44 protein-coding genes, 1 tRNA gene, 1 pseudogene and 1 riboswitch (1 of these 47 running past the window's edge) are annotated in these 57,671 nt (G+C 29.2%); of the genes and pseudogenes, 15 read left to right on the top strand and 31 right to left on the bottom strand.

Going from position 1 to position 57,671, the window contains the following annotated elements; translation table 11 throughout:
* Both Q0984_RS00230 and Q0984_RS00225 read left to right on the top strand, forming a co-directional pair.
* A protein-coding gene (locus tag Q0984_RS00230; protein WP_299521815.1) for a PINc/VapC family ATPase crosses the window boundary here: on the top strand, window positions 1–23 show its 3' end. Its footprint begins 1,828 nt before the window's first position; 23 of the gene's 1,851 nt are visible here — the last part of the coding sequence; its start codon lies off the left edge, out of view; its stop codon occupies window positions 21–23.
* Window positions 24–35: 12 nt separating this feature from the next.
* Window positions 36–782, top strand: a complete 747-nt coding sequence (locus tag Q0984_RS00225) for a sugar phosphate isomerase/epimerase (RefSeq protein WP_299521812.1) — start codon at window positions 36–38, stop codon at window positions 780–782.
* On the opposite strand, the gene Q0984_RS00220 is transcribed toward Q0984_RS00225, so the two are convergent.
* Window positions 765–1,274: a methylated-DNA--[protein]-cysteine S-methyltransferase gene (locus Q0984_RS00220; RefSeq protein WP_299521809.1), complete on the bottom strand. Its 510-nt coding sequence runs from the start codon at window positions 1,272–1,274 to the stop codon at window positions 765–767. The two genes, Q0984_RS00225 and Q0984_RS00220, sit on opposite strands and share 18 nt — an antisense overlap.
* Window positions 1,275–1,306: 32 nt before the next feature.
* Window positions 1,307–1,388: riboswitch (Fluoride riboswitch) on the top strand.
* A gap of 23 nt (window positions 1,389–1,411) precedes the next feature.
* Here Q0984_RS00220 and Q0984_RS00215 point away from each other — a divergent pair.
* A complete protein-coding gene (locus Q0984_RS00215) occupies window positions 1,412–2,548 on the top strand; it encodes a cation:proton antiporter (protein WP_299521806.1) in 1,137 nt (378 codons plus the stop codon).
* 23 nt (window positions 2,549–2,571) lie between these two features.
* Here the strand turns inward: Q0984_RS00215 and Q0984_RS00210 are convergent, their stop codons facing one another.
* From Q0984_RS00210 to Q0984_RS00155, 12 genes are all read right to left on the bottom strand, one after another.
* Complete coding sequence (locus tag Q0984_RS00210; protein WP_299521803.1) at window positions 2,572–4,890, bottom strand: DEAD/DEAH box helicase; 2,319 nt, start codon at window positions 4,888–4,890, stop codon at window positions 2,572–2,574.
* 108 nt (window positions 4,891–4,998) lie between these two features.
* Window positions 4,999–10,116: an Ig-like domain repeat protein gene (locus tag Q0984_RS00205; protein WP_299521800.1), complete on the bottom strand. Its 5,118-nt coding sequence runs from the start codon at window positions 10,114–10,116 to the stop codon at window positions 4,999–5,001.
* A gap of 172 nt (window positions 10,117–10,288) precedes the next feature.
* The gene (locus Q0984_RS00200) at window positions 10,289–18,847 is read right to left on the bottom strand and encodes an S-layer family protein (RefSeq protein WP_299521797.1); all 8,559 of its coding nucleotides are present in this window, start codon (window positions 18,845–18,847) and stop codon (window positions 10,289–10,291) included.
* Between the two features lie 284 nt (window positions 18,848–19,131).
* Window positions 19,132–20,664 carry a Mur ligase family protein gene (locus Q0984_RS00195; protein ID WP_299521794.1) on the bottom strand — a complete coding sequence of 511 codons (1,533 nt, stop codon included), beginning with the start codon at window positions 20,662–20,664 and terminating at the stop codon, window positions 19,132–19,134.
* Complete coding sequence (locus Q0984_RS00190) at window positions 20,657–22,039, bottom strand: Mur ligase family protein (protein ID WP_299521791.1); 1,383 nt, start codon at window positions 22,037–22,039, stop codon at window positions 20,657–20,659. The genes Q0984_RS00195 and Q0984_RS00190 overlap by 8 nt, the downstream gene beginning before the upstream one ends.
* Window positions 22,040–22,080: 41 nt before the next feature.
* Window positions 22,081–23,310: an ATP-binding protein gene (locus Q0984_RS00185; protein WP_299521788.1), complete on the bottom strand. Its 1,230-nt coding sequence runs from the start codon at window positions 23,308–23,310 to the stop codon at window positions 22,081–22,083.
* Window positions 23,311–23,457: 147 nt separating this feature from the next.
* Entirely contained in the window at window positions 23,458–24,645 is a 1,188-nt protein-coding gene (locus Q0984_RS00180; RefSeq protein WP_299521785.1) for an aconitase X catalytic domain-containing protein, read from the bottom strand.
* Window position 24,646: 1 nt separating this feature from the next.
* The gene (locus Q0984_RS00175; protein WP_299522334.1) at window positions 24,647–25,981 is read right to left on the bottom strand and encodes a DHH family phosphoesterase; all 1,335 of its coding nucleotides are present in this window, start codon (window positions 25,979–25,981) and stop codon (window positions 24,647–24,649) included.
* Entirely contained in the window at window positions 25,971–26,369 is a 399-nt protein-coding gene (locus Q0984_RS00170) for a 30S ribosomal protein S15 (RefSeq protein ID WP_299521782.1), read from the bottom strand. The genes Q0984_RS00175 and Q0984_RS00170 overlap by 11 nt, the downstream gene beginning before the upstream one ends.
* A gap of 59 nt (window positions 26,370–26,428) precedes the next feature.
* Window positions 26,429–26,977, bottom strand: a complete 549-nt coding sequence (locus tag Q0984_RS00165) for an XTP/dITP diphosphatase (RefSeq protein ID WP_299521779.1) — start codon at window positions 26,975–26,977, stop codon at window positions 26,429–26,431.
* Between the two features lie 24 nt (window positions 26,978–27,001).
* Window positions 27,002–28,198 (bottom strand): ATP-binding protein, encoded by a 1,197-nt coding sequence (locus Q0984_RS00160; protein ID WP_299521776.1) that lies wholly within the window; start codon window positions 28,196–28,198, stop codon window positions 27,002–27,004.
* 179 nt (window positions 28,199–28,377) lie between these two features.
* Entirely contained in the window at window positions 28,378–29,994 is a 1,617-nt protein-coding gene (locus tag Q0984_RS00155) for a bifunctional N(6)-L-threonylcarbamoyladenine synthase/serine/threonine protein kinase (protein WP_299521773.1), read from the bottom strand.
* Between the two features lie 167 nt (window positions 29,995–30,161).
* On the opposite strand from Q0984_RS00155, the gene Q0984_RS00150 reads away from it, so the two are divergent.
* Together Q0984_RS00150 and cobT are read left to right on the top strand one after the other, a co-directional pair.
* The gene (locus Q0984_RS00150) at window positions 30,162–30,626 is read left to right on the top strand and encodes a hypothetical protein (RefSeq protein ID WP_299521770.1); all 465 of its coding nucleotides are present in this window, start codon (window positions 30,162–30,164) and stop codon (window positions 30,624–30,626) included.
* Window positions 30,623–31,690: a nicotinate mononucleotide-dependent phosphoribosyltransferase CobT gene (cobT, locus tag Q0984_RS00145; RefSeq protein ID WP_299521767.1), complete on the top strand. Its 1,068-nt coding sequence runs from the start codon at window positions 30,623–30,625 to the stop codon at window positions 31,688–31,690. The genes Q0984_RS00150 and cobT overlap by 4 nt, the downstream gene beginning before the upstream one ends.
* Window positions 31,691–31,693: 3 nt before the next feature.
* On the opposite strand, the gene uppP is transcribed toward cobT, so the two are convergent.
* Both uppP and Q0984_RS00135 read right to left on the bottom strand, forming a co-directional pair.
* A complete protein-coding gene (gene uppP / locus Q0984_RS00140) occupies window positions 31,694–32,527 on the bottom strand; it encodes an undecaprenyl-diphosphatase UppP (protein ID WP_299521764.1) in 834 nt (277 codons plus the stop codon).
* A gap of 14 nt (window positions 32,528–32,541) precedes the next feature.
* Complete coding sequence (locus Q0984_RS00135; RefSeq protein WP_299521761.1) at window positions 32,542–33,465, bottom strand: branched-chain amino acid transaminase; 924 nt, start codon at window positions 33,463–33,465, stop codon at window positions 32,542–32,544.
* A 150-nt stretch (window positions 33,466–33,615) separates the two neighbouring features.
* Here Q0984_RS00135 and Q0984_RS00130 point away from each other — a divergent pair, with 150 nt between their 5' ends.
* The 3 genes from Q0984_RS00130 (at window position 33,616) to Q0984_RS00120 (ending at window position 35,902) form a co-directional block, all read left to right on the top strand.
* Window positions 33,616–34,758 carry a M48 family metallopeptidase gene (locus Q0984_RS00130; RefSeq protein WP_299521758.1) on the top strand — a complete coding sequence of 381 codons (1,143 nt, stop codon included), beginning with the start codon at window positions 33,616–33,618 and terminating at the stop codon, window positions 34,756–34,758.
* A gap of 59 nt (window positions 34,759–34,817) precedes the next feature.
* A tRNA-Val gene (locus tag Q0984_RS00125) sits at window positions 34,818–34,889 on the top strand.
* Window positions 34,890–35,074: 185 nt separating this feature from the next.
* Window positions 35,075–35,902, top strand: a complete 828-nt coding sequence (locus Q0984_RS00120; protein WP_299521755.1) for a F420-dependent methylenetetrahydromethanopterin dehydrogenase — start codon at window positions 35,075–35,077, stop codon at window positions 35,900–35,902.
* A gap of 30 nt (window positions 35,903–35,932) precedes the next feature.
* Here the strand turns inward: Q0984_RS00120 and hisB are convergent, their stop codons facing one another.
* The 5 genes from hisB to Q0984_RS00095 form a co-directional block, all read right to left on the bottom strand.
* Window positions 35,933–36,511 carry an imidazoleglycerol-phosphate dehydratase HisB gene (gene hisB / locus Q0984_RS00115; protein WP_299521752.1) on the bottom strand — a complete coding sequence of 193 codons (579 nt, stop codon included), beginning with the start codon at window positions 36,509–36,511 and terminating at the stop codon, window positions 35,933–35,935.
* Between the two features lie 45 nt (window positions 36,512–36,556).
* The gene (locus Q0984_RS00110; protein ID WP_299522330.1) at window positions 36,557–36,748 is read right to left on the bottom strand and encodes a 4Fe-4S binding protein; all 192 of its coding nucleotides are present in this window, start codon (window positions 36,746–36,748) and stop codon (window positions 36,557–36,559) included.
* A gap of 25 nt (window positions 36,749–36,773) precedes the next feature.
* Window positions 36,774–37,469, bottom strand: a complete 696-nt coding sequence (locus tag Q0984_RS00105) for a TOBE domain-containing protein (RefSeq protein ID WP_299521749.1) — start codon at window positions 37,467–37,469, stop codon at window positions 36,774–36,776.
* 179 nt (window positions 37,470–37,648) lie between these two features.
* Window positions 37,649–39,205, bottom strand: coding sequence for a flippase (locus Q0984_RS00100; RefSeq protein ID WP_299521746.1), 1,557 nt, complete (start codon window positions 39,203–39,205; stop codon window positions 37,649–37,651).
* 89 nt (window positions 39,206–39,294) lie between these two features.
* Window positions 39,295–39,882 carry a flavodoxin family protein gene (locus Q0984_RS00095; protein WP_299521743.1) on the bottom strand — a complete coding sequence of 196 codons (588 nt, stop codon included), beginning with the start codon at window positions 39,880–39,882 and terminating at the stop codon, window positions 39,295–39,297.
* Between the two features lie 184 nt (window positions 39,883–40,066).
* On the opposite strand from Q0984_RS00095, the gene Q0984_RS00090 reads away from it, so the two are divergent.
* Window positions 40,067–41,566, top strand: a complete 1,500-nt coding sequence (locus Q0984_RS00090) for an MFS transporter (protein WP_299522327.1) — start codon at window positions 40,067–40,069, stop codon at window positions 41,564–41,566.
* A 39-nt stretch (window positions 41,567–41,605) separates the two neighbouring features.
* Entirely contained in the window at window positions 41,606–42,367 is a 762-nt protein-coding gene (locus Q0984_RS00085) for a phosphoserine phosphatase (protein WP_299521740.1), read from the top strand.
* Here Q0984_RS00085 and Q0984_RS00080 read toward each other — a convergent pair.
* The 3 genes from Q0984_RS00080 to Q0984_RS00070 all read right to left on the bottom strand — a co-directional run bounded on the left by Q0984_RS00080 (window position 42,364) and on the right by Q0984_RS00070 (window position 45,921).
* Complete coding sequence (locus Q0984_RS00080) at window positions 42,364–42,642, bottom strand: zinc ribbon domain-containing protein (RefSeq protein WP_299521737.1); 279 nt, start codon at window positions 42,640–42,642, stop codon at window positions 42,364–42,366. The two genes, Q0984_RS00085 and Q0984_RS00080, sit on opposite strands and share 4 nt — an antisense overlap.
* Window positions 42,643–42,685: 43 nt before the next feature.
* Window positions 42,686–43,912 (bottom strand): bifunctional 5,6,7,8-tetrahydromethanopterin hydro-lyase/3-hexulose-6-phosphate synthase, encoded by a 1,227-nt coding sequence (locus Q0984_RS00075; RefSeq protein WP_299521733.1) that lies wholly within the window; start codon window positions 43,910–43,912, stop codon window positions 42,686–42,688.
* 179 nt (window positions 43,913–44,091) lie between these two features.
* Complete coding sequence (locus Q0984_RS00070; protein ID WP_299521730.1) at window positions 44,092–45,921, bottom strand: threonine--tRNA ligase; 1,830 nt, start codon at window positions 45,919–45,921, stop codon at window positions 44,092–44,094.
* 100 nt (window positions 45,922–46,021) lie between these two features.
* On the opposite strand from Q0984_RS00070, the gene cfbB reads away from it, so the two are divergent.
* Together cfbB and Q0984_RS00060 are read left to right on the top strand one after the other, a co-directional pair.
* On the top strand, window positions 46,022–47,377 hold the full coding sequence (cfbB, locus tag Q0984_RS00065) for a Ni-sirohydrochlorin a,c-diamide synthase (protein WP_299521727.1): 1,356 nt from the start codon (window positions 46,022–46,024) through the stop codon (window positions 47,375–47,377).
* Window positions 47,378–47,382: 5 nt separating this feature from the next.
* Window positions 47,383–48,474 (top strand): oligosaccharide repeat unit polymerase family protein, encoded by a 1,092-nt coding sequence (locus Q0984_RS00060; RefSeq protein WP_299521724.1) that lies wholly within the window; start codon window positions 47,383–47,385, stop codon window positions 48,472–48,474.
* Here Q0984_RS00060 and Q0984_RS00055 read toward each other — a convergent pair.
* Window positions 48,460–49,365: a restriction endonuclease gene (locus Q0984_RS00055; RefSeq protein ID WP_299521721.1), complete on the bottom strand. Its 906-nt coding sequence runs from the start codon at window positions 49,363–49,365 to the stop codon at window positions 48,460–48,462. The genes Q0984_RS00060 and Q0984_RS00055 overlap by 15 nt on opposite strands.
* A gap of 122 nt (window positions 49,366–49,487) precedes the next feature.
* On the opposite strand from Q0984_RS00055, the gene surE reads away from it, so the two are divergent.
* Complete coding sequence (gene surE, locus Q0984_RS00050) at window positions 49,488–50,264, top strand: 5'/3'-nucleotidase SurE (RefSeq protein ID WP_299521718.1); 777 nt, start codon at window positions 49,488–49,490, stop codon at window positions 50,262–50,264.
* A 1-nt stretch (window position 50,265) separates the two neighbouring features.
* Here surE and Q0984_RS00045 read toward each other — a convergent pair whose 3' ends face one another.
* Window positions 50,266–50,409: a hypothetical protein gene (locus tag Q0984_RS00045; RefSeq protein ID WP_299521715.1), complete on the bottom strand. Its 144-nt coding sequence runs from the start codon at window positions 50,407–50,409 to the stop codon at window positions 50,266–50,268.
* Window positions 50,410–50,530: 121 nt separating this feature from the next.
* Here Q0984_RS00045 and Q0984_RS00040 point away from each other — a divergent pair, with 121 nt between their 5' ends.
* Entirely contained in the window at window positions 50,531–50,728 is a 198-nt protein-coding gene (locus Q0984_RS00040; RefSeq protein ID WP_299521712.1) for an LSM domain-containing protein, read from the top strand.
* On the opposite strand, the gene Q0984_RS00035 is transcribed toward Q0984_RS00040, so the two are convergent.
* From Q0984_RS00035 to Q0984_RS00010, 6 genes are all read right to left on the bottom strand, one after another.
* Complete coding sequence (locus tag Q0984_RS00035; protein WP_299521710.1) at window positions 50,729–51,733, bottom strand: methanogenesis marker 12 protein; 1,005 nt, start codon at window positions 51,731–51,733, stop codon at window positions 50,729–50,731.
* A gap of 65 nt (window positions 51,734–51,798) precedes the next feature.
* Window positions 51,799–52,791, bottom strand: coding sequence for a ketol-acid reductoisomerase (gene ilvC / locus Q0984_RS00030; protein WP_299521708.1), 993 nt, complete (start codon window positions 52,789–52,791; stop codon window positions 51,799–51,801).
* A gap of 218 nt (window positions 52,792–53,009) precedes the next feature.
* Entirely contained in the window at window positions 53,010–53,537 is a 528-nt protein-coding gene (locus Q0984_RS00025; protein ID WP_299521706.1) for a carbonic anhydrase, read from the bottom strand.
* Window positions 53,534–54,025 carry an acetolactate synthase small subunit gene (gene ilvN / locus Q0984_RS00020; protein WP_299521703.1) on the bottom strand — a complete coding sequence of 164 codons (492 nt, stop codon included), beginning with the start codon at window positions 54,023–54,025 and terminating at the stop codon, window positions 53,534–53,536. The genes Q0984_RS00025 and ilvN overlap by 4 nt, the downstream gene beginning before the upstream one ends.
* Before the next feature lie 9 nt (window positions 54,026–54,034).
* Entirely contained in the window at window positions 54,035–55,726 is a 1,692-nt protein-coding gene (locus tag Q0984_RS00015; RefSeq protein ID WP_299521700.1) for an acetolactate synthase large subunit, read from the bottom strand.
* Between the two features lie 73 nt (window positions 55,727–55,799).
* Window positions 55,800–56,954 carry an MFS transporter gene (locus Q0984_RS00010; protein ID WP_299521697.1) on the bottom strand — a complete coding sequence of 385 codons (1,155 nt, stop codon included), beginning with the start codon at window positions 56,952–56,954 and terminating at the stop codon, window positions 55,800–55,802.
* Window positions 56,955–57,036: 82 nt separating this feature from the next.
* On the opposite strand from Q0984_RS00010, the pseudogene Q0984_RS00005 reads away from it, so the two are divergent.
* A pseudogene (locus Q0984_RS00005) lies at window positions 57,037–57,671 on the top strand (type I restriction endonuclease); the annotation flags it as partial.

The following is a 57,671-nucleotide window of genomic DNA, read 5'->3' as shown; positions in this document are numbered from 1 at the left end:
ATATAACTGCTGTTAAAAAATAAAGGTGAAATAAAATGAAAATAGGTGCATCAACATTATCTGGATTTAAAGATGATATACAAACAAATTTAGAATATTTTGAAAAATTAGGTCTTGATTATGCAGAAATACTCCACCAATACCCAAATCATAATCCAGATACAGATATTTTTGAAAGTTATAATTTAAAATATACAATTCACTCCCCAATTATTAACCTAAATATAGCTTCATTAACTGAAAGTATTAGACAAGCATCAGTTTTTGAAATTAAGAAATCTATTGATTTTGCAAATGAAATTGGAGCAGAACTTGTTGTTGTTCATCCCGGATCAATCCCATTTTTAGGAAGAGATTTTGAAGATAAAATTTATGAACTAAATAAACAATCCATTAAGGAAATAGGAGAATATGGAAAAGATTTAGGTGTAACTGCAGCTATTGAAAATATGCCTACATTTGAAGGATACATGTACACAAACCCTTATGAATTAAATGAATTGCTTACTGATTTAAATATGAGTATGACTTTAGACATTGGTCATGGGAATCATGCGGGATATGGACCTGAGGACATGTACTTTGATTCAATTAAACACATACATATCCATGATAATAATGGTGATGATGACTCACACTATGCATTAGGTGATGGGTCTATTGACTTAAAACGTATAGTCTCTACTTTTGAAGATAAAAATTATGATGGCATCTACATCATAGAAGTGAATGAAAAGGATTGGGTTAAAAAAAGTTATGATTATTTAAAAAATAACTTTTAAATCCTTTATTTTTACACCTTCCAATTTTAATAACTTAACCTTATTCTCCAAACTACCAGCATATCCAGTTAATTTACCATTAAAACCAACAACCCTATGACAAGGAACAATAATAGAAATAGGATTATGGCCAACAGCACCACCAACAGCCTGAGAAGACATGTTTGAACTTATCTTTTTTGCAATATCCCCATAGGTAACCACTTCACCATAAGGAATTTCTTTAAGCAAATCCCAAACTTTCAACCTAAAGTCAGATCCATGAAAATATAAATCTAATCTAGATAATGATGGATTATTTCCATCAAAATAGCTATCTAACCATCTTTTAGTTTTTTCAAAAATTTCCAAATCATCATTTTCAATAGTTTCCTCATTAAAATTTCCAAAAAAGTGTTTTTGACCATTAATCCATAAACCAATTAATTTATCATCCTTACTAGCTAGTGTTAATTTACCTAATGGAGAATTATACTCAGTTTTATAAATCATGTAGAAAAATATAAATAATAAAATATTTAAAATAATAACTTGGTGATGGGGTTCACCTGAAAAAAAACTTATTTTCAAACCGCAACTACATTTGCTGATAACTCCTATGATAATAAAAAAATTAGGAGGACAATTTAATGGCTGATGTATTTCCATTAATTTTATGCATAATCATACTTCTAGCTAGTGTAATTTCAATTAAAACAGGGATTAGTGTAACTGTAGTGGAAATTACCATAGGAGTAATAATAGGAAATCTAGGATTTTTTCACAGCGAATCTTGGATGATATACATAGCTAGTTTTGGAGGAATACTACTGACATTTCTAGCAGGTGTAGAAATTGATGTTAACTTAATGAAAGATAATTTTAAACAAAGCTTTACAATAGGATTTTTATCATTTTTAATCCCATTTACAATAGTATTTTTAGCTACATACTACATCATAGGTTGGGACTTAAATCCATCATTATTAACAAGCACAGCACTATCTGAAACAAGTATAGCCGTAGTATATTCAGTTTTAACCCAAAGAGGATTATTTAGATACAAAATCGGAAAATTAATAATGGTTGCAACATTCATAACTGACATATGTACTGCAATAGCTTTAAGTGTATTATTTACTAAATTTGACATTTATACTGTGTTATTTTATGTAATATCAATAATAATCATTGTAATAGCTTATTATAAATCAGACTTATTCTTTGAAAATTCAATGTTTAGAAATAAAATGAGTGAATTAGAAATAAAATACATTTTTGTCTTGCTTTTAGCATTTATATTCTTTGGAAGTCTTGGAGGAGGGCAAGCTATTCTACCTGCATTTATATTAGGTGTGATTTTATCTAATCACTTTAAAAACACATCAAGAGGAGAAGTTAAATCTAGATTCAAAACTGTTGCTTTTGCTATCATAACTCCAATATTTTTCATAATCGGAGGAATGAAAGTCTCACTACCTTTAATTTACAGCTGTTTTGGAATCTTTTTAACATTATTTACCCTACGTCAAATAAGTAAATACATTGGGGTTTATTATCCAAGTAAAAAATTCTTAAAACAAAACCATACCTATGTTACAATGATGATGAGTACTGGATTAACATTTGGACTTGTAGCTGCAGTATTTGGATTAAATAATGGAATAATTAATCAAACAGAATACAGTGTAATAACTGGAATACTTGTATTAAGTGCTATTTTACCTACATTTGTAGCTGAAAAATGGTATACTCCAAAACATAAAGAATTAGGAATTGAAGAATAAAACTCTTCAATTTCTTTAATAAATCATAATAATTTTTTTTCCTTAATTTCATTTTGAAAATATAAATACTTGGAGTCAACTACTTTACGAATATTTTTAGCTGTTTTCTTACCAATACCTTCAACTTCTTGAAGTTCATCTTCAGAAGCATTTATAATATTAGCTACTGTTCCAAAATGTTCCAATAAGTTTTTAGCATTAACTGGACCTATATTTGGAAGAGATTCAATTATAAACAATTGTTGCTCCCACAAATTAACCGGTTTTTTATCAGTTCTTATTTGAATAGGTACTTTTTCACCATTTTGTTCACGAATAGCTATTCTTTTAATCATTGCTGCAGTATCTTGAGCATTCCTTGTTGGAATTATGCTAATTCCAAAATCCAAGGCGATTGAAGCTATTGAACCTCTAATTGCATTTGGATTAATCATCCCATTATATAAATCATCACCTTCCAGAATAATTAATGGACGTTTAAACTCTTCCATTAACAATCTAGCTTGTTTAAACAATCTTTTATCAACAATAGACCCAACAAAATCTTTTGCAGTTTTACGTTCAATGACTACTTCATCACTTACCTGATAATCTCCAACAGCCATTGTTTGAACTTTAACATCTATTTCCATCTCAGACAAATGTCGTATAACTTTTGAATTTCCTTCACGAGTATCAGCATAAACTACTGAAAAATCTTCCTTTTTAGGAACAGGATCTAAAACTTTCACTCTTTTTTCATTTTCCATTCTTTCAATAGCTGAAGCATTTAATTCTTCCAATACTTTAGGATCTATTAATTGATGTTTCATTCTACGTTCTTTATTAATAGAAGCCCAATAATATCCTTCATCCCTGGTTCCATTAGCAATGAGAACCTTTACACGTCCAGACCTTTTACGACCTGTTCTCCCTCTTCTTTGAATCATTCTAACTTCTGATGGAACAGGTTCATAAAGAATAACTAAATCAACTGCAGGAATATCAATACCTTCCTCAGCTACACTTGTTGACAATAATACATCATATTCCCCTATTTTAAATGCTTTTATAATTTCTTTTTGTTCTTTTTGAGTTAATCCCTTTTCACCATCTCTTGAAGCCTGACCAAAGAATTTAGCAGATTTGATTCCTTCTTTTTCAAGTTTTTGGTGAATCATTTCAAGTGAATCTCTATACTGAGTAAATACAATTATTTTTGAAGATTTTTGGTCACTATCATTAACATATCTATCAGATTGCAATTTAGTTTGACCATTTTGACCCAATTCCTTTTTAATAATATCAGTTACTTTTTTAAGCTTAGGATGTTCCAATCCATGTTTTTCAGCTTCCCTAGCAAGATAAATTGCTTTACCAAAATTGGAATCCTGAATTAAAGATCTTGCAGCTTTTGTTTTCTTTTTACGTAAACGAGAAACATATTTATTAAATGTGACAACACCCTGTGTTTCAATAAGTTCTTGAGAATGTTGTATATTAATAACAGCACTTAAAATAGAAATAGCCTGAAAACATTCTTTTTTAGGATTTACAGTTCTTGCAATTGTACTTTGAACTCTACCTCTTGCTCGTAGAATATCAGCTTTATTAACAGAAACTGTTCTAATAACTCCCATATTTTTAAGACCTTTAAGACGAATTTTAAGAGCTTTATCAACATGAGCCTTAATTTTTTCTAATTCACTACTCATCTTAACTCTAACCCAGTCAATTGCAACAGGATTAAAATAAGGTCTTACATCAGGATCATCTTCTGTTTTAACAACAATATTTTGAATATATAAATTTTCACAAACTTCTTTTATTTTTTCTTTATCTGAACCTGGAGATGCAGTTAACCCTAAAATCAAATTAAATTTGGATTCTTTAACATATCTTGAAGCTAAATATACATAAGAATAAGATCCCACACCATGATGGCATTCATCAAAAACAAGCAAAGATACATCTTTTAAAGAATATCTTCCTTTTAATAAATCAGATTCAATAGTTTGTGGAGTTGCACATATTATTTGAGACTCTTCCCATCGTTTAACTCTTTCATCAACTTTAACAGCACCAGTAATTGAAGAGCATGGAACTGTTAAAAATTCTTTAAAAGTAGATTCATGTTGTATGGCTAAAGGTTTACTTGGAGCTACTATCAATATTTTAGAATTTTTAACTTTTTCCAACCTATCTGATGCAACTAAGGTAGCTACAATAGTTTTTCCTAACGCTGTAGGAGCTACAACCATAGTATTTCCTTTTTTTAAAACATCAGCAGCGAGAACCTGTTGATATAATCTAGCTTCAATAGATTTAGGTTTTAACAATGAATGCTCAATATAATGTACCATGATACAACATAGTAATTAAATATTTATAAATGTTTAATAAGAGCACATGAAAATAAATATGATTTAGTTTTTTAAAAAAAAGATAGGGATTATATTAAATCCCTATATTTAAGAAATTTTTATAGTGTTTCCAACTTGGAAGTCATTCCAGATTGAAGTAATAACATATTTTCCTGCAATTAAATTAATATTTAAACTTGCAATACCATTTGCATCAGATACTCTATTATAAAATACTCCATTTACGTTGAATGTTACATTTTGATTAGGTAAAGGTTTACCTTGACCATCAACTGTTTTTGCAGTGAATTTACTGCCGTCTTGGAACTTCATGGAAAGATCTTTGGTTTCAAGAGTTGGTAAAACATTAACTTTATTACCCATCTCCAATCCATCATACATGGTGGTAATAGTGTATGTTCCAGGTCTTAGGTTAATATTTAAGCTTACCACTCCCTTATCATTGGTTGTACGTTTGTAGAATACACCGTTGATGTTGAATGTAACTTCTTTGTTAACTGCAAGGCTTCCATCTTTGTTGTAAATGGTTGCTTCAAATTTAGAAGCATTCTGGAAATACTTAGTCAAATCACCAGCTTCAATTAAACTTTTCACAGTAATATTGAAACCTTGTTCTTCACCATTAACTGGGTTAATTGCAGTTAAAATGTATTTTCCAGGTCTTAAATTAATTGCTAATTTAGCAGTACCATTTTCATCAGTAGTATGTGTATAGAATACACCATTTATGTTAAATGTAACATTAGTGTTAGCCAATAAGTTTCCATTTTTATCGAAGAATTTAGCAAAGAATTGAGTTCCATTCTGATACATTTTAATAATATCTGCTGATTCAATAGTTGATTTAATAGTTACAGTAATGTTTTTAGCTACTTTATTATATTTATCAGTGCCATTAAATAAAATAGAAGCATCATATGTTCCTGATTTTAAATTTAAAGCCATATAAGCAGTACCATTTTTATCAGTGCTTCTAGTGTATGTTACTCCATTAATTACAAAGTAAATAGTAGCATTAGCTACTGGATTTCCTTTATAATCAGTTAAAACAGCCTTTAATTTAGTACCATCATGATAAAACATGATAATATCAGAAACATTTAAATTAACATTATTATTGTTACTCACATTTACAGTTCCTGTTTTAGCAATTCTATCGTATTTATCATCCCCAATATAAGTTACAGTGAAATTATGAGTTCCTACAGACAGAGACATGATAATAACACTAGCAACTCCGTTTTTTATAGTTGCTGTATAATTAATACTATCTATTTCCACATTTACTTTTCCTGTTGCATCTTTAGGAACACTAATACTAATAGTTACATTTTCACCAGATTTAATCTCTTTAGGAACATTAATATCCATGTCATAATCAGTTATTTTTGATACAGAAATATTAGTTGTGTTTTGAACACTATTATACTTATTATTCCCCTCATATTTAGCAATTATAAGATAATTATTTGCTTTAAGACCAGAAATATTTTGAGTAGCTTTTCCTTCTTTAATATTCAAGATATATTCTTTACCATCAACAGTAACAACTACACTACCAGTAGCATCAGAAGGCACATTAACAGTTACAATTAGTTCCTCACCAACTTTAATATCTCCAACTACAATATTAATAATTGAATTCAATTTATTAACTTTAAAACTACCTGAATAATTTGCAGCATTATAATTACCATCTCCTGCCCAACTAGCAGTGAAATCATAAGACCCTGCAGCTAATTTATCAGCAACAAAAGTACCTCTACCCCCTGTAACTTTAACAGTATAATTTTTACCATTAACATTTATAATAACATCACCATTTAATTTAGTGTCATTAACCCCAGTTAAATTAGATTCAATAACAAATACCTCATCACAACCAACATCACCAATAGACACCTCGAGAATAGCATCTGCTTTAGCTACATTTACAGTCTTATTAACATCAGTAGAATCATATTTAGAATCACCAGCATATCTAGCAACAATACTATGTGAACCAGCAGTTAAACCATGAATAGACTTAGTAGCTTTACCATTAACAATTTTCAAAGTATATTTTTTACCATCAACAGTAACAACTACACTACCAGTAGCATCAGAAGGCACATTAATTACAATAGATAATTCCTGACCAAATACTATATTTTCAATAGAAACATTCATTTCAGGGTTAATTTTAGATACTTTAAATCCAACAATATTAGTTACTCCATTATAATTGTTATCTCCACCATATTTAACAGTTACATTATAATTACCTACTCCAAGTCCTGATATTTTTTTAACGGCTTTTCCATCTACAATAGCTACAGTGTAATTTTCATTATTTACTGTGATAATTACATAACCAGTAGCATTAGTAGGCAAAATTACATTTACAACAGCATCTTCCCCAACAATAATATCATCAACATCAACAGAAATAGAAGAATCTACTTTATTAACAAAAAAACGACCTGAACAATTAGCTGAATTATAGTTATCATTTCCAACCCAGCTAGCAGTGAATTCATAAGAACCTGCAGCTAATTTATCTCCTGTTAAAGTCCCAATACCATTAACAACATTAACAGTGTAATTTTTACCAGCAATATTAATAACAACATTACCAGTCAAAGGAGTATTATTAACACCAGTCAAAACAGCATTGATAACAAAGATATTACCATAATTAACATCTTCAATGAATATCTGAGGATTTGGATTAGCTTTAAAAACAGTTATCGTTTTAGTAAAGTCTTTTTTATTATATTTAGAATCTCCATTGAAATGCACTACAATATCCTGAGTACCTGCATCCAAACCTTCAATATTTTGAATTACTTTTCCATCATTAGGAAATACCCCATAATAAATACTTCCAACTGAAATATACACAGAACCATAAACATCTTTAGGTAAAGTGACAATGACAATTGCATCCTCACCAAAAATAATATCATCAACAGTTACATCCATAGTAGGATCAACTTTAGACACACTAAATTTAGCAAATGCATTTGATCCACCATAATTATCATCACCATCATATTTTGCAAATACAGTGTAATTTCCTTCTTTAAGACCAAATATATTTCCAATAGATTTACCTTCTTTAATACTTACAATATACTGCTTATTATTGACAGTAATAGTTATATTTCCAGTAGCACGAATAGGTAAAGTAACTTCAATAATTCCATCATCTCCTACATGAATATCTGAAACATTTAAAATTAAATCATAATCATAAATCTTAGGAATAACTATAGTACCATTTTGAGTTTCATTATCTACTGTAGCAGATATTGCATAATTTCCAGAGGAATTAAAATCATAAGTTTTACTAAAACTACCATTAACAATTTCACCGTTAAAAACATTAGATCCACATTTTAATATGATAGTTCTTAAAGGAATATTTGCTTTTTCAGAAGTGCCATTCCAATACATATTAACCAATACATCATAAGAATAAAAATCACGGTTATTAACTGTTAAATTTAGAATAGCATATTTTTCTGGTTTATCCATATTCCCTACTAATATAGTCCAATTTGGAGAGTTAGTACCCCACCAATTATTTTCAATTATTGAAACACCCGCAGAATTATAAATAACCTCACCAGATTTAGATGCAGAATTATTTATAAAAGCACAATTAGATATGCTTGACTGATTAATATTAATACTAACACCACCAAAAGATGCAGAATTATTTATAAAAGTAGAATGGATAATTTCCAATATACCCTCATTATCAACAAATCCTCCAGATACAGCAGTATTATTCACAGCTAGACAATCAGCAATATTTAAAAAACATTTAATAGAATTATAAATAGCTCCAGCTTGTGTTCCCTGATTGTTCATAAAATAAGAATCAATAATAACCATAGTACCATTATTACAAATAGCACCACCATTAACTGCACTATTATTTAGAAAAGAAGAATTTTTTAAAGTTAAATTATTTTCATTATAAATAGCTCCACCAAATTCATGTGCAGTATTATTTACAAAGAGACAATCAAATGCACTTAAATTACCCTTGTTCATAATAACTCCTGCAGTAGTACTTACCTCATTATTTTCAAAATAAGAAGAATGAATATTTAAAATATGGTCATTATAAATAACTCCAACATAATTAGCTGAATTACCTATAAAAGAACAATTAACTATTTTTGCCAAATTCATAGTATAAATACTACTTACAGCCAATGCAGAATTATTCACAAAAGAACAATTATCTGCATTAAAATTACCATTTGAATAAATAGCTCCACCATACTCGGATACAGAATTATTATTAAATAAAGAATTATTTATTACTGCAGTACCAATATTATAAATTGCTCCAGCATCAGAAGTTGCAAAATTACTTATAAAAGAACAAGAAGACACATCTAAGTTAAATCCATTAGCAATTGCTCCCCCATCAGAATCTGCATCATTACTTATAAATGAAGAGTTGAAAATAATAGCATTACCAAAATTAATGATAGCTCCACCATACTCAGTTGAAGAACTGTTTACAAATGAAGATCCACTTATACTTACATTTCCATTTGTATTTGCAATAGCTCCACCATAATGAGCACGATTACCATCGAAATAAGAATTGTATACATTTAAAATATACTCATTATAAATAACTCCACCATACTCAGATGCAGAATTATTCATAAAAGAACAATCAAATACATTTAAAGACCCCTGTGCTTTATTATAAATAGCTCCACCATATACTGCAGAATTATTCACAAAAAAACAATTAATCACATTTAAAGAACCAGAATTAACAATTGCATCATTTGCATTTACAATATTCAGATTTTTTATTGTTATATTATTTCCCACAACATTGAATATTTTTACATTAAACTTTGAGTTAGCATCAATAATATGATTATTCCCGTTAATAACTATATTAGATCCACTAACAGTTATACCTTCAAAATCAGCTGTTCCTGTAAACTTATAGTCAGAGTTTAAGTTTAATTCAGAATTAGACTGAGTATTTTGAATTTCTTTAGTCAAATCATTGAAAGATTTAATATTATTATTTTCATTAGAATTAGATAATTCATCTATTGCATTTTCATCATTCATTTGAAAATTAGTAAAATTATCAACATTTTCTGCTGAAACCGTTGACAAACAAATCAAACTAACAAACAATAAAAAAACAACAGCATTTATTTTTTTAAATATCATGATACCTATTCACCACCAAATACCATTAATTTCTAAAAATATAGTATAAAATAGTATATAAAAATAACCTATTAATATTATCGTTTTGATAAAATTAAATAATTATATTAAAAAAGTACAGTTAAAAAAAGAAAGAATATGAGATTAAATTAAAATCTCATCATTGAAGAATTTAAACTATTTTTATAGTGTTTCCAACTTGGAAGTCATTCCAGATTGAAGTAATGACATATTCACCAGACATTAAATTAATAGTTAAACTAGCTATACCTTCATCATTAGTAACTTTATAATAAAATAAACCATTTACATTGAAAGTTACATTCTGATTAGATAATGGCATACCTTGACCATCTACGATTTTTGCATTGAAGCTACTACCATCCTTGAAAGTCATTTCTAAGTCTTCAGTTATTAATGTTGGTAAAACAGTGATATTATTACCTACTTCTAAATCATCAACTATAGTTGTAATAATATGATTTCCAGGTCTTAAATTAATAGCTAATCTAGCAATACCATTTTCATCAGTAGTACGTGTGTAGAACACACCATTAATATTGAAAGTTACATCTTTACCGATTGCTAAGCTTCCATCTTTATTGTAGATTGTTGCTTCAAATTTAGAAGCATTTTGGAAGTATTTAGTTAAATCAGCAGTTTCAATTAAACTTTTTACAGTTATATTGAATCCTCTTTCTTCACCAGATACATTATTATAAGCAGTTAATATATATTCACCAGGTCTTAAATTAATAGCTAATCTAGCAGTACCATTTTCATCAGTAGTACGTGTGTAGAACACACCATTAATATTGAATCTAACAAGAGTGTTAGCTAATATATTGCCATAGTTGTCATAAAATGTAGCGAAGAACTGAGTTCCGTTTTGATACATTTTAACAATATTTTGACCATCAATAGTGGAATTAATAGTTACAGTAATATTTTTAGATGCATTACCATAAATTTCAGATCCATTATATGATATTGTAGCTTGATATATTCCTGAAATTAAATTAAGGGCAATTGACGCATTACCATTTTCATCTGTGATTCTACTATAAGTTTGACCATTAATAGTGAAATATAAAGTAGCATTAGCTATTGGATTACCTAAATAATCAGTTAAAATAGCTATTAAACGTGTTCCGTCGTGATAGAACATTACTATATCTTCAACATTTAAGTTTACATCAGTATTTTGAATTACAGTTATGTTTTCTTTTTTGGTCATTGAATTATATTTTTCATCACCAGAATAAGTCACAGTAACATCATATTGTCCAACATCTAATGCAGAAATAGTAACATTAGCACCACCATTGTTTATAACTCCAACATATTTTGTACCATTGATTTCTACAGTTACAGTTCCTGTTGCATCATTAGGAACATCTATTGTAATAGTTGTATCTGATCCTGATTTAACTTCTGGAATAGTGATATTCATATCATAATCAGATACTTTTGAGACAACTATAGTTGAATTAACTTCATTTTGTGAATATTTATCATCAGAAAATATAGCAGATACACTATGATCACCTAACTCTAAATTAGATACAATAATTTTAGCAATTCCATTATCAACAACAGCACTATAATAAATACCATCAACAACAATAGTTACCTTACCAGCAGCATCTTTAGGTACATTAACAATAATAATTACGTCATCTCCAACTTTAACATCTTCAAGAATATCAATACTCATATCATAATCAGATATTTTTGATACAGATACAGTAGTTGCATTTTGAGTAGCATTATAATTATTATCTCCATCATATCTAACATTTACAACATAATCATTAGCTTTAAGATTAGAAACAACTTTAATAGCTTTACCATTTACAATAGTTGCAACATAATCCACATCATCAACAGTAATAATTACATCACCAGTTGCATCAACAGGAACAGTTACAGCAATAGTTAAATTTTCCCCTACTTTGATATTATCAACTGAAATATCAATAGTTGAATTTAATTTATTAACTTTAAAGTTACTTGAATCAATAACCGGATCATAATTGTTGTTTCCATTAAATTTAGCTGTGAAATCATAGGATCCAGCAGGTAAATTAATTCCTTCTAATGTACCTTTACCATCTACAACTTTAACCGTGTAATCTTTACCATTAACAGTTACAATAACATCACCAGTTAATTTAGCATTGTTAACGCCATTTAAAGTTGCTTCAATAGTAAATACATTATTATAATCCACATCATCAATAACAACATCAAGAACTGGATTTGCTTTAGCTACACTTACTGTTTTAGTAATTTCTACAGGAGAGTATTTGTCATCACCAATATATTTAACAACAATATTGTGATCTCCAGCATCCAAACCAGAAATAGCTTGTGTTGCTTTACCATTAATAATTGTCACAGTATAATCTTTACCATTAACAGTTATGACAACATCACCAGTAGCATCAGAAGATAAAACTACATTAACAGTTAAATCATTACCAAATACAATATTATCAGCAATTACATCTATAACTGGATTTACTTTAGACACTACAAATTTAGCAGCACTAGAAGCACCATTATAATTATTATCCCCATCATATTTAACAGTCACATCATAACTGCCAGCTTTAAGATTAGAAATTATTTTAGTAGCTTTACCATCAACAATACTTGCAATATAATCTTCACCATTTACAGAGATAACCACATTGCCTGTTGCATCAACAGGGACATTAACATTAATAGTTACATCTTCACCAACATTAATGTCATCAACTAAAACATCAATTGTAGAAGCTATCTTATTAACATTGAAATTGCCAGAATCTTGTGCAAAATTATAATTATCATTTCCAGCCCAATTAGCAGCGAAATCATAAGAACCAGTAGCTAATTTATCAGCGACTAAAATACCTTTACCATCAACAACATTAACAGTGTATTGTTTACCATTTACAGTTACAATTACATTTCCAGTTAAAGGAGCATTATTAACACCAGTTAAAACAGCGTTAATAACAAAGACATTATCATAATCAACATTATTGATTATTATATTTAAAGACGGATTTGCTTTAACTATGCCGAAATCCATAGTAACTTCATTAGTTAAATATTTATCATTTCCACCATAATTAACAGAGAGGACATGAGAACCAACACTTAATTCAGGTAATCCAAAAGTTGCAATACCATTAACAACATTTACAGTGTATTTTTCACCATCTATATAAACATCTATTATACCATTAATATCAGAAGGTAAATTAATGGATACAATACCAATTTCACCAAATACAAGTTCACCCCAAATATTGACATTAAAATCTGCAGTTAATTTATTAACATCAAATTGTGCAGTGGTTGTATTTGCCAAGTAGTTTTTATCTCCAGAGTAACTTACAGTAAATTCATAATGCCCTGCAGTTAAATCAGGATAATAGAACATTGCTTTTCCATCATAAATAGGCAATATATAATCTTCACCATTCATCATAATAGTTAAAAGTCCAGTTGCATCTTTAGGAACATTAATTGTGATTATTTGAAGATCACCAACATTAATATCACTTACATCAACATCTAAATTAATTGGACCTTGAACTACATTTAATATAGCTGTTTTAATAACAACTTCTGAAGCAACATTATAATTAGCATTTACAAGTTTTTCACCAATACTACTTACCTCACAATATGCAATGTAAGTACCATTTACTAAACTAGTTGCAAGAATATTTTTACCTTCAATTTCAAAGAATAATTTTTCACCAGATACTAAAACACCATCAACATAAATAACTGCAGTTAAAGGAATTTCTTTACCATATGCTACATCAACTGTTTTATTACCTAATATTATAACTTCTATTTTTGAAGATAAATTACCTGTGTTATAAATTGGAGTTTTATCTTCACTTAAACCAAGATATTCATTATTTTCTATAGTTAAACTACCTTTTACATCATTAAAGATAATATCTCCATGATTTGTAGCTTTATTATTATTAAAACTTGAATTAGTAACATTTAAACCTACATTATTATAAATAGCTCCACCTAGAATTGCACTATTATTTGTAAATGAAGCATTGTTTATTGTTACAATTAAATCATTACGTACTGGACTAAATCCAAGAGCTCCACCTTCAGCAGTTGCAGTGTTATTTTCAAATATAGAATCTTCAATAGTTACAGATCCTTTATTAAACCAAGCTGCACCACCATATTGAGCTTTATTATTAGTGAAATTAGAACCAGTTATAGTTCCTGTGATTGATTCTTTAAATTTAGATACTTGAGATACTACAAGAGCTCCACCATTATTGTTATTAGGAGTCATATTACCTTTACCAAGAGCAGTATTATTATCAAATACACAATCAGCTATATTATAATTAGATCCCCAAACATAAACAGCACCACCATATAATGCAGTGTTATCTTTAAATACAGAGTTAGATAATGTTAAAGTACTTGTGTTTTTACGTAGTTCAGCACCAGTAGCAGAGAGAGCTCCACCCCAACGACCAAAGTTGTTGATAAAGGTAGAACCACTAATAGTAGCATTACCAATAGAAGTTACAGCACCTACTAAATTATCTCCATTATTATAATTTTTAATATTATTAGTGAAATTAGAACCAGATACAACTAAAGTACCATCATACCAGTTATAAATAGCTGCACCACCATGATCAACACTATCAGACTTACGATCAATAATATCATTAGCATCAAACACACTATTTCTAACTATTAAATCACCATTATTAAATACAGCACCACCAAATTTACCAGCAGTATTGCTATTTAAATTAGCATTAGAAATAGTTAACTTACCCTCATTATAAACAGCTCCACCTATATCAGCTTTACCATTTACTAAATTAATATTAGTTAAAGTAACTGTGTATTCTGCACCAACAGAGAAAATCCTACCTAAATTCCTAGCATCAACAGTATGTCCCCTACCATTAATTATTAAATTTTTATTAATAACTACACCATTAACAAAATTAACAGCTTCATCATCAGACATAGCAATGTCAGAATCAAGAATTAAAATTCCATCAACCCAATTCACAGCATTTTGTAAACCAGTGAAATCTTTAATATTCATATTAATATCTTTTTGATTTAATATTGTACCTTTAACATTGTCTATGAATGTAGAATTATCTACAGTTAAATATTTAGTGTTTGTTATAGCTCCAGCATATTTAGCAAAGTTATTTTTAAATATACTATCTTCTACACTAGCAATTACATTATGATATGCTGAACCAAATCCAATAGCACCACCATCTTCAACAGCAGTGTTGTTTTCAAATAAGGAAGTAGAAATTGTAATTTCGCCTTCATTAATCCATAAAGCACCACCATAGTGAGCATTATTATTAGTGAAATTAGATTTTTCAATAGTACCAACAATAGTCTTACCAGAATCTGTTACTACAATAGCTCCACCATTATTGTTATTAGGAGTCATGTCACCTTTACCAAGAGCAGTATTATTATCAAATACAGAGTTAGAGATAATATAATTGTTTCCTACAATATCAATAGCTCCACCATATAAAGCAACATTGTCTTTAAATATTGAATCAACAACATTTAATGTTCCAACATCATCACCAGATAATAAATAACCTGCAGTAGAAATAGCTCCACCCCAACGGCCAGAGTTATTAACAAATGTAGAACCAGTAATTGTAATACCACCCATAGTAGCTATAGCACCAACTAACCTATCACCATTATTATAATTTTTAATATTATTAGTGAAATTAGAACCAGATACAACTAAAGTACCATCATACCAATTGTAAATAGCTGCACCACCATGATCAACACTATCAGACTTACGATCAATAATATCATTAGCATCAAACACACTATCTTTAACTATTAAATCACCATTATTAAATACAGCACCACCAAACTTATCAGCAGTATTGCTATTTAAATTAGCATTAGAAATAGTTAACTTACCATCATTATAAACAGCTCCACCTTTATCAGCTTTACCATTAATTAATGTAATATTAGTTAGAGTAACTGTGTATCCTGCACCAACAGAGAAAATCCTACCTAAATTCCTAGCATCAACAGTATGACCTCTACCATCAATGACTAAATTTTTATTAACAACAACACCATTAACAAAATTAACAGCTTCATCATCAGACATAGCAATATTAGAGTTAAGAGTTAAAGTACTTGAAACAAGATTTACAGCATTTTGTAAATCAGTAAAAGTTTTAATACCTAAATCAAGATTTCCTCCCCATTTAACATGATTAAATATAGCATCAGGATTATTATCTGAAAATTCAGAATTTTTAATAGTTAAATCCAACATGTTGCATATTGCACCACCATATTTTGCGGAGTTATTTATAAATTTAGAATTACTAATAGTAACTTTAGCATCAGATATTGCAGAATCAACAACAATAGCTCCACCTTCAACATCTGCACTATTATTTACAAATTCAGAAGTGGAAATTGTAATTTTACCAGCACATATATCAAGAGCTCCACCATATTGTGCTTTATTATTAGTAAATTTAGTACCAGTTATTTTTCCAGTAATAGATTTTTTAGTATCAGATACTACAATAGCTGCTCCATTATTGTTATTAGGAGTCATATCACCTTTACCAAAAGCAGAATTACCATCAAATACAGAGTTTTTTATTTCAAAGTTAGATCCAGATATAAATATACCTGCACCATATAATCCTTTGTTTTCACTAAATGTTGCATCACTAATAGTTAATTTATTAACTTTAGTACCTGATAATGCATTACCTGAAGAGCATATAGCTCCACCCCAACGACCAGAGTTATTAATGAAATAAGAATTTTTTTGAATAGTTGCAGTACCAAGAGATGTTACAGCACCAAGAACACGATCACCATTTTTATAGTTTTTAAGATTATTAGATATAGTACTGTTAGTAATTTTTAAAGTAGCACCATACCAATTATATATAGCTGCACCACCATAATCTTCAGCACTGGAAGCAGTACGTTTAATTATATCATTTCCATCAATAATACATTTTTGAATTTCAAGATTAGCATTATTGAATATTGCACCACCCATTGTATCAGCAGTGTTATTTTTAAAAGTAGAGTTATAAGCATATACTTTACCATTATTATATATTGCACCACCAATATCTGCTTTACCATTAATTAAATTACCATTATAAATATTTAAGTTACCTGTTGAAGTAACATTGAATATTCTGCCTAAATTATTAGCATTAATAGTAAAACCATTAGCTCTAATATTAACCATATGATCAACAACAATACCATTTACAAATTTAGCTGCTTCACTATCTAACATAGTTACATTAGAAGTCAAAGTAACATAACCTTCAACTATACTTACAGCTCTTTGTAAATCAGAAAATGTTTTAATCTCATCTAAATTTAAAGTAGCACTATAATAATTATAAAGAGTATTGTTAGTAAATGTAGAATCATTGTCAATAGTTAATGTATATCCATTATAAATAGCACTTCCATCTTTTTTTGCAGAGTTATCAATAAATGTGGAATTTTTAATATTTAAGTTAAATGTACCTAATTGACCACCTTCATATATAGCTCCACCATATTTACTTGCAGTGTTGTTTATAAAAGTACAACTATCAACAATAGCACTAGAATTAGTCCTTCTATCATCACCACATCTATAAGCAGCACCATTTTCTGCAGTATTATTTATGAAATCACACTTGGATATAGTACCTTCACAACCATACCATGTGAGAAGTGCACCAACATTTGGATTTCCACTTCCATAACCTACACCTTTATTGTTTAAAAATTTAGTTCCAGATATTTTAAAAATAGATGTGTAAATATTTACAGCAGATCCCTGGAATGCTCTATTTCCATCAAATGTTGAGTCTTCAATAATAACAGTGTTTCTGTCAAAAAGATAACCTAAAGAAGTTACTGCCCCACCATAACATCCACTATTATTTCCAAAATAAGATTTTGAAATTTTAGTATAACCTGTTACAGTTACTACACCATCTATAAGATCACCAACATTGTTATTACGAATAACCATGTTTTTAAGGTTATTAATTATTTGTGAATTAGAAAGAAGTAACATAGCTCCCTTATCTGCATAAATAGCTGCACCACCTGCATCAATATTTGCACTACGGTACTCCACATCATTTCCATCAAAAACAGAATTATCTACAATACAAGTTCCAGTAGTATAAATTGCACCACCAAATTTATAGACAGTATTATTTTTGAAATTCACATTATTTACCATTAATGAAGAACCACTAAAGAATATAGCTCCTCCGTCACTTACAATCCCTGCATCATTAGAAACAGGATTTGCATTAATTAAAGTCAAATCATTTAATGTTAATACAACAGAAGAATCTTTTACTATAAATATTCCCCCATAATTATTAGCATCAATTGTATGACCATTTCCATTTATAGTCATGCTTTTGGTAATTGTTATACCATAAACATCACTTTCATCATCTCCATGTTTAACATCATAATCAAGGTTAAAAACGCCTTGAGAATTATCAATATCCGTTTGAAGAGATGAAAAATCTTTTTGAACATCATCTGATGCATAATAAGTATTATTAGTACTGTCAGATATATTTTCTGCAGAAACAGCAGATACACTTAAAAGCACTAATAAAAGAATTAAGACACCAAACGTTCTTTTTAGACTCATAATATATTCCCCATATTTAATTTAGAAAATTTAATTATACAAATTTAACAGAATTGTTAAACATTAAATATAATTCAATCACAACCTATATATAGTTACTCATTTAGTTTTGAATAATATATTCAGTGACTTTAAAAAATATTTAGTTAATACATATTTAACACATTGTTAAATATTAAATATATTTTAATCACAACCTATATATAGTTACTCATTTAGTTTTGAATAATATATTCAGTGATTTTAAAAAATATTAAAAAAAATAATAAAAAAAGATAAAATAGTTATAAATTATTAATACAATTTTTAAATTTAGTAGCTGCTTCACCAATAACTACTATTTTGTTACAGTCCAATTGAATTGCCTGACTAATACCTTCTTGAACTTCATCAAAAGTTGCACCAAGAGTACCTTTTTTAACAAAGTCGTCTATATGAGTCAATACTATTCTCCCATCAAAATCATGACAATTATTTATTTTATTAGAAGCTATTTTTTGAGAAGCAAAAGATGCTGGAACAATATATTTAGAGAATTCTAAAACTTTATCAAATATTTCTAAGTCCCCTTCTTCACCAGACTCAGATGAAATAGTAATAACAGTAGTAATATCACCATATAATTTTTTAAACTCACGTAAAACAGTCTCAACACCTGCAGGATTATGTGCAAAATCCACAATAATATCTTTTCCATCAATAACTCCTATTTTTTCCATTCTTCCAGGAACACCAGTAAAAGTAGCTATTGAACTTAATATTTTATCATAAGGCAATTTTAAAAATTCATGTGCAGCAATAATTACTCCAACAATATTATAAACATTATGAATTCCATCAAGAAGCATTTTAACCTGTAATTTTTCACTTGGAGTGTGTAATTCAAAAGTTCTATTATCCAAATCAATATTAGTGGCAACATAATCAACTTGAGGAGTTGTTAATCCACAATTACAAAAATAATATCCAGAACCGGAAATAATTTCTTTAACATCCATATTTCTACCACAAACACACTCTTTAGGTGCTACACCAACTGGTGTCTCATCTACTCCAAAAGTAATTACCTCTCCTTCAAAATTTAATTCTTTTAAGAGCCCCATAATTGTTGGATCCTGACCATTGACAATTAATTGTTTTCCATTTAAACCTTTAATAAATTCTGCTTTAACATGAGCATAATCCATAAATCCTCCCAAATCATTTAAATGATCAGGAGTGATATTTGTAATTAATCCAGAAGTCAAATCTGTGTTTTTAACTATTCTTTCAATAGTTCCAGGAACTCCAAAAGTCCCTACTTCCAAAATTCCAACATCCCCCTTTAAACGAGACTGTAAAATAGGAATATACTCAGCATTTCCCTGCATTTTATCTAAATTGTGTTCTGCAGGCAAAATATTATTATCATAAGCTATTTTCTTTAAAAGAGTTGTTGTAGTTGTTTTACCATTAGTTCCAGTTATCCCAAAAACTGGTTTATTTACTTTAAAAATATCTATAACATCATTAACTTCCAAAATTGGAATATTTTTTTCTTTAATAATATCAAATACTTTTGCTGTTTTAGGTAAACTTATAGGTGGAATTACATAATCTGCTTTTTCAAAAAATTCTTTAGGATGAGATCCATAAAATATTTCAATGTCATAGCCTTCTAGAGATTTTTTAAACCTGCAATCCTCACTGGAAGACATGTCTGTTCCAACAACGTTGAATCCCCTGTCTTTAAGTATTCTAGCCACTAAATTACAGTTAGCTCCACAAATCCCAATTACACCAAATGTAGTATCTTTAGGAAAATCAGATTCAATCATATTTTTTACTTCCTTCTTCAAGTCCTTTCATGATTTTTTCAACTGTAGTAAGTCTATCATAAGCTATAAGTGGACCCATATGTAAAATAATATCTCCAGGTTTTGAATATTTAAATGTAAGAGCTGCTGCTTTTGTAATATCCTCAGTAGCTACTTTAATAGCATTCGGATTTTCAATAGCATCTAAAACTTCATATGCTGCATCCATTTCAACTGTTTGATTAACCTCATTAAATCCACTAGCTATTACAACATCCACATACTGACCAACAAGTTTTCCAACCTCTTTTTTATCCCGTTTAGATAATGTATCAAAATGATCTAAAAATAATACCACATCATCATCTTTAAAATAATCTAAAGTAATTTTCATCCCATCATACAAAAATGCAGAATCCAATATAACCTTTCTTCCATTATACTCTCCTACATCTTCCATATGTGCAGGAAGACCTTTAAATTCTGATAATGCATCAATAATATCTTTTTGAGAAATTCCATAAGTTAAAGCAACACTACTTGCTCCTACAGAGTTTTCAAAGAAGTAGCTGACCATGTGGAATGGTGTTGTAAATTCACCTGCAGAATATTTAATAGTTAACTCTTCATCACCTTCCTTTCCAACGAAATCACAGTCCTCATCTAATGCATAATACAATGCATTATCCCTTACATTAGATATAATATCCCTACATGAATTATTTGCAATGAATGTTTCACTCATTTTTTCTAAGATTAATTTACGTTGTTGATATTTTTCAAGAGAACCACCAAATTCAGATAAATGGTCTTCTGCAATATTAGTCAAAAGTCCTATTTTAATATCTAATTTATCTAAAAGACCTATAGTTCCATGTGGAAGTTCAAAAATAGCTATATCACAATTTTGAGCTTTACCTTTAACTATGCCATCAATAATAGCTTCACTAACTAAATTATTAACTAAAGAAGAACAAGCCCATACTTTATACCCTGCCTGTTTAAAAATACTTGTTGTAATAAATGTAGTGGTTGTTTTACCCATAGTTCCAGTAATACCAATAATATCTACTGGAATTAAATCATTTACCATTTTTGAGAAGTCTTCATTAGTAAAAATTTCTAAATTAGCATCAGCTATCTTTTTGGCAATAGGTGCGCTATCTGGTAAACTTGGAGCTTTATAAACTTTATCAATTCCTTCAATAGAAGGATTATTATTACCTAAATCTAAAATAACTCCTTCTTTTTCCATTTGTTTTAAAATACTTTGCACATCTTGTTTAAAATCAGATAACTGTTTTGGATCAGTTATAATAACTTTATGATTTTGATTATTAAGTAACCTTGCAACAGGCCTACCTGCATTTCCTGCACCAACAACTAAATAATTCATAAATTTATCCACCTTTATAATATTATATGATTTTATTAAATTTAAAGTTGGGGACTATCCTTTAAAAAGTTAATTACATTTAAATGTTTAATTCCATCACGAGACATATTCATTTTATCCATACTTATAACATATTTTGGATAATTATCTTTAATCTCAAGCAATGGGTGAAATTCCCTTTCAATTGTTTTTTCATCACTCAGTAAATAAGATACTTGAATATATACTTTCTCTCCATCTTTTTTACATATGAAATCAACTTCATAATTTTTAATTTTACCAGTTGTAACTTTATAACCCTTCCTTAATAATTCCAAATAAATAATATTTTCTAAAATTCTACATTTATTTTGCTGTTTTTCTTCCAAATTTGCCTTATAAAATCCCTGATCAACCAAATAATATTTTTCAGAACCAACAATTTCCTTTTTACCAAATAAATCTTCTTTGGTTGCATTTAATAAAAAATATGCATCTTCCAAATAACTTAAATAATTATAAACCGTGTTTTTAGTTAGTTTTAAATCTTCATGTTTTAAATAATTATAAATTGAATTCACAGATATTAAATTACCAACATTTTCCATCAAATATTTAGTAATTCTAAAAAACAATCCCACATTTCTAATTTCATATCGTTTAACAACATCATTAAGAACAATAGAAGAAAACAAATCATTTAATACTATTGTTTTATAATCTTTAGCCATTATAGCTAATGGAAATCCCCCATAGTTTAAATATTCATCAAAAAGATTTTCTAATGGACTGTTTAATTCATTTTTAAAGATGCACTTCTCATTTAATTCTTCTTTATACTTACAAAATTCACTAAATGAAAATGGATATAATTCTATAGATATATAACGTCCAGTTAAAAAAGTAGTTAAATCTTTAGATAATAATTTAGAATTTGAACCAGTAACATAAATATCAGTATTAGGAAGTTTATAATAACTATTTATACTTATTTCCCAATTTTCAACATTTTGAACCTCATCAAATAGTAAATAAACTTTATCATTTCGAGTATTTATAAAATTTAAAACAATTTCATCCAAATCCTCCCTATATTTAATGTTATTATATTCTGGAAGTTCAAAATCCATTAAAAGAATATTATTTCTATTTACACCTTTTTTAATTAGTTCATTAATGATTAACTTCAATAAATAAGACTTACCACATCTTCGTATCCCAGTTATTATTTTAATAATATCTTTATCCATAAACTGGAGAACTTTATCCATGTATAATTGCCTATTAACCATGAACAACAACAACCTAATAATTATTTTATAAAATACTATATTCAAATATTTATATAAATAGTTTTTTATAGAATGCTATTTTAAGAAAAATAGCTAAAAAGTATTTTATAAAATACAAAGATTTTAAAAAAAAGTAGTAGAAAAAATTTATTCAAACTGAATTAAATTTTCTACATCATTATAAACAACATCAAGTCCACACATAGATGGAACATAATTAGCTGCTTTTGCTGAATTTACACCAATTACTTCAAAGCCCATATCTTCAATAGGTGCTACTACCATACAGGTATCACAGACCACATTACCCCCTGCATTTTCAATAGCTTTTGTATAACCCATTCTATCAGCTGTTGCTTTTACACTAACTGATGTACAAATCCATAATTTATTTTTAATTGTTTTTCCTTTGACAATATTTGCAACTTCCTTTATTTCTTCCAAAGAAGCATGAGGACAACCTAAACAGATTAAATCTGGTTCTTTAGTTGTAGTAGATAGCTTGTTACGGGTGTCTAAAATGTCATCTTCGGAGATTGATATATGATCATCAGCTTCACTTTTAGCAGCTATTTCATATTCCGGAGTAACATTCTCCATATGATAAAGTGCTACTGAACCTGATGAGGCAAGTGCTGCTCCTAATGTTTTTAAATTATTATTGTTTGGAATATTTTTAAGAGTAAAATAAGGTACTCCACCACCAACAATTTTTCCAACAATATATCCGAGAGCTCCGAAATCAGCACCTGCGAGTTCGGTTTCTACATCTACTACCAGATTAGTTTTCCTATTTTCATCTAAATGAAATCCATAAAGTGGAGTTTTTCCAACAATAGCTGCGGCTAATGCTGCTGGACCACCTTCACGGTTAGTTTTAGCACCAATTACAGAATTAACATAAGCTACTGCTGAAGATTCAGACCAAGAAACATGATCTCTAAATCTAGGAACATTTCCAACAAGATAAGGAGTACAAGTACATGTTTTTGAGATTCCAAGTTTACCATAAGCTTCTACAATCTGGTTTTGCTTAATTGAAAAATCTTCTGGAAATCCAAGAGCCTCCCAATTATCTAAATCAGTACCTGGTGGATTCAAAGAAGAATTAACACTAGCTACCCCCTTATCATCACTAGCTAAATCTTGAAGATACTCTAATCCAGCATCACCAATAGTTTTATAAGAAACTCCAGAAACTTGTGCTGAAGTAATATCAACTAATTTAGAAGCACCATAAATATCTCCTAAAGCAACTAAAATATCCATGCTTTTTCTAATAGTTTCTCCAAATTCCCCATCACACATTTGTTCTTCTTTTTTTGTTAAAAACATATTAATCATTATTTATTTGATATTCAACCATATCATTAACTAAGTTTAAAAAGTTATCTTTGCTTTCATAAGGAATCATAGCTCCTGCAGCAATATCATGACCTCCACCTTGGCCACCGAAATTATTAGAACTATCCTGTAAAGCTTTTCCTAAATTAACTCCTTTTTCAACTTGTTGTCTAGTTGTTCTTCCAGAGATTTTAATATCATTATGAAGTCTTGACAAACCTAAAACTGGTTTTGAATCATCCAATAATTCAATAGATAAACCTATACTAGCTATTGTACCCATGACAGATTTCAATACTTTATCTTCACTATATAAATATTGAATATGAGAAAGATTAACTGAACCTTCCTTTTTAATCCATTCTAAGCCTTTAACTAATTGATCCCTGTATCTACGTTGTAAATCAGTAGCTGTTTTTAAAGCCTTTTCACGTTCCCCAAGAGCTATGCTTAAACCTAATCCAAATTTTTTATTTTTACCACATGCATCGAGAATATAAGAATATTCTTCCAAATCACGAAGCAAAGGCACTTCTTTTGGAACTGTATAACAGTCACCAAAAATATCCGGATTAATTTTAATAAGTTCATCTTTAAGAATATCTTTTTCTTCTTCACCTAAATCAGTGAATTTAATACCATAAGACAAATTCATTTTTTGTAAAAACTCAGTTGCCCCTTCTAAATCCCCAGTTACTCCTGGAAGAGGTGGGGAAAAAGTATAAGCTAAAGATTTAAAAAGTGGTTCAGATGATTTAGAAACTATTTTTAAACCATCATGAATTTCTAAGTTACCACTTTCTTTAGCATCATCGACAATGAGTTTATTGACTCCAGTAAATCCATCTTGACCTTGCATATCACCAAAAGCACCAATTAAAGCAAAATAAGCTAAATGTTTTTTATTAAGGCCCCTAACTGCTAAATAGCTAGAACCTGCCCCACTTAAATCCCTACTACCATCAATATCAAATAAATGAGGATTTATGTGAACTACATTGCTTTCTGCTTCAATATCACTAACTTGATGATGATCAGCTATAATAACATCACATTTAAAAGAATTAAGTTCGCCTACAAAAGAACTGCCCATATCTGAAAAAATAACCAAATCATGTTTTTCATGTCTCAATTGGTTTATTAAATCTTCCTTAAGACGAGGAACGATTGTAGTATGAAATTGAACTTTTTCTTCTTTTAAAGCATTAGCTAATACAGCTGCTGCTGAAATTCCATCAGCATCGTTATGAGAAATAATTCTTATAACGTTATCGTTTTCAATGTGCTTTTTAAGCACATCACTAGCTTCACCAGCCCTATTTAACAAGGAGTGCTGCTTCTTTTGGATTGTATCTCCATCCTTCAGGTAATACACCTTCATTTACATAGTATGAAGCTAATCTCCTGATTCTAGATTCGATGATAGTTAAACCTCTTTTAGAGTGTAAATCTTTAGGATTTTCAGCTAAGTGATCCCTTATATTTACTGCTCTTTTAATTAAATTCATTAAATCTTCAGGATATTTTCCAGCTTGATCATTTCTTTTTAAAATTTGAGTAATCCTTTCACCAGTTACTTCTTTAACACTAGGAATACCATATTGGTCTCTTAAAATAATACCAATTTCACTGGTACTTTTTCCTTCTTTGTTAAATTTTAAAATCATTTCTTCAATTTCTTCATCACTGTAAGTTACCCATTCTGGTCTTGCCATAATAATTACCTCTTAAATAAATTAGTTATAAAGTAAGCCCATAATAATAAATTAGAAAATTATTGAATAGAATACCATTTAATAAATTTTTCTAAAGAATTTTTTCTATGTGAAAACTGGTTTTTTTCTTCAGTTGTTAATTCTCCAAAAGTTTTATCTTTATTTGGAACATAGAAAATAGGATCAAAAGCAAAACCTAAATCTCCTTTTTCTTCAACTGCGATTTCACCTATGACCTTACCTAAAAAGATCTTGGGCTCAGAATTGGGGGCGCAGTACCCAATAACTGACCTGAATTCGGCATAACGGTCATCGACACCATCTAAAAGTTTTAATATTCCTTGATTTCCTAAAGTTTCTTGAACATATGAAGAATATGTTCCAGGAAAACCATTTAAAGCTTTTATGAATAAACCAGCGTCTTCAACAATCACAGGTTTATTAAGTTTACGACTAGCATATTTTGCACCTGATATAGCTACTTCTTCAAGAGTTCCTTGAGGTTCACAGTAACCTAAATCAATATGCTCTAATTTAATGTCATAATCTTTAAATATATTCTCTGCTTCTATAACTTTATGTTTGTTACCAGTAATAAATGTTATCATAAAATTAATTATGAATTAAATTTTTTATAAAATTAACTCATAATCAGTTAAAAAATCTAAAAGATTTAAATGAACAATCCCCTGCCTAGAAAAGTCCAATTGGTCTAAACTAATTACATATTTAGAATAATTATCATTAATTTTCAATAATGGTCTAAATTCCCTTTCAATAGTATTATCATTCCCTAATATATAAGAAACTTGAACATAAATTGTTTTATCTGGTTTTTTACAAACAAAATCAATTTCATAACCATTAATTTTCCCTACAGTAACTTCATACCCTCTTCTTAAAAATTCATTATAAACAATATTTTCCAGTACTCTGCCTTCATTCATATTATTTTTACCAAGTAATGCCTGGTTAAATCCATGATCAACAACATAATATTTTTCTTGAAATTTTAAAATTTTTTTACCTTGTAAATCTTCTCTTTTAACTTTAGAAATTAAACAAGCATTTTCTAGATAAACAAGATAATTATAAATAGTTTTATTTGAAACTTTAATATTTTCATGTTTTAAATAATCTGATATCGATTTTGCAGAAAAAGTATTGCCAATATTATTTATTATATATAAAACCAATCGTTCTAACAGATTAACATCTCTAATTTCATAACGTGAAATTAAATCTTTATAAATAATTGAGTAATACAAATCATTTAAATATTGTAATTTATCTTCAGGACTTAATGAAAAAATAAAAGGTAATCCCCCATATTTTAAGTATTCATCAAATAATTTAATATCATCACTTTGTTTATAATCTAAAAATTCTTTAAATGAAAACGGATACATTTTAATTTCCATATATCTTCCAGTTAAATGAGTAACCAATTCTCCAGAAAGTAAATTAGAATTAGATCCAGTTATATAAATATCACAATCAAAATCTATCTTATATGCAGTAATAGATTTCTCCCAGTTTTTAACATTTTGTATTTCATCAAAAAAAAGATAAATCTTACCTTTAACCTCTTTAACTAACTCTAAAATTAAATCATTTAACTCATTAGAATTTTTAATATTTTGATATTTAATTGAATCAAAATTAATTAAAAAAATATCCTGTTTATTAACTCCTCTTTTTTGAAGTTCATCAATGATTAAATTTAGCATATAAGATTTACCACACCTTCTAACCCCAGTTATAACTTTTATAATATCTAAATCAATTAATCTACGAATTTTAGACATGTATAACTCTCTTTCAACCATGATTACACCTCATTTAAAGTTAGTCTTATACACCTAACTTTTTAAAAATTAAAAAAAGTTAGTCTTATACACCTAACTTTTAAGATTTTATAATATTTATATATTTTTGATGAAAATGTTTTTTCATATTTAAAGAGGTTCAACCATGCATAACATTAAAGTAAGCACCCTATGATTATTTAATGAGTATATCTTCCTCTAGATTCTATTTCTTTTATTTTTTTAATTATTTTATCTTTATTTTTACCATAGCTATTAGCATAAGCATCTAAAATATTATCAAAATATTTATTAGCAGTAGTACTATCAATACTTTGCAATGATTTTTTTAATACAAGTAAATCAACTGCTTTATCTTCAAACAAATCAGAATGTCTTCCAAGTCCAAAGTCCAAAAATACTAGCTTTCCATTTCTAAGCATGATATTAGAAGTAGTTATATCCCCATGAATAATATCCAAACTATGTATTTTAGCTATTTCTTCACCGATTTTATAAGCTAAATTATCATCAATAACTTCTTTAAGCATTTTTCCTTCAATAGCTTCCATTAAAATAGATTTATTTTCTAAATCTACATCATATAAAATTGGAGTACTTACACCTGCTTTTTTAACATCAGATAATAGTTTAGCTTCAAGTTTAGTCCTTGATTTTCTTATTTTATTATCAATTTCAGGAATTCTATAAGCTTTAGGAATTCTACTTTTTAAAATAGCATTTTCACCTAAATAAGAACTTTTAATAATATCTGATTCAGCTCCTTTAGCTACTAAATTATCAGATAATTTCAAATGATTATTTTCATTTTTAACCCATGGCGCATCAACTTCATCAGTTCTAAAACGCTGAATAATTCCAGTATCATTAATATCCAATGAACCAAACTGATTATACATAAGTAAACCTAACCATGCAATCATTACTCCATTATCCCCACATAATTTCATTTCAGGCATGTAAAATTTAGCTCCATGTTCATCAGCCATAGTTTTAAGCATACTACGAAGTCTTGAATTTGCAGAAACCCCACCACATAACATGACTTCATCTTTTTGAGTATGAGATAGTGCACGTTCTGTTACTTCAACAAGCATTGAAAATGCAGTTTCCTGAAGTGAAAAACAAACATCTTCAATAGAAGTACCTTTTTTAACTTCTCTTAAAGCTGCAGATAACAATCCTGAAAATGAAAAGTCCATGCCTTTAACAACATATGGTAACTCCACATAAGAACCTTTTTTAGCTAATTTTTCAATTACTGGACCTCCAGGATGTCCCAAACCAGTTTCACGACCAAAATGGTCCAGACAATTTCCTGCAGCAATATCTAATGTTTCACCGAAAATTCTATATCTTCCACTTTCATGAGAAATTACCTGACTATTTCCACCACTTACGTAAAGAGTAACTGGATTAACAGCACCAGTATCTAATTTACCTACCTCAACATGACCAATACAATGATTAACACCAATAATCGGTTTATTTAATGATAATGCAAGTGTTCTTGCAGAAGTAGCTACTATTCTTAAAGCTGGACCAAGACCAGGACCTTGTGAAAATGATATTAAATCTAAATCATCATAAGAAATTCCTGCCTCATCAATAGCTTTTGGAATTAATTTTGGAATCCAAAATCCATGATGTTCTGCAGCTATTCTTGGATGAATACCTCCTTTTTCAGGGAATAACTGTTCTCCAGCCATAGCTAATATATTCCCATCACTATCAACAATCCCAACACCTGTTTTTTCAGCAGTTCCTTCAATTCCTAAACATATCAAAATAATCAACTTAAAAAATAATTTAATTTAATATTAGTTATTTGAAATATAAATAAGATACAGTTTCTAAAAAAAGTAAAAAATAGGATATTAAAATGTAATCTTATTAACAAAACACGTTTTATTAACATCACACTTCCTACAAATATTTAACTTTCAAAAATAAATTAGTAATCATGGGATTTTATAGCACTAAAACTTCTGAAGAAAAAAGAGTTACTCAATTAACAGGAGATATACATCTTAGTGAAGAATTTAAGGAAGAAATTAAAAATAGAGGCATACCTCTTTATCAAGGATACAATATCCAAAAAAGATTAAGATTTGAAGTGGAACAAGAACAAATTAAAGGTGATGAAATAGATTCTAGATTAATGGAACTATTGGAAGAGAATAGTAAAAACTCTGTTTCAAACATTTATACTAAAACTATTAAAAAAGATTCAGATAATCAAAATAGAATCCCTCCAAAACCGGAAAGCGCACCTTTAATAAATGAAATCAAAATACCACCACGACCTAAAATAATCGATAATTGGGAACAAACACAAAAACTCTTGCAAGACATTATAAAACAAAATCAAACACTTATAAATCAAAATAAAGTTATTATTGAAGAATTAAAGAAGGTGAATAAATGATTGATGGAATTACAACTTACGGCTCTGATGAGCTAATAAACCAGATAAAATACATGGACCCAGTATTTATATGTATGATTGGTACAACTGAAACTTCCAAAATACCTGGGATATCTGGAGCTGGAGCTAGTCCAGAATTAACTGAATATACTCCAGCAGCAGATGCTGAAATACTTGTTCGTGGAAGTGTTCAATGTATGGAAGAAATTCCTCAAACTGTAGTTGGTGAAACTGCTGCTCCAACACCATCTATGTTAACAAAAGCATCAATACAACTTGCAGACATACCTTTTGTTATAGTAAATGCAGGTTCTAAAATTACTCCACACTTAGAATGTAATAAACTTGGAAATGAATACGGACGAGACATTAGAACTGGAAAAGGAGTTTTAAATCCTTTAGAAATCTATGAAAATGGAAAAGAACTTGGAGCTAAACTCTCCATGATGCATGATTACTTGGTGATTGGAGAAAGTATAGCTGCAGGAACAACAACCGCTCTTGGTGTATTAAGAGCTCTTGGATATGATGCTAATGAGAAAGTTAGTGGAAGTATGCCAACAAATCCACATGATTTAAAAACAAAAGTAGTGGATGAAGGATTAAAAAATGCTGGACTTAATCCTGAAACTGATGATATTGATGCAATGCAAGCTATTGGTGCTGTTGGAGACCCAACCCTTGCAGGAATGGCCGGATTATTAATAAGTAGTGATATTCCAATAATTTTAGGTGGTGGAACACAGATGGCTGCAGTTTGTGCAATTGTAAAATCAATAAATCCTAATTTTGATTTTTCAAGAATAAATTTAGCAACTACAATATTTGTAGCTAAAGATGAAACTGCTGATTTATTTGACTTAGTAAACCAAATAGATGAAAATATAACTATCAATATTGTTGATCCTGATTTTGAAAATGCAGATTATCCTGGATTAAAAAATTATCTTGACGGATTTGTTAAAGAAGGTGCTGGAGCTGGTGGTGCTATGTTTACAGCATTAATTAGAGGAAATTCTGTTGAAACTTTAAGAAAAAAAATAGAAGAAGTTTGTAGAGAATAGTATTTAAAATAAATGGGTTATTGAACCCATAAATACTATTATTCCTACAATCCAACAATAATATGCAAATATATCCAAACTTCTTTTTTGAATCAAATCAATTAACCATTTAATAGCTAAATAACCTGATATTAAAGCTGCTAAAAATCCTAAAAGTACAGCTAAAACATTGAAATCAGCAATTGTTCCAATATCTTTAAGTTGAACTACAAATGCTCCTAAAATAGCAGGAATTGATAATATAAAACTGAATTTAGCAGCAAATTCTTTATCTAATCCAATAACAAGACCTGCAGCTATTGTAGTACCAGAACGTGAAAGTCCAGGCAATATAGCACATGCCTGACCTAATCCCATGAACAATGCTTCTTTAACTGTAATATTTGACAAATCTACTCTTCCAGAATTCATTCTTTGAGATAAGTAAAGAATAGTACCTGTTACAAATAAGAAAAATGCTGGAACATATAGTGCACCTGCAAACAATGCCTCAACCTGACTTTCAAATAATACACCTACCAAACCTACTGGAATAGTAGCTATAATTACATACCATGCCAATCTTTTATAAGGATCAGAATAGAATCCTTCTTTAAATCTATGCTGTGCAATATCCCCAATACTTAATAACCATGCTTGTATCATTCTAATAATATCTGCACGGAAGAACCATAATACAGCTATTAAACTTCCTAAATGAAGAAAAACATCAAAAGCAAGAGAGGATTCTACTCCCAATACATTTTGAGCAAAAATTAAATGAGCTGAACTACTTACTGGTAAAAATTCAGTTAATCCCTGGACAATACCAATAATAATTGCCTGAATTATATCCATTTCTCACACCGTTTTTAAATATAATCCAACCAACCAAATTTATCTTCTTTTCTACCTTCAACAATGTCAAAGAAAGTTTTCTGTAATTTTTCTGAAATTGGTCCTCTTTTACCTGAACCAATGATTTTATGATCAATTGAACGGATTGGAGTAACTTCAGCTGCTGTTCCTGTGAAAAATACTTCATCAGCAAAATATAATCTTTCTCTTGAAATTGCTTCTTCAACAACTTCATAACCTAAATCTTGAGCTAGAGTCATAATAGATTGTCTAGTAATTCCTTTAAGGTTAGAAGAGTCCATTGAAGGAGTGTATAATACATCATCTTCAACTAGGAATATATTTTCCCCACTACCTTCAGAAACATGTCCTGCATAATCAAGCATGATAGCTTCATCATAACCATGTTCAATAGCTTCTAATTTAGCTAATTGAGAGTTCATATAGTTAGCACCACATTTAGCTAATGTAGGGAAAGTATCTGGAGCTGGTTTTCTCCAAGATGAAACACCAATATTTACACCATTAGCCATACCTTCTTCACCAAGATAAGATCCCCATTCCCAAGCAGCAATTACACTATTAACTGGGCAAGTTAAAGGATTTACTCCTAACTGACCATATCCTCTAAATATAACTGGACGTATATAACAAGAAGCCAAATCATTAACTTTAACAGTTTCTTTAATTGCATTTGCAATTTCTTCTTGAGTATAAGGAATATCAATTTTATAAACTTTTGCTGAGTTGAATAAACGTTTTACATGTTCATTTAAACGGAAAATACAAGTACCCTTTTCATTATTATATGCCCTAATACCTTCAAAAACACTTGTACCATAATGGACTACATGTGAAAGTGCATGAATTTTTGCATCTTTCCAATCAACCATGTTTCCATCCATCCATATTTTACTAGCAGAATCATCCCATGCCATTATATCACTTTCAATTAATAATTTATTAGTATATAATTTGATTTTGTTTTTATTTATAACTTACTTCTAAAAAGCAAGTAATTTTACACACATGATAACCATGAGTTTATAAAGTATGAATAACATATTAATATTAACTAAGGTGGTAAAATGAGCAAAGACGATCGAAGTGGTCTTAATCCATTTACAGGAAAATCACATTATGACACAGTTAATGATGATAAATTCTTAAAGGAATGTTATGATGAATATTATAAAGAAATGAACAAATACCAAATATTAGACCACACCTCCCAAGGACAATTAATATTAAAAGTTGCTTCAAACTTAATTAATGCTGTTGAAAATTACTTATCCAAAATAGGAAGATCAGACTACACCGCTGATTATTATGACTGGGAAGTTCATTTAGTTCAAGAAAATTCTGTAAATGCATTTTGTATTCCCGGAGGTAAAATTGCTGTGTATTCAGGTATTTTGGAAATTGCAGATACTGAAGAAACAATAGCATTTATTTTAGGTCATGAAATGGCTCATGCACTTTTAGACCACTCAAGAACAGAATCCAGTGTTCGAAAAACTAAAAATACCATAACAACACTTTCTAGAATCGGAAGTATTGGACTTATGTTATTAGGTGAAGAAGAACTAGGATTAGCTACTAATGTAGTTACAAATATAGCAGATATTGGATCAGAACTTTTCTTAATAAAACCTTTCGGAAGATCTCAAGAAATTGAAGCAGACAAACTTGGAATGATGATAATTCATTGGGCAGGTTATGATATACATGGAATTCCTTCATTTTGGGAGGCTATGAGTGCAGAAAGCTCAAATAATTTTGATTTCTTATCTACTCACCCATCAGATGATAAAAGAATAGCTGCAATGAATGAAATGTTATTCGAAATAGAAAATCAAAGAGATTTTTATAGCCAACCTGTTTTATCTGATGCATCAGGACAAAGTTCAGGAATACTTGAGAAAATACCTACATTTGGTACACCCACTGCAACAGCAAGTGGAATGACTGCATCTAAACCTACTTATTCATCAAATACCTGCAGTAATTGCGGAACTATTGTAAGACCAGATGATATTTTCTGTATTAACTGTGGAAATAAATTAAAACTTGGATTAAAATGTGATAAGTGTGGAAACCCAGTGAAAGAAGATGATGCATTTTGCACTAATTGTGGACACAAATTAACAAAAGAATTAAAATGTAGCAATTGTGGAACTTCCATAAACGAAGAAGATTCATTTTGTTTCAATTGTGGAAATAAAATATAAAATACTTAAAAAACCGAAAGGTTTATATATTATAATAGCAATAAATAATGTTGTACTATGGTTCCGTGGTCTAGTGGTATGATACCTCCCTTACAAGGAGGGGATCACGAGTTCGAATCTCGTCGGAACCACTTCTCAACTATTTTTAAAATTTTTACTATTATTTCATAATTATCTTGTTATTTTTGACTACTTTTTCTAAAATTTTCTGAACAATATAATAAAAAATATTCAATTTATTAATCAAATCCAAATCAAAAGATTAATAAATACACAATACTATAAACAATTGTATAGAAATAATAGGTGAATTAAAATGGTTGTAAAAATAGGAATTATAAAAAGTGGAAATATTGGAACTTCTCCAGTATTAGACCTTCTTTTAGATGAAAGAGCTGACAGGCCAAATATTGATGTAAGAGTATTTGGGTCTGGAGCAAAAATGAATCCAGAACAAGTTGAAGATGTTGTGCCAAAAGTTGACCAATTTGACCCAGATTTCTGCATTTTCATTAGTCCAAACCCTGGAGCACCAGGGCCAGCAAAAGCAAGAGAAATATTATCTAAAAAAGATATTCCTGCAATTATTATTGGAGATGCACCAGGTAAAAGTAAAAAAGAAGAAATGGAAGAACAAGGTTTAGGATATATTATTGTAATGTCTGATCCTATGATTGGTGCAAAAAGAGAATGGTTAGATCCAACTGAAATGGCTATTTTCAATGCAGACATACTTAAAGTACTTGCAGAAACCGGAGCTTTAAGATTAGTTCAAAATACAATCGATGAAGTAATAGATGGAGCTGCTGCAGGAAATATTGAATTACCAAAACTCATTATTACTGCTGAAAAAGCTGTTGAAGCAGCTGACTTTAAAAATCCATATGCAAAAGCAAAAGCTATTGCAGCATATGAAATGGCAGGGGCTGTAGCAAACTTAGACATGAAAGGCTGTTTCATGACTAAAGGATATGAAAACTTTATACCATTAGTAGCTGCAGCACATGAAATGGCTGCATCTGCAGCAAGTTTAGCTCAAGAAGCTAGAGAAATAGAAAAAGGAAACGATACTGTTTTAAGAACTCCACACATGAAAGAAGGAAATACAGGTTGTAAAACTGATTTAATCAGTAAACCAAACTAAGTAGGAAGATAATTCCTACTTAATTTATTTTTATAATACTCCTTTTGTACTTGGAATTTCATCATGCTCGATTTTTATTGCTTCTTTTAATGCTTTAGCAAAAGCTTTAAAAACTGCTTCTGCTTGATGATGGTCATTTGCTCCTTTTGAAATACCATAAATATTTAATTTAGCATAAGATGCAAAAGATTCAAAAAAATGTATGACAATATCTGAAGTCATATCACCGATTTTTTCATTACTAAAACTGAATTCCATATTACAATAACTACGACCACCAATATCAATAGCTACTTTAGCTACTGATTCATCCATAGGTACTGTAGCATCAGCCATTCTTTTAATTCCTCTTTTATCACCAATAGCTTGACTAAAAGCCTCACCTAACAATATACCTACATCTTCAATAGTATGATGATCATCAATTTCAATATCCCCTTTTGCATGAACATCTAAATCAATCATAGAATGCTTTGAAAAAGCTTCCAACATATGATTAAAGAAATTCACACCTGTAGAAATATTATATTTTCCTTTTCCATCAAGATTCATTTTTATTTGTATATCTGTTTCAGAAGTAGTTCTTGAAACATTTGATTTTCTATCCATAACTATTCCTCAAACTATCATTAAATTAAAAGAAGAGTTAATTATTCACTCTTCAGGAGCATTACGTATAATTTTAATACAATGTTCTGGACATGCCATCGCACATATAGTGCAAACATGACAATATCTTAAATCCAATACATGTGCAACCCTATTTATTTTCCAAATTTTACCTGCTTTAGGACAAATATCATAACAAGACCCACAACCAGTACATTTATCTTCATCAACCTCAATTTTTAAAATAAAAATTCCCCCTAAACTATAATTTTAGAGTAGCAACAGACATAGCTTTAAATCCAATATATACTTCCTTACCAATTGTAAGGCACAAATCCTTTTCAGCGGACAAAGTTATATCAGAATATAACTTAAGACCTTCACCTACATCTATTTTAACACGAATAACCTCTATTTCTAGTTTCATTTCAACAATTTTCCCTTTAATAATATTTCTGATACTGGAAGTTTGAGGTTCTAACATGACAAATATATTATCATAACTAATTAATGCTAATAAACTATCTCCAACTTTATAATTTCTATTTAATGGAGTATTTATCTCAAAGTGATTCATTTTAATAGTCATGATTCCCTTAGATTCATCAATATTTAAAACTTCAGATTCAATTTCATTAACATCTTTATGCAATTCCATAATAGCATTAATCTTTTTACATTCTTTTAATATAGAGTAACCTTCTTCAGTAAGACTGGTTCCTCCACCCCCACCTTTTCCACCTTTAGTAGTATTAACAATTTTAACATTAAGTGCAGATTCAATTCTATCAATATAATTTAATGCAGTCCTATAGGAAACCTTAATTGATTTAGCAGATTCTGTCATAGAACCTGTATCAAGGATACTTTCCAATAATTGATATTTTTTACTATCTAATAAAAAAGAATTTCCTTCTACATTAATTTTATATTCAACTCCCGCTTTCACATCGGTCATAATAATCCTCCAAAATATATTAAAAAATAGTATGATTTTTATAATTAAATAATGTTTCTATGAAAAATTATCCAATAAATCTAAAAAAACAAAAATTAAATAAAAATCCAGAACAATACTAAAAAATAAACTAAATTAAATTTTATCTTAAAATTAATATCGATGCAAACTCTAATTAATTATCTAAATTCAATTTTTTCAACAAGATCCAACATCTTATTCATAATCTTAGCTAATGGTCCAAATTTAGAAAATAATGCTTTTAAACTAGTAATATCTTCTTCAGTGAAGAATTTCACAAATATTAATGCAAAGAAGTATACAATAATACATATAATTATTCCTATAAATAACCATGTTGTTGTTTTAGGAATAAAACAAGCTACAATACCCATTATCATAGAAGCTATGAAAATCTTAAATATTGAAATTTTAGGTGCTTTAACTTTAGTTAATTTAAATACAAAGTAAAGTATAGGAACCATCATTGCAAAACAAGCTATAGAAGTAGCTGCTGCACCTCCAGCAATACCCAAACTAGGAACCATAAGCCAGTTTAAAACTGCAGTTATTACAGCTCCAAAAATCAAAATATACATTGGAATTCTTGGATTACCAATACCCTGAACAATACTTGTTGAAATTGAAAATATTGAGTAAAACGTCATACCTACAGCTAAAATAGCTAATGCAGAAGCACCTGCAACATATGCTGGATTAGTGAAATACAACAACCTCAAAATAGGTGCTGCAAAACAAGCTAAACCAATACACATAGGAACAACAAAGAGTAAAGAATACTTGTATGCTTCAGAGACATATTTACCTAAAGCTACCCTATCTCCAGATTTAAATGCTTCAGAAGAAGCAGGCAAAATTGTTGTAGCTATTGAAATAGAAATCATTAAAGGTAATCTGGATATTGGATCAGCAGCTGCAAAAAATCCAACAGCATCTAAAGTTAAAAACTTACCCATAACCATAGTACAAATATTATAAATAAGCATTTCAGCAATAGCTGTAACAATTACAGGAATAGAAAATTTAACTAACGTACCAGCTAAACCTAATTCATCCTTTAATGTAAATTCAAAATCTTCACTAGCGGGAGGAATATATTTTGCCATATGATATTTAAATATATAAACTGCAGAAACAGCAGCTGCTGCAAAACCTATTACAGTACCCCATAATGCTCCAGTAACAGAAAATCCAATTAAAACAAAGGCAGTTGCAAATAAAATCATTCCTAACTGTTCAACTGCACGAGTATAAACAATATACTCCATCTTATATACCCCCTGGAATGCTCCTCTAAAAGCACCAACGATAACACTAAATGGAGTAATAAGACCTACAATTTGTAAAGGAATAAGTGTTTCAGGTTTTCCCAAATAATCATAAGCCAACCACGGAGCAACTATAAAAATCATTATTACTCCAAAAAATATTCCCAGAAAAACCATGATTTTTAAAGCTACATAAATCGTTTTACGGGCCATATCATGCTCATTTACAACTTCATATTCAGCAACATACTTAGCTATTGCTGGAGGAAGCCCACCTGCAGATAATGTCTGAAAAATTCCCTGAAATGGTAAAGTAGTAGCTAAAATACCCCAACTAGTTGGACCTAAAAGAGCAGCCATTAAAAAACGGTACAAATATCCTCCAATACGAAAGATAATATTACCTATGAAAATAATAAAACTACCTCTAACTAACTTACTTGCCATAACATAACCTAATAAAAAAATTTTTAATAAATAAAAAAGCTATTAATAATATAAATCAATTTTACTATATAAATATAATCCATAATTCTTTAATCAATATATTTTCTTAAAAAATTTTCAAATTCCACTAATGTTCTATTTAATGAATCAAAACCATACTCATCATTTTTTATATCTTCTAAAGAATCTTTAGACCAAAAAGATGCACCTAAATTAGAACCAAAAGGCCCACCACTTACAGGGATTATTCCATGAATCATGAAATAGGTTATATTTTTTAAATGAGCAAAATCCTGACCTCCGGTTCTATCTCCTCCAACTGCAATACTCATTCCAATTTTACCTCGTAAAATATTATAATCAATAGCTTCTAAAGCTCTTGTTCTATCCATAATAACAGATAAATTACTACTTACACCACCACTTTGAACAGGAGTAGCCAATATTAAACCATCACATTGCTGGAGCTTTTTATAAACCTCATTCATGTCATCTTCATTAATGCATTTTTTATGTTCCATACAATAGTCACAATGCATACATGGAGCAATATGTTTACCAAAACAACTAACCAAATCTGTTTCAAATCCATTTTCATTTAATCTATTTAATGCTTCGTTTAAAACATAATTAGTTGTACTATTCCTAGGACTCCCACAAATACCTAAAACTCTCAATTTAACACTCCACCAAATTTATAATTTAGAGATAATTTTATTTATCAATCTTTTTAATCTTTTGTTTTAATTAAAAAGAAAACTGAAAAATTAATTAAATAGTTTAAATAAATTTGTAAATATATAAAATTTAATTTTGGTGAGAACTATTACAAAAAATGAAACTTCATGGCTCCCACTTATATTGGTGGCATTAGCCTCTTTTATAATAACCTTAGATTCAACTTTTATGAATGTAAGTATTTCGCAACTGGTAGTAGACCTAAACACTTCTTTAAGTACAATACAAATAATTATCTGTTTTTATACATTGATTACTGCATCATTAATGTTAGTAGGATCTAAATTACAAGACATAGTCGGGAAGAAAAAAATATTCTTAATTGGTGCATTGATTTATGGGATTGGAGCATTAATTGCATCCTTAAGTCAAAATGCAATTACTTTATTTATTGGCTGGTCCTTACTTGAAGGATTAGGTGGTGCATTAATGACTCCTGCTACAATTTCCATCATTAGTGGAACTTATAAAGAAGATAAACGTACTTTTGCATTAGCAATCAGTAGTGCAATTGCAGGAATAGCTGCAGCTATTGGACCATTATTTGGAGGGGTTGTAACTACCTTTTTAAGTTGGAGATACGGATTTGTAATCGAACTGTTAATAGTTATATTTATATTTGCATTCTCATCAAAAATTAAAAACTTTAAACCTTACCTTACCAGAAAAGACTTTGATATAATCGGATCCATCCTATGTGTAAGTGGTTTGATAGTCCTTGTTTTAGGAATACTCTGTTTAAAACATCACTACTTAACAACTTTAGTATTAATTGTAATATCAGCTATTTTACTTGTAAGCTTTGGAATATATGAAAATAAACAAAAGAAAAAAGGTAAAACTCCTTTAGTAGATATTAGTCTACTTAAAAATCATAATTTAAGAGCAGGAATGAGTATACGTTTAATAACTAATTTAGCATTAGGAGGTGCTGTATTTGCAGTGTCCATATTCTTACAAAGTGTATTGCATTTAAGTGCTTTTAAAACTGGGTTAAATTTACTCCCTGCAACTGTAGGATTATTAATAACTGCAATATTAGCTCCAAAATTAGCTATGAAATTTAACCATAAGATTATAATGATTATTGGATTTATAATCGCAATAGGATCTACATTTTTACTTAAATACCAATTTGGATTAAATACTCATTTTATGGACATAGCTCCAGGATTAACAATCTTCGGATTAGGATTAGGATTAGTTATTTCACTTGGAGTAGACATATCACTTAATACTACCCCTGAAGAAAAACAAAGTACTGCATCTGGACTTATTACAACCAGCCAAACATTAGGAACATCAATGGGTACAGCTATAATTGGTTGTATTCTTATAATTGGAGCATTTGGAGGACTTCACGATGCAATAGATACCTATGCACCACAATATTTAGAAAATGATAATTTTATAGACCACAGTGGAGAATATCTTGAAAAATTAGGACATGTAAACACAACCGAATTAAAACATGAAAATAGTTTAACTGAAAAAATTGTAAATACTATTTTAAAAGATGCTATGAAGTTAGTAATGGATGTTACAACAATTCTACTAGTAATCGGTTTAGGTTTAACATTAACATTACAAGATGAAAAGCTTAGAAAAAAATATAATAACTAAACAATATAATGAATAATATTAATTACTGAGGAATAAAATATGAAAACTGGAAAAGGTGTTGTAAAAAAATACTCTAGAGAATACAATAGGACTCTTAAAAATGGTGAAAAGAAAAAATATACAACAAAACAAATTCAAATTACAATACCTAAACAAGACGACATTTATGAAGATAAAGAAGAAGTTTTAATTATTCCTCATGATGAAATTGAAAATTTCAAAAATTTAGAAGATAAAGTTAGTGCTCTGGAAATAGCTAATTACCTGTATCTTACAGAATTAAAAAACACTCCAAAAGTAGACTTCAATGAAATTAACTTACTTAAACAAGAAAACGAACAGTTATTATTAAATCTTAAAGAATTAGAAAGTTTAAAAGAAAAACACTCTAAATTAATTGAAGAAAACGAAAACCTCAAAACCAAATTTGTAAATATTAAACAGGAAACTGAAAACATCAAAACTAAATTTACAAGTATTAAAGAGGAAAATAACAATCTTAAAAACAAATGTTCTTATATCAAAGATGAAAATAAAAGTATTAAAGACAGTTACGAAAGAATAAGCAATAAGTATAATAATTTGAAACAGGAAAATCTTAATACTAAAACTAGCTATGCAAACATGTTTGAAACTAATGAAAACTTAGAAAAAGAACTTAAAAACATGTATGAAGAATACAATGAATTAGTTGATAAATATAATAAAGTAGAAGAAGAAAATTATTTACTTAAATCACATAAAAGTCATGATGAATATATAGCTAATAAAATTAAGGAATTTATTTTAAAAACAGATTAAAATTCATCATCCCAAAATTCTTCTGGACACCATCTTTTTAAACCAGGGATAAATCCAACTGTAATACCAGTAGCTTGATTTTCAGGTAATCTTGGATTTTTTTCCATCATTTCTTTTGTTTTTCTTGTAATCATTTCTTCAAGAGTTATATCAGGTTCTGTAAATTCACCATTTTGGAAACAGTCTTTACAATAGTCTTCATTTAAACTACCATCTTTATTAGTACCATAATCTGCTTTTACAATTGGTCTACCACAAGAATTACAAAATCCCATTATTAATCTCCTTTAAAAAAAAGAATAAATTAAATCAAAAGATTTAATTTACTTGTTCGTCTTCATCAAGTGCAAGTCTCATACTATCTGGGTCTTGAGGGAAGTGTGCTAAGAAGTCTTCAGCAGCCCTTCTTACATCTCTAGAACCAATAATATATCTACCTGCAATAATGATATCTGCACCTTTTGAAGTAGCTTCTTCTACTTTGTTAGGAGTAATTCCTCCAGCTACTGCAACTAAACCATCACCGATGAGTTTTTTAATAGATTTAATGTTACCCCATTCGGTCATTTCACTAGTATCTTCACCTTTTTCAGCTTTATAAGTTTCTAAATCAACATTTCTGTGTAATAAAACTATATCAGGTTTTAAGTCATCAGGAAGAGCAGATAATTTTTCTTCAAAGTCAGCTACATTCATCATATCAAGGATTGAGTAAATACCTTGTTTTTGAGTTTCATGAATAGCTTTCTTAATAGATTCAATAGTTCCAAGACCAGAAATAGCTACTGCATCTGCAGTTTCATCTGCAGCCATTTTAATTTCTACCCTACCAACATCTAAAGTTTTTAAGTCAGCTATGATGAATGCACTTGGACGTAATTCCCTAATTTTTCCAACAACACCGACACCGAATTTTTTAACAAGAGGAGTTCCAGCTTCGATAAGAACTCTTTCTTTGTCAGGTAAATCATCAATGATTCTTTCCATAGCATCTAAGTTATCTAAGTCAAGTGCAACTTGTAAATAAGGTGGAGACCAAAGTTTTTGTACTCTGAAGCCCATGATTGGGTGAGTTCCACGGTCTTTTTCTGCAAGTACTTTATCAATAGATGGGTAACCTTCCATAGCTCTTCTAATAGCTAATTTAGTTGCTCCATAGTTGTATTGATATATTTTCCTATAATTTTTTGCAGAAGGATCAATGAATACACTTACATTAATTACGATATCTTCAACAATATCTTTTGGAATGTATCCTTCTTCTACTGCATCAGCTACTGCTCTACCAACAGCAGTTTGTGCAGGTCCAAATACTTTAGCAGCATCGTCTAAATCTCCAACAGTAACTTTAGGAATAATTAAAGTTGCTGGTTTAGTCATTAAGTTTGGTCTAATTACAGTGGTCAATGGAGTGTGGCCAACAGATAAATTTGATAATCCGTTTGCAAAAGCTTGACCTACAGGTCCTTCTTTTTCACCGATTATTAAATCAATATGAGCTAACTCGTTTCCATCACCAATAAGAGCTTCTCCTATATTGTACATTAAATAGTTCCTCCATATATTATATACAGTATATAATTATATTTTTTTAATTAAATAAAGCTAACTACTAAAAACAAATTATTGACAATGATAACTTAAAAAAAACAAAATAGATGAAAAAAGAAATATAGATATGTGAATTTATATGTTACATATCTACTTACAGTTAAAAAAAAGATTTATTGGAAATTAATCCTTGTAGAAATATCTTTTGGTAAAGGTAAACCTCTGTAAGGCATTCCTTTAGTTTTATCAAGTACTTCTTTAATTAATTCATCAACAGTCATGTCAACTTTTTCACCAGTTTCACGAACTGTTACAGAGAATACACCAGATTCTTTTTCATTGTCTCCAACGACGAATATGTAAGGAATCCATTCAGTAGCTGCATTTCTAATTTTTTTACCAACACTTTCATCTCTGTCATCTATATCTACACGAATATTTTCAGCATTGATTTTATCATATAATTCATTAGCAAATTCTTTGTGATCTTCACCAACAGTTATGATCCTTACTTCAATTGGACTTAACCATGTAGGTAACATAGGAGCTTTTTCGTTTATTTCAATAGCTGTTTTTTCAAGTAAACTGCAGATAACTCTTTCTATACTTCCAGTTGGGCTACAGTGAAGAATAGTTGGATTATGTTCTTTTCCATCTTCTCCAAGATAAGTAATATCAAATCTTTTACCACTTTCAACATCTATTTGAACAGTAGGGTTTTCAATTGGTCTTCCTAAGTAATCAATAGCTGCAAAGTCAACTTTACAAGACCAATAATGTTTTCTTTCAGGTAAAATTTCAAGTAATACTGGTTTACCTATTTTTTTACCAATACTATACATCCATTCTTTGTTTTCATCATAGAAGTCTTTAGTAGCTCTGAAAATTACCTCATAATTAACATCTAAATCCAAACCAGTTTGAATACACATATCAGTTTGTTTTGAGAATTCTTCTAAAGTACTATCCATATCAGCACAGAAACTATGGAAATCAGGCATAGTAAATGCTCTTAATCTTTTAAGACCTACAACTTCTCCTTTTTTCTCAAAACGGAAACTGTAAGTAGATAATTCATAGAGTTTTGCGGGTAAGTTTTTCCATGTGATAAATGGATCAGCCATTACTCTAAATGCACCGAAACAACATGCAAATCTAAGCATTAAATTTTTCTTAGTGTCAGTTCTATATTGTCTTTCTCCAAATTTAGCTGCATGAACATTGATAGCTTCATTGTCTAAATCATAGAAAATTGGAGTTTCAATAGGCATTGCTCCTTGATCTACAACTAAATTATAAACATAATCAGCAAGTAAATCACGAACTAAACGTCCTTTTGGGAACCATTTAAGATTTCCAACATCAGATGCGCTTTCATAATCACATAATTCTTTTTCTCTCATTAATTTAACATGAGGAGGTTCACCTTCATCAGAAGCACCTCTGCCAAGTTCATAATTAACAAGTTTTTCTAATTGATCATTTTCAAATTTAAAAGTATCAATATCAAGAACTTTATCTCCATCAAGAATAGACCAGGAAGAAGGTTTCTTTTCAACTTCTTCTGTTTCTTCTGCTTCTTCAGCAGTGATAGTTCTTGAAAGTTCACTTAATGGATGTCCTTTACAAGAAATTTCAAATGCTTTATACCAGCCAAATGGTACTCTTTTAACATTTAATCCTTCTTCAACTAAAGCTTCTTCAGCATCTTTTAATACTTGAACAGCTAATTTTGGTGAACTTAAAGAAGAAGATAAATGAGCATATGGATATAGAACTATATTTTCAGCTTTAACTTGATCATTAGTCTTAATAACTTCTTTAACTAAATTTTTAACAATTCCTTGTGGATTTTTTTCGTCATCTTTTTCAACAGCTGTAAATACAACTAAAGATTCATCAAATGCTCCTTGTTTTTTAGCATCTTCAATTTCTTCAGCTACAGGTGTTTTGTTTTTTACATTGTAATTTAAATAATCAGAATGAATAAGTAGTATTCTCATTTAACCACCATAATATATTAATTTAAATTATATTGATTATCTTATATAAAACATATTATACGATAAATAATTATATCACAACATAACATAAAATAGTATTATGAGAATTATATTAGCAGGAACAGGTAGTGCAGTTGGAAAAACAACAATATCTACTGGAATTATGAAAGCATTAAGCGAAGAATATAATGTTCAACCATTTAAAGTAGGTCCAGATTACATTGATCCTACATACCATACATTAGCTACTGGAAATACCTCTAGAAACCTTGATTCATTCTTTATGAAAGAAGGTCAAGTAAGAGATGCTTTTTTAAAAGCTATGGAAACTAAAGACATAGCAATTATAGAAGGTGTTCGTGGACTTTATGAAGGTATTGACTCTATAAATGATATTGGAAGTACTGCATCAATAGCTAAAGCTTTAAATGCTCCTGTTATTTTAATTATTAATTCTAGAAGTTTGGTAAAAAGTGCTGCTGCTTTAGTTTTAGGATTTAAAGCACTTGACAGCGAAATTAATATAGCTGGAGTTATTTTAAATAAGGTAAAAAATAACGCTCATTACTTAAAAACCAAAAAATCTATTGAAGAACTTACTGGTGTTGAAGTAATTGGTGGAATTACTCGTGATGATTCCATATCCATTGAACAAAGACATTTAGGTCTTGTTCCTGCTGTTGAACGAGAAAATTCATTAACATTTATTGACCTTTGGTCAAATATAATAAAAGAATCAATTGATTTAGACAGATTAATTGAAATAGCTAAAGAAGCACCAAAATTAACTTCTCCAAGAGAACCTATTTGGAATAAATTAAATAAACAAAAAGTAAAAATTGGAGTAGCTTACGATGAAGTGTTCAATTTCTATTATAAAGAAAATATTGAATCATTAGAAGCTAATAACTGTAAAATTGAATATTTCTCACCTTTAAAAGATGAATCCCTACCAGATGTTGACGGATTATATATTGGTGGAGGATATCCAGAATTATTTTCTAAAGAATTATCTAAAAATACGAATATCTTAAAACAAATAAAACAGTTCCATGTTGAAAATAGACCTATTTTCGCAGAATGTGGAGGTTTAATGTACCTTATGAATTCAATTCATGAAGATAAACAAGTATCCATTTACCCCTACAAATCTATTTTAACTAATAAAGTTCAAGCATTAAAATATACTATAGCAGAAGTTAAACAAGACAATATAATTTCTAAAAAAGGGGAAAAATTTAATGGACATGAATTCCATTATTCAAAAGTTTTAGTAGATGATTCCAACATACAACACAAATTAGCATTTAATATTTTAAGAGGAAAAGGTTCTTATAACAATCAGGACGGATTTATAGATGGAAATACACTTGCAAGTTATGTTCATACACATGTAGCCGCTATGCCTAACTTTGGATGTAATTTAGCTATTTCTGCAAAAGAAATTGGAGGATAAGTTTTATGAAATTGAAAAACTTCGATTTTTTCTCACCATATATTGTAGCATTAGCAATTGTAATATTTTTGACAATGGGATATATTGGATCATTTAATTATCGTTTTGAATATCCATTAAGTATCCAGACAATAGGTACTGTTTTAGTTGGAACACTTGTATTTTTAATTGGAATAATTATTGTAAAATTTAAATTTACAATAGAAAACCATGAAGAATCAAAGACATATACTGAGATAAATAATTTCTTTAGTGAAAAATTACTAATTATACTTATATTACTAGCTATTATTCTCCAATCATTAAATATGATATTTATTGGAGGAATTCCTCTTTTTAATAGTGTGTTAAAATCAAATGCAACCACAAATATCTGGAGAATAGCTTATCCCTTATTTTTAATCATAATAAACATATTAATAGCTAAATATTATAAAAAAAGGTATTTAATTTTAGTTTTAATTGGAGCTTTAATATTTGGATTAAATGGATACAGAACATCAGTACTTGGAATATTAGCCAGTGTTCTTATTACAATGTATTATATTGGAAAAATAGATAAAAAAATAGGAATTTTATTTGTAGGATTGATTGTAATTGGATTACTTGCAATTGGATATATTGCATCCCAATCTATTGCAGGCCAACATTGGATGTTAAATCCTCTTGAATTAATATTTTACAGAGCAGGATTTACACTGGAAGTATTCCAGAGAATTTTAAATTTAGGTGGCACTACACATGGACATATTCTATCTATGATATTCTCAAGTGATAGTCCAAGAACATTTATAGGACAATATGTACTTACAGATAATGTTTGTATAACTTCCACAATCTTTGGACCTGCATATCTTGATTTTGGACTAATTGGTGTTTTGATACAGATGTTTTTAATGGGAATATTTTTAAAAATGCTTAATATAGTTGGAAAATATAAAAAAGAGATTGGAATAAGTTTCTATTCCATAATTTTAACACATACTTTAATTTGGATTGAAACAGGACCAACAGACATTATGATTTGGTTCTTATATCTGTTAGGCTTTATTATCATTATTTTAAATTATAAAAATATTAAATTAAATAAAAATTAAAATAATCAATATAATCAAAGAAACAAAGAATATAACAGTTCCTCTAATGATGAAAAATTTACTTCTTTCTGAAAAGAAGTAAGTTAATCCATAAGACATAGCTAGTGCAGCAAGCATTTCAACTAAACCACCTGCCCCTCCACCTGCTTTAAGGACATTACCAAATAAATAGGATAATCCATAAGATACAAGTACAACTAAAATTACAGCAGCTATAGGATTAGCTAATATCTTTGTTAAAATTCCAACAAAATCAAAATTAAATGATGGACTGGAATCATAATAATATGAGTTCACAGGAGCTAAACTTGCTCTTTGTCTAGATTCACTATGTCCACCTAATTTAGATAATAATCCATGAGAATGACTATGATCATCATAAGGATATAAACTATTTGAATTATAGATGAAATCTTCTTCATCCTGTCTTCTCATCAAATAGTCCATATCATCAGAATCATAAGAATAATCATAATAATCTTCAATAACATCTTCATTTTCTTTTTGAGTATCTAAAGTTGATTGATTTTCAGTTTTATTCTGATATTTTTTAGCTAATTCAATTAATTTATCCCTATCAACAAGTTTAATATTTTTCCTAAGAGCATAATTAGTAGCTTGATTAGTGAATTTAGATGATGAAATAACAGCTACTTTAGAAGCTTTTAAACTTTCACCTGCTTCTTCCATTTCTTTTAAAACATCTACTCCAACTTCAAAATCCCTATCATAATTTTTACATGCTACAACTACGCCAAAATCCCCCATTGTTGTAGGTAGAATTGCATAAATATCTATAACTCTTTGTGAAGTTTTAAAATTCTTATAAATTTTAAAACCTGAATCCTCCATCACTTTAGCTATAAAATTAATCAATTGTGGTTTTTCCAATGTTCCACCTGTAAGTGTTTTATTTAAAAAAAATCTACTAATATATTTTATACATGAAATTGTTATTAAAGTTTATCATAGCAACATAAATTATTTTAAGTACCAAACTATTATTTACATATATGAAAGCATTAATAAGTAATGATGATGGAGTAAATGCCACAGGAATATTAGCTGCCAAAAATGCAATTGAAGATTTATGCGATGTTTATGTAGTAGCCCCTGAAACTCAACAAAGTGGAATTGGACATGCAATAACCCTTTACAATCCATTAAGAATAAATCCAACAACATTAAGAGATAAAAGTCAAGGTTATGGAGTAACTGGAACACCAACTGATGCAGTTACTTTTGGATTATTTGAAATAATTGATGAAAAACCAGACATAATGATTTCTGGGATAAATACTGGTTTTAATCTTGGAAAAGCAGAATTAACAACATCAGGTACAATAGGTGCTGCATTAGAAGCTGCAAGTTTTGGAATTCCTGCAATAGCTATTTCTCAGGAAGTTACAAAAGATTATGTTAAATTTGAAAATGGGACAGTAGATATTGATTTTAGTTTTGCAGGAAAAATGCTTAGAAAACTTGTAAAAATAGTACTTAAAAAAGGATTACCTGAGGGTATTGACTTATTAAATGTGAATATACCTGAAAATCCAGTTGATGAAGAGTTTGAAGTTGCTAAACTTGGAAATAGAATGTACACACCAGTAATTCACAGAAGGTTAGATCCACGTGGAAAACCTTATTATTGGATTGGTGGAGAACCTTACAATTCTGATTGTGAAGGAACAGACAGTCATTACATTAAAAAACTAAATAAAACCACCATAACCCCACTTAAAATTGATTTAACTGGAGATATGGATTTAATAAAAGAATGGTTAGAATAACTTAAAGTTTTAAATCTTTAAGTATTTTATCCCTTTCTTCACGAAGTTCATTTAAAATTTTTTCATCACTACATCCTTCTTGCTGTAACTTAGCTAAGGTATGTGTAATTGCTTCTAAATTTTGTTCTAATAAATTAATTGCCATAACTATTACCACATATATTTTATATAATTATCCAGTATATGAATTTTTTTAGTAAATAAGTACATAAGTTATATAAAGTTAAAAACTTAATATTATAACATAAAAATCAAAGGTTGATTCAATGAACAATAATGATGAAGTTAATAAATTATTTTTACAATTTAAAGGTAAAAATGTCAGTGTAGACCTTAGAGATAATAACTGCAGTGAAGGAAAAGTAATAGCTGTTGATAACTACTTAAATTTAGTTCTTGAAACTGAAAACGGTTTAGAAACTATAAAAGGAGGAAATGTAGTTTTAGTTAGTTTAAAAGACTAGCTAATAATCTACTAAAATTCCTAAAATCTCTTTTTTACCATTATAAACATCCATAGCTATTTGAGCTGCACCTATAGCTCCAGATTCTTTAGAAATAACTTTCAAAGGATATTTATTCTTAAAGTACTTATTAATCTCATTTTCAAAATTAAATGGTTTAGTAGCACTACCTACAGAACCTGTTAAAACAATACCTTCAATTTCATTTTCACAAACAACATCAAGTCCAGCTATTTCCATAGCAACAGTCATTATTAAAGTATCAATAGCTAATTTAGCTTTTTCATCACCAGATTCATAATTATCCAATAACTGATTCTTCATATTAGCTACTTTACCATCAACATCAGCTATTTTTATAGCACCTGCATGTGAAAAACAGGTATTTGCACTTAAACCTTCCTCATCAATTTGTCTTAACATTTTCAAATCCAAAGGCCCATGAACAATTCCCATAGCTCCTAAACATGCATCAATAGCACCTTTAATTTTACCATTTTCAATTAGAATATCAACACTATTGGAACTGATATCTGCTACAATCATGTTTTTCCAACCAGTTTCTAAAAAAGCATTGTAACATATACTAACTTTTTCAGGACTAGCTTGATGAGAATAAGCTGCTCTAAATAGTTCATCTAATGAATCAGAATCTTTATGAAGGCCAGGTATCATAATAGCTGGAATTTCTGAATTTTCTATTTCACCAAATACTGATGTACCTCCACCAGTAACTTTTCCAGCACCACCAATAGATAAAATTCCACGATTATCTACTTTACTAATATCCTGGATTTTATTTATTCCATCACCCATAGCATAGGTTACTGCCATCAAATCAACAGAATTTAAATCTATTCTTTTAGATAATTCTTCAATAGCAGACACTTTACCCTGTTTACTTTCTTCTCTTCCTATTTTAAAAACATCTATAACTTCACCATTGTTAGACATTATACAAAAAGAGATTCCAGTAGTTCCATGATCCATTCCTATAAAAACCATATTAATGCATCCAAAAAATAATTTTAAAAAAAAGAGTAAAAAAAGAGTGAAAATGATTAAATTATTTAATCATCTTTTTGTAATCCACAAGCTTTTCTGAGTCTTTCTCCAACAACTTCAATAGATTCTTGGTCTTCAGCAGCTCTCATTTCTTTTAAGTTAGCTGCATCAGTTGCATTTTCATCTGCAAATTGTTTTTTGAAAGTACCATCTTGGATTTCAGATAAAACTTTTTTCATACCTTTTTTAGCTTCTTCAGTTATGACATAATCTCTTCTAGTTAATCCACCGTATTCAGCAGTATTACTTACATCTTTCCACATTCCACCGAAACCATGTTCATAAATATCATCCACGATGAGTTTTACTTCGTGACAGGTTTCAAAGTAAGCAATTTCAGGTTGATAACCAGCTTCTACTAAAGTTTGGAAACCAGCATTAATTAATCCGGTAAGTCCACCACATAAAACAGCTTGTTCACCGAATAAATCAGTTTCAGTTTCTTCTTTGAAAGTAGTTTCAATTACACCTGCTTTGGTGAAACCACAAGCTTTTGCCATACCTAATGCGAGTTGTAATGCATCTCCAGTTGCATCTTGTTCAATAGCTACTAAACCAGGAATTCCGAAACCTTCTAAGTAAGTAGTTCTTACTTTGGAACCAGGTCCTTTAGGAGCAAACATTACTATATTAACATCTTCACCAGGTTTAATTAAACCAAAGTGGATGTTGTAACCGTGAGAGAAGGAAATGGTATTTCCAGCTTCAACATAAGGTGCAATTTGTTCATTGTAAATTTTTTCTTGGATTTCATCAGGAAGTAATATGTGAATGATATCTGCTTCTTTAGCTGCATCAGAGAATGATTTTACGTTCATACCATCTTCTTTAGCTAAATTCCAGGAGTTACCATTTTCCCTAAGTCCAACAATAACATCGACACCACTGTCAGCCATGTTTCTAGATTGTGCTCTACCTTGACTTCCGTAACCCATTACAGCTACAGTTTTACCTTTAAGAGCATCAGTATTTACATCTGATTCGTAATACATTTTCATTTTAACTTCTCCTATATAATTGATAAATATGAGATATTTAAAGTACTTCAAATATCAAGTAGTATATATTATTTTTTCTACTTATAAAAGTAACTAATGTTAAGAAAAATTATAAATTTAAGTTAAAATTTCATTAAATTCTCAAAATCAAAGTGATTTCAAATTATAAATGAAACAGTCACTTAAAATATCTAAAAATAAAAAATGTAGATGATAATTTATCTATCATCTACTACAACGTCTAATTTACCTGTGACAATGTCTATCATAAGACCATGAATTGGTACTTCTGGAATAAGAGGATGATTCCTAATTTTTTCAACTGTATCTTTAACATTTTCCTCTTCACTCTCAAATCCACCAATCCAAGATTTTAAATCAACCTTGTCTATTTCTTCTTGAGAAATTCCTCTCTCAAGCATAGTATTTCTTAGTTTTTCACTATCAGAACCTGCCATTCCACACTCAGTGTGACCAATAACTAAAACTTCCTCAGCACCAAGTGAGAAAATTGCTGCAGCTATTGAACGAATCGCATCTTCACCAACTATCGTATTTCCTGCATTTTTGATTATCTTAGCATCTCCCCTTTCAATGCCAAGTGCTGGTTCTAAAAATCCAGTTAACCTACAATCCATACAAGTTAAGATAGCTAACTTTTTTTGGGGGTGGTGGGATAACTCCACACCTTCAAATTCATCTACAAATTTCTTATTATTCTCCAAAATTTCATTAAGAATCATCATGAATGGAATCCACGAGACATAGCTGTAAGGCCTGTGCGAGTAATCTTTTTAATTCCATAACCTTTTAAAAGAGATATAAACGCATCTACTTTTTCCATATCTCCTGTAATTTCAATAATTAAAGCTTCTTCACAAACATCAACTATTTTAGCTCTGAAAATGTTAACATACTGCATTATTTCTGCTCTAGCTTTTTCATTTGGAATATTTACTTTAACTAGACATAACTCTCTTTTAACAGCATTTTTAGTAATATCTTTTATTTTAATAACATCAACAAGCTTATTTAATTGTTTTGTAACTTGCTCTAATAATTTTTGATCTGCTTTTACAGTTATAACCATACGAGCTAAACCTTCAACTTCAGACTCTCCAACTGTAATACTATCAATATTAAAGCCTCTTCTTGTAAATAAACCAGCAACCTTTTGTAATACCCCTGGTTTATCTTCAACTAATGTACTTATAACGTGATACTCTAAAACCATTTAACTCACCTATACATCTTTTTCAAGCTTATATTCACCAATCATCTCATCAATAGCAGCACCAGGAGGCACCATAGGTAAAGTTTCATCTTTATCTATAACAATATCTAATAAAATTGGTTCATTATCTTTAATAGCTGTTTTTAATGCTTCTTTAGTCTCACCAGGTTCTGTAATTCTAGTAGCATTAACTCCAAAACTTTCAGCTAATTTAACAAAATCAGGACTTGAACCTAATTTAGTTTCAGAATATCTTTCATTATATAATAAATTTTGCCATTGATATACCATTCCAAGAGTCCTATTTTCTAAAACAACTGCAATAACTGGAAGATCATAATCTTTAACAGTAGCTAATTCCTGACAAACCATTAAAAATCCACCATCACCATTAATAGATACAACAGGATCTTCTGGACATGCTACTTTAGCTCCAATAGCTGCAGGGAATCCGAATCCCATAGTTCCTAAACCACCAGAAGATATAAACTTACGTGGCCTTTGAGTATCATAGAAATGAGCAGCCCACATCTGATTTTGACCTACATCAGTTGTTAAAATTGAATCAGGAGTTAAAACTTCACTAATCTCCTTAATAACACTTTGTGGTTTTAATGGAACATCATCATAAGTAACTCTTGGGGAAAATTCATGTTTACGTTGCTGAAGAAGTTTAACCCAATTTTTTGCATCATCATTACTTTGATAATCTTTTAAAGTCTTATTTAATGAAGTTAAAACATTTTTAGCATCACCTACAATAGGTAAATCCACATCAACATTTTTACCAATTTCAGCAGGATCAATATCTATATGAATAACTTTAGAATTAGGAGCAAAACTATCTAACCTTCCAGTTGCCCTATCTGAAAATCTTATACCAATAGCTATTATTAAATCACTATCATTTATAGAGTCATTAGCTACTTTTCTTCCATGCATTCCAAGCATACCTAAAGCCATATCATCAGTTTCATCAATAGCTCCCTTACCAAGTAATGAAGTCATAACAGGAGCATTAATCAAATAAGATAATTCTTTTAACTCTTTAGAAGCATTAGCTAATATAACTCCTGCACCTGCAAGGATAATTGGTTTTTTAGCTCCTTTTATTAAGTCTCTAGCTTTTCTAACTTGTTTAATATTACCTTTTACAGTTGGATTATATCCCGGTGTTGAAATTAATGAATCATCAAAAGAAGTTAATTCACCTTCCTGAATCTCCTTTGGAACATCAATTACAACAGGCCCTGGCCTTCCACTTTCAGCAATTTCAAAACTTGTTTTAACAATGGAAGGTATTAAATTAGGATCTTTTGGCTGAAAACTATGCTTAGTAATAGGCATAGTAATTCCTATAATATCAGCTTCCTGAAAAGCATCATTACCTATTAAATGAGTCGGTACTTGACCAGTAATAGCTATGATTGGAGAAGAATCCATATAAGCAGTAGCAATACCAGTTACAAGATTAGTTGCACCAGGACCAGAAGTAGCCAAACACACACCAACATTACCAGAAGCCCTTGCAAATCCATCTGCTGCATGAGCTGCACACTGTTCATGTCTAACCAATATATGATCCATATCTGCATCATATAACATATCATAAAACGGTATGGTCTGTCCTCCAGGATAACCAAATATTGTATTTACCCCCATTTTCTTAAGGGATTCAATTATTGCTTCTCCGCCTCTCATTATAAAAACCTTAATTTTTTTATTTTGTGATTAAAGTTTATTAATAAAAATATATAAAAGTATCCTAGTTTAATTAATTTCTTGTAAAAATTATGGTTATCAATGTTGTAAACAAAACAAATAAAGTATAACCAACAGTTATTTCAATCAATGTATACGCATTTCCAATTTGCCCAACAATCAAATTAATAATAGCAGGACCACCATAAGAAATCAAATATATTGTTGATAATACACCAGCTCTTTGAGATTGTTTAATTTTAGACAAAATTATCTCCATAGTAGAAGCAAAACTAATACCAATGAAAATAGCTGCCAAAATACTTAAAATTAAAAATAACCACACTAATTTATACTCAAAACTTACAACAATTAAAATCATAGATACTGAAAACAATACCATTCCCAAACGTTGAGCTTTAACATTACTGATATATTTAATTAAAGTATTCCCAAGTATTTGCGGCGCCATTAAAGATGAAAATATTGCAGCTGCAAGAATTGCATTTTTAACACCAAACTGATCAACAGCAATAGTTGAAGAAAATGCCTGATAAAAACCCCCAACAGCCCATGTACCCACAAATATTGCAGAAGCAGGAATCAATAAGTACCTTATTTCAGATGGAAACTCAACATAAGGCTTAATAGAACTTAAAACCCCATCATGTACCTCAACTGTTTCTTCACCTAAAACAATTAAAATTGCAGATATAACTAATAAAATAATTATTAACACAAATACTGTACTTAAACTTAAATTCATTAAAACAGCACTGGAAAATGAACCAAAAGTAAGTCCAATCATAGTACATCCACTTGTAACAATAGCAGATAATGTTGATGACTCATTAGGTGTTGTATCAACCATATAAGCAGCAACACAACTTGAAGCAAGCCCACATGAAATTCCCTGCACTAATCTTGCTACTAAAAATATTTCAAATGAATTAATATAAATAAAAGACAAACAACCAATAATAGCCATTAAAATTGTAATCAATATTGTTTTACGCCTTCCAATATAATTAGACACCCTTCCAAAGAAAAGTAAACTAATAACCGTCCCTAAAAAATATGTAACTGCAGTTAAAGATAAACTAGCTTTTGAAATTCCAAGTGCAGACTGAAAATTTGAATACAAAGGAATCGGTGAAGAAGAAGCCCCATAAACTACAATCATTACAATTATCGATGCGATAAAACCAATTTGTTTTCTTGAAATCATAAATTATTATTTAACTGTTGCGATATAAAACAGTTTAGATTAAAAACATCACTTACGGTTTAATGAATATGTTGAAGAATGGGTGGAAGTAAAATTAAATGAAATAACTGAAAGAATAACCGAGAAAAATAAATCTCTTGAAACAAAATTGCCCCTTACAATTTCTGCTAAATATGGATTAATAGATCAAATAAGTTTTTTTAATAAAATAGTAGCTAGTAAAAGTCTTGAAAATTATTATATTTTAAGAAAAGGAGATTTTGCATTTAATAAAAGTTATTCAAATGGTTATCCTTATGGAACTATAAAAAAATTAAATAAATATGATAAAGGAGCAGTTTCTACATTATATATTTGTTTTAAGCCGAAAAATATCAGTTCTAATTTTTTAGAAATCTACTTTGAAACGAATAAATGGTATAAAGAAATCTATAAAATAGCTGTTGAAGGAGCTAGAAACCATGGTTTACTAAATATTACTGTTGGAGATTTTTTTAACACTACTCATTTCATTCCAAAATCTATTAAAGAACAAAATAAAATTAGTAGCTTGTTTTTATACTTAAATAAAATTATAAAACTGTTAACTGATAAATTAAATAAAAATATTCAATTTAAAAAATATTTGATGCAACAGATTTTCACACAAAAATTACAATTTAAAAAAGAAAATTGGAAAAAAATAACTTTGGGAGATATTGGTGTTTTTTATCGAGG

The organism is uncultured Methanobrevibacter sp. (genome assembly GCF_934746965.1).
In the GTDB taxonomy this organism is placed as follows: Archaea; Methanobacteriota; Methanobacteria; order Methanobacteriales; family Methanobacteriaceae; genus Methanocatella.
Note: the sequence above shows the minus strand (reverse complement) of the source record. Positions and strands in the feature narration are given on the sequence as shown.

Excerpts from the sequence above, each read along its gene's own strand:
- Q0984_RS00190 (WP_299521791.1), bottom strand. The coding sequence starts at position 22,039 with ATGAATTATTTAGTTGTTGGTGCAGGAAATGCAGGTAGGCCTGTTGCA.
- ilvN (WP_299521703.1), bottom strand. The coding sequence starts at position 54,025 with ATGGTTTTAGAGTATCACGTTATAAGTACATTAGTTGAAGATAAACCA.
- surE (WP_299521718.1), top strand. The coding sequence starts at position 49,488 with ATGAAAGCATTAATAAGTAATGATGATGGAGTAAATGCCACAGGAATA.
- Q0984_RS00085 (WP_299521740.1), top strand. The coding sequence starts at position 41,606 with ATGAAAACTGGAAAAGGTGTTGTAAAAAAATACTCTAGAGAATACAAT.
- Q0984_RS00165 (WP_299521779.1), bottom strand. The coding sequence starts at position 26,977 with ATGATAACATTTATTACTGGTAACAAACATAAAGTTATAGAAGCAGAG.
- Q0984_RS00225 (WP_299521812.1), top strand. The coding sequence starts at position 36 with ATGAAAATAGGTGCATCAACATTATCTGGATTTAAAGATGATATACAA.
- Q0984_RS00080 (WP_299521737.1), bottom strand. The coding sequence starts at position 42,642 with ATGGGATTTTGTAATTCTTGTGGTAGACCAATTGTAAAAGCAGATTAT.
- Q0984_RS00210 (WP_299521803.1), bottom strand. The coding sequence starts at position 4,890 with ATGGTACATTATATTGAGCATTCATTGTTAAAACCTAAATCTATTGAA.
- Q0984_RS00160 (WP_299521776.1), bottom strand. The coding sequence starts at position 28,198 with ATGGTTGAAAGAGAGTTATACATGTCTAAAATTCGTAGATTAATTGAT.
- cobT (WP_299521767.1), top strand. The coding sequence starts at position 30,623 with ATGATTGATGGAATTACAACTTACGGCTCTGATGAGCTAATAAACCAG.
- Q0984_RS00150 (WP_299521770.1), top strand. The coding sequence starts at position 30,162 with ATGGGATTTTATAGCACTAAAACTTCTGAAGAAAAAAGAGTTACTCAA.
- Q0984_RS00130 (WP_299521758.1), top strand. The coding sequence starts at position 33,616 with ATGAGCAAAGACGATCGAAGTGGTCTTAATCCATTTACAGGAAAATCA.
- Q0984_RS00040 (WP_299521712.1), top strand. The coding sequence starts at position 50,531 with ATGAACAATAATGATGAAGTTAATAAATTATTTTTACAATTTAAAGGT.
- Q0984_RS00105 (WP_299521749.1), bottom strand. The coding sequence starts at position 37,469 with ATGACCGATGTGAAAGCGGGAGTTGAATATAAAATTAATGTAGAAGGA.
- Q0984_RS00035 (WP_299521710.1), bottom strand. The coding sequence starts at position 51,733 with ATGGTTTTTATAGGAATGGATCATGGAACTACTGGAATCTCTTTTTGT.
- cfbB (WP_299521727.1), top strand. The coding sequence starts at position 46,022 with ATGAGAATTATATTAGCAGGAACAGGTAGTGCAGTTGGAAAAACAACA.
- Q0984_RS00200 (WP_299521797.1), bottom strand. The coding sequence starts at position 18,847 with ATGAGTCTAAAAAGAACGTTTGGTGTCTTAATTCTTTTATTAGTGCTT.
- Q0984_RS00170 (WP_299521782.1), bottom strand. The coding sequence starts at position 26,369 with ATGGCAAGACCAGAATGGGTAACTTACAGTGATGAAGAAATTGAAGAA.
- ilvC (WP_299521708.1), bottom strand. The coding sequence starts at position 52,791 with ATGAAAATGTATTACGAATCAGATGTAAATACTGATGCTCTTAAAGGT.
- Q0984_RS00010 (WP_299521697.1), bottom strand. The coding sequence starts at position 56,954 with ATGATTTCAAGAAAACAAATTGGTTTTATCGCATCGATAATTGTAATG.
- Q0984_RS00120 (WP_299521755.1), top strand. The coding sequence starts at position 35,075 with ATGGTTGTAAAAATAGGAATTATAAAAAGTGGAAATATTGGAACTTCT.
- Q0984_RS00220 (WP_299521809.1), bottom strand. The coding sequence starts at position 1,274 with ATGATTTATAAAACTGAGTATAATTCTCCATTAGGTAAATTAACACTA.
- Q0984_RS00185 (WP_299521788.1), bottom strand. The coding sequence starts at position 23,310 with ATGGTTAATAGGCAATTATACATGGATAAAGTTCTCCAGTTTATGGAT.
- Q0984_RS00070 (WP_299521730.1), bottom strand. The coding sequence starts at position 45,921 with ATGAGAATACTACTTATTCATTCTGATTATTTAAATTACAATGTAAAA.
- Q0984_RS00180 (WP_299521785.1), bottom strand. The coding sequence starts at position 24,645 with ATGTTTTTAACAAAAAAAGAAGAACAAATGTGTGATGGGGAATTTGGA.
- Q0984_RS00025 (WP_299521706.1), bottom strand. The coding sequence starts at position 53,537 with ATGATGATTCTTAATGAAATTTTGGAGAATAATAAGAAATTTGTAGAT.
- hisB (WP_299521752.1), bottom strand. The coding sequence starts at position 36,511 with ATGGATAGAAAATCAAATGTTTCAAGAACTACTTCTGAAACAGATATA.
- Q0984_RS00075 (WP_299521733.1), bottom strand. The coding sequence starts at position 43,912 with ATGTACAATATAGGAGAAGCTCTTATTGGTGATGGAAACGAGTTAGCT.
- Q0984_RS00215 (WP_299521806.1), top strand. The coding sequence starts at position 1,412 with ATGGCTGATGTATTTCCATTAATTTTATGCATAATCATACTTCTAGCT.
- Q0984_RS00135 (WP_299521761.1), bottom strand. The coding sequence starts at position 33,465 with ATGGCATGGGATGATTCTGCTAGTAAAATATGGATGGATGGAAACATG.
- Q0984_RS00060 (WP_299521724.1), top strand. The coding sequence starts at position 47,383 with ATGAAATTGAAAAACTTCGATTTTTTCTCACCATATATTGTAGCATTA.
- uppP (WP_299521764.1), bottom strand. The coding sequence starts at position 32,527 with ATGGATATAATTCAGGCAATTATTATTGGTATTGTCCAGGGATTAACT.
- Q0984_RS00015 (WP_299521700.1), bottom strand. The coding sequence starts at position 55,726 with ATGAGAGGCGGAGAAGCAATAATTGAATCCCTTAAGAAAATGGGGGTA.
- Q0984_RS00100 (WP_299521746.1), bottom strand. The coding sequence starts at position 39,205 with ATGGCAAGTAAGTTAGTTAGAGGTAGTTTTATTATTTTCATAGGTAAT.
- Q0984_RS00195 (WP_299521794.1), bottom strand. The coding sequence starts at position 20,664 with ATGATTGAATCTGATTTTCCTAAAGATACTACATTTGGTGTAATTGGG.
- Q0984_RS00205 (WP_299521800.1), bottom strand. The coding sequence starts at position 10,116 with ATGATATTTAAAAAAATAAATGCTGTTGTTTTTTTATTGTTTGTTAGT.
- Q0984_RS00045 (WP_299521715.1), bottom strand. The coding sequence starts at position 50,409 with ATGGCAATTAATTTATTAGAACAAAATTTAGAAGCAATTACACATACC.